This window comes from Anaerobacillus alkaliphilus (genome assembly GCF_004116265.1).
GTDB classification, from domain to species: domain Bacteria; phylum Bacillota; class Bacilli; order Bacillales; family Anaerobacillaceae; genus Anaerobacillus; species Anaerobacillus alkaliphilus.
In genome coordinates, this window is sequence record NZ_QOUX01000034.1 from 1 (window position 1) to 49101 (window position 49101).

At 36.6% G+C, this 49101-nt stretch carries 45 protein-coding genes, 1 rRNA gene, 1 other RNA gene and 1 other annotated feature; of the genes, 46 read left to right on the top strand and 1 reads right to left on the bottom strand.

The window, feature by feature from the left end:
* Window positions 1–11: 11 nt before the first annotated feature.
* Window positions 12–127, top strand: a 5S ribosomal RNA gene (gene rrf / locus DS745_RS10450).
* A gap of 602 nt (window positions 128–729) precedes the next feature.
* Here rrf and DS745_RS10455 read toward each other — a convergent pair.
* Window positions 730–1674 (bottom strand): YaaC family protein, encoded by a 945-nt coding sequence (locus DS745_RS10455; protein WP_129078243.1) that lies wholly within the window; start codon window positions 1672–1674, stop codon window positions 730–732.
* 133 nt (window positions 1675–1807) lie between these two features.
* Here DS745_RS10455 and guaB point away from each other — a divergent pair, with 133 nt between their 5' ends.
* The 45 genes from guaB to DS745_RS10680 all read left to right on the top strand — a co-directional run bounded on the left by guaB (window position 1808) and on the right by DS745_RS10680 (window position 48716).
* On the top strand, window positions 1808–3265 hold the full coding sequence (gene guaB, locus DS745_RS10460; protein WP_129078205.1) for an IMP dehydrogenase: 1458 nt from the start codon (window positions 1808–1810) through the stop codon (window positions 3263–3265).
* A gap of 96 nt (window positions 3266–3361) precedes the next feature.
* Window positions 3362–4714 carry a D-alanyl-D-alanine carboxypeptidase family protein gene (locus tag DS745_RS10465; protein ID WP_129078206.1) on the top strand — a complete coding sequence of 451 codons (1353 nt, stop codon included), beginning with the start codon at window positions 3362–3364 and terminating at the stop codon, window positions 4712–4714.
* Window positions 4715–4923: 209 nt separating this feature from the next.
* Window positions 4924–5808, top strand: coding sequence for a pyridoxal 5'-phosphate synthase lyase subunit PdxS (pdxS, locus tag DS745_RS10470; protein WP_129078207.1), 885 nt, complete (start codon window positions 4924–4926; stop codon window positions 5806–5808).
* Between the two features lie 56 nt (window positions 5809–5864).
* Entirely contained in the window at window positions 5865–6458 is a 594-nt protein-coding gene (gene pdxT / locus DS745_RS10475; RefSeq protein ID WP_129078208.1) for a pyridoxal 5'-phosphate synthase glutaminase subunit PdxT, read from the top strand.
* Between the two features lie 27 nt (window positions 6459–6485).
* Window positions 6486–6724 (top strand) — a binding site (T-box leader).
* 246 nt (window positions 6725–6970) lie between these two features.
* The gene (gene serS, locus DS745_RS10480; RefSeq protein WP_129078209.1) at window positions 6971–8245 is read left to right on the top strand and encodes a serine--tRNA ligase; all 1275 of its coding nucleotides are present in this window, start codon (window positions 6971–6973) and stop codon (window positions 8243–8245) included.
* Window positions 8246–8335: 90 nt separating this feature from the next.
* Window positions 8336–9259, top strand: a complete 924-nt coding sequence (locus DS745_RS10485) for an ABC transporter permease subunit (RefSeq protein WP_129078210.1) — start codon at window positions 8336–8338, stop codon at window positions 9257–9259.
* A complete protein-coding gene (locus DS745_RS10490) occupies window positions 9256–10155 on the top strand; it encodes an ABC transporter permease subunit (protein ID WP_129078211.1) in 900 nt (299 codons plus the stop codon). The genes DS745_RS10485 and DS745_RS10490 overlap by 4 nt, the downstream gene beginning before the upstream one ends.
* A gap of 622 nt (window positions 10156–10777) precedes the next feature.
* Complete coding sequence (locus tag DS745_RS10495; protein ID WP_129078212.1) at window positions 10778–11755, top strand: ABC transporter ATP-binding protein; 978 nt, start codon at window positions 10778–10780, stop codon at window positions 11753–11755.
* A 2-nt stretch (window positions 11756–11757) separates the two neighbouring features.
* Window positions 11758–12777, top strand: coding sequence for an ABC transporter ATP-binding protein (locus DS745_RS10500; RefSeq protein WP_129078213.1), 1020 nt, complete (start codon window positions 11758–11760; stop codon window positions 12775–12777).
* A 69-nt stretch (window positions 12778–12846) separates the two neighbouring features.
* On the top strand, window positions 12847–14514 hold the full coding sequence (locus tag DS745_RS10505; protein WP_241657785.1) for a peptide-binding protein: 1668 nt from the start codon (window positions 12847–12849) through the stop codon (window positions 14512–14514).
* A 229-nt stretch (window positions 14515–14743) separates the two neighbouring features.
* Window positions 14744–15691: an ABC transporter permease gene (locus tag DS745_RS10510; RefSeq protein WP_129078214.1), complete on the top strand. Its 948-nt coding sequence runs from the start codon at window positions 14744–14746 to the stop codon at window positions 15689–15691.
* A gap of 11 nt (window positions 15692–15702) precedes the next feature.
* Window positions 15703–16623: an oligopeptide ABC transporter permease gene (gene opp4C, locus DS745_RS10515; RefSeq protein ID WP_129078215.1), complete on the top strand. Its 921-nt coding sequence runs from the start codon at window positions 15703–15705 to the stop codon at window positions 16621–16623.
* 601 nt (window positions 16624–17224) lie between these two features.
* Window positions 17225–18886: a peptide-binding protein gene (locus DS745_RS10520; RefSeq protein WP_129078216.1), complete on the top strand. Its 1662-nt coding sequence runs from the start codon at window positions 17225–17227 to the stop codon at window positions 18884–18886.
* Window positions 18887–19387: 501 nt separating this feature from the next.
* Entirely contained in the window at window positions 19388–20365 is a 978-nt protein-coding gene (locus tag DS745_RS10525; protein ID WP_129078217.1) for an ABC transporter ATP-binding protein, read from the top strand.
* Between the two features lie 2 nt (window positions 20366–20367).
* The gene (locus DS745_RS10530; protein ID WP_129078218.1) at window positions 20368–21387 is read left to right on the top strand and encodes an ABC transporter ATP-binding protein; all 1020 of its coding nucleotides are present in this window, start codon (window positions 20368–20370) and stop codon (window positions 21385–21387) included.
* Window positions 21388–21455: 68 nt separating this feature from the next.
* Window positions 21456–23123, top strand: coding sequence for a peptide-binding protein (locus DS745_RS10535; RefSeq protein ID WP_241657786.1), 1668 nt, complete (start codon window positions 21456–21458; stop codon window positions 23121–23123).
* Between the two features lie 182 nt (window positions 23124–23305).
* Window positions 23306–24253 (top strand): ABC transporter permease, encoded by a 948-nt coding sequence (locus DS745_RS10540; RefSeq protein WP_129078219.1) that lies wholly within the window; start codon window positions 23306–23308, stop codon window positions 24251–24253.
* A 13-nt stretch (window positions 24254–24266) separates the two neighbouring features.
* On the top strand, window positions 24267–25181 hold the full coding sequence (opp4C, locus tag DS745_RS10545; RefSeq protein ID WP_129078220.1) for an oligopeptide ABC transporter permease: 915 nt from the start codon (window positions 24267–24269) through the stop codon (window positions 25179–25181).
* Window positions 25182–25783: 602 nt separating this feature from the next.
* Window positions 25784–26764, top strand: a complete 981-nt coding sequence (locus tag DS745_RS10550; protein ID WP_129078221.1) for an ABC transporter ATP-binding protein — start codon at window positions 25784–25786, stop codon at window positions 26762–26764.
* Complete coding sequence (locus DS745_RS10555) at window positions 26764–27762, top strand: ABC transporter ATP-binding protein (RefSeq protein WP_129078222.1); 999 nt, start codon at window positions 26764–26766, stop codon at window positions 27760–27762. The genes DS745_RS10550 and DS745_RS10555 overlap by 1 nt, the downstream gene beginning before the upstream one ends.
* 37 nt (window positions 27763–27799) lie before the next feature.
* Window positions 27800–29440: a peptide-binding protein gene (locus DS745_RS10560; RefSeq protein WP_241657787.1), complete on the top strand. Its 1641-nt coding sequence runs from the start codon at window positions 27800–27802 to the stop codon at window positions 29438–29440.
* A gap of 105 nt (window positions 29441–29545) precedes the next feature.
* The gene (locus DS745_RS10565; protein ID WP_129078223.1) at window positions 29546–30493 is read left to right on the top strand and encodes an ABC transporter permease; all 948 of its coding nucleotides are present in this window, start codon (window positions 29546–29548) and stop codon (window positions 30491–30493) included.
* Between the two features lie 13 nt (window positions 30494–30506).
* Entirely contained in the window at window positions 30507–31427 is a 921-nt protein-coding gene (gene opp4C, locus DS745_RS10570; RefSeq protein ID WP_129078224.1) for an oligopeptide ABC transporter permease, read from the top strand.
* Between the two features lie 411 nt (window positions 31428–31838).
* On the top strand, window positions 31839–32354 hold the full coding sequence (locus DS745_RS10575; protein ID WP_129078225.1) for a cytochrome c3 family protein: 516 nt from the start codon (window positions 31839–31841) through the stop codon (window positions 32352–32354).
* On the top strand, window positions 32354–33853 hold the full coding sequence (locus DS745_RS10580; RefSeq protein WP_129078226.1) for an ammonia-forming cytochrome c nitrite reductase subunit c552: 1500 nt from the start codon (window positions 32354–32356) through the stop codon (window positions 33851–33853). The genes DS745_RS10575 and DS745_RS10580 overlap by 1 nt, the downstream gene beginning before the upstream one ends.
* Before the next feature lie 470 nt (window positions 33854–34323).
* A complete protein-coding gene (locus DS745_RS10585) occupies window positions 34324–34827 on the top strand; it encodes a cytochrome c3 family protein (RefSeq protein WP_129078227.1) in 504 nt (167 codons plus the stop codon).
* A 24-nt stretch (window positions 34828–34851) separates the two neighbouring features.
* Complete coding sequence (locus DS745_RS10590; protein WP_241657788.1) at window positions 34852–36297, top strand: ammonia-forming cytochrome c nitrite reductase subunit c552; 1446 nt, start codon at window positions 34852–34854, stop codon at window positions 36295–36297.
* Between the two features lie 305 nt (window positions 36298–36602).
* Window positions 36603–37595: a hypothetical protein gene (locus DS745_RS10595; protein ID WP_129078228.1), complete on the top strand. Its 993-nt coding sequence runs from the start codon at window positions 36603–36605 to the stop codon at window positions 37593–37595.
* Window positions 37596–37614: 19 nt separating this feature from the next.
* A complete protein-coding gene (locus tag DS745_RS10600) occupies window positions 37615–38064 on the top strand; it encodes a cytochrome c maturation protein CcmE (protein ID WP_129078229.1) in 450 nt (149 codons plus the stop codon).
* Between the two features lie 27 nt (window positions 38065–38091).
* Window positions 38092–40071 carry a heme lyase CcmF/NrfE family subunit gene (locus DS745_RS10605; RefSeq protein WP_129078230.1) on the top strand — a complete coding sequence of 660 codons (1980 nt, stop codon included), beginning with the start codon at window positions 38092–38094 and terminating at the stop codon, window positions 40069–40071.
* Window positions 40072–40566: a cytochrome c-type biogenesis protein gene (locus DS745_RS10610; RefSeq protein ID WP_241657789.1), complete on the top strand. Its 495-nt coding sequence runs from the start codon at window positions 40072–40074 to the stop codon at window positions 40564–40566.
* A 13-nt stretch (window positions 40567–40579) separates the two neighbouring features.
* Window positions 40580–40939, top strand: a complete 360-nt coding sequence (gene ccmI / locus DS745_RS10615; RefSeq protein WP_161568233.1) for a c-type cytochrome biogenesis protein CcmI — start codon at window positions 40580–40582, stop codon at window positions 40937–40939.
* Window positions 40940–41335, top strand: a complete 396-nt coding sequence (locus DS745_RS10620; protein WP_129078232.1) for a hypothetical protein — start codon at window positions 40940–40942, stop codon at window positions 41333–41335. It begins immediately after the preceding gene.
* Window positions 41336–41349: 14 nt separating this feature from the next.
* Complete coding sequence (gene ccmA, locus DS745_RS10625; RefSeq protein WP_129078233.1) at window positions 41350–42051, top strand: heme ABC exporter ATP-binding protein CcmA; 702 nt, start codon at window positions 41350–41352, stop codon at window positions 42049–42051.
* Window positions 42048–42731: a heme exporter protein CcmB gene (locus tag DS745_RS10630; RefSeq protein WP_129078234.1), complete on the top strand. Its 684-nt coding sequence runs from the start codon at window positions 42048–42050 to the stop codon at window positions 42729–42731. The genes ccmA and DS745_RS10630 overlap by 4 nt, the downstream gene beginning before the upstream one ends.
* Window positions 42732–42735: 4 nt before the next feature.
* Window positions 42736–43476 (top strand): cytochrome c biogenesis protein, encoded by a 741-nt coding sequence (locus DS745_RS10635; RefSeq protein WP_206662928.1) that lies wholly within the window; start codon window positions 42736–42738, stop codon window positions 43474–43476.
* Between the two features lie 12 nt (window positions 43477–43488).
* Entirely contained in the window at window positions 43489–43617 is a 129-nt protein-coding gene (locus DS745_RS10640) for a CcmD family protein (protein ID WP_129078235.1), read from the top strand.
* A 106-nt stretch (window positions 43618–43723) separates the two neighbouring features.
* A complete protein-coding gene (locus DS745_RS10645) occupies window positions 43724–44236 on the top strand; it encodes a TlpA family protein disulfide reductase (protein WP_129078236.1) in 513 nt (170 codons plus the stop codon).
* 103 nt (window positions 44237–44339) lie between these two features.
* Entirely contained in the window at window positions 44340–44813 is a 474-nt protein-coding gene (gene tadA / locus DS745_RS10650; RefSeq protein ID WP_129078237.1) for a tRNA adenosine(34) deaminase TadA, read from the top strand.
* 182 nt (window positions 44814–44995) lie between these two features.
* Window positions 44996–45261, top strand: an RNA gene (gene ffs / locus DS745_RS10655) — signal recognition particle sRNA large type.
* A gap of 157 nt (window positions 45262–45418) precedes the next feature.
* Window positions 45419–47101, top strand: coding sequence for a DNA polymerase III subunit gamma/tau (gene dnaX, locus DS745_RS10660; protein WP_129078238.1), 1683 nt, complete (start codon window positions 45419–45421; stop codon window positions 47099–47101).
* A gap of 19 nt (window positions 47102–47120) precedes the next feature.
* Window positions 47121–47432, top strand: a complete 312-nt coding sequence (locus DS745_RS10665) for a YbaB/EbfC family nucleoid-associated protein (protein ID WP_129078239.1) — start codon at window positions 47121–47123, stop codon at window positions 47430–47432.
* 99 nt (window positions 47433–47531) lie between these two features.
* The gene (gene recR, locus DS745_RS10670; RefSeq protein ID WP_129078240.1) at window positions 47532–48128 is read left to right on the top strand and encodes a recombination mediator RecR; all 597 of its coding nucleotides are present in this window, start codon (window positions 47532–47534) and stop codon (window positions 48126–48128) included.
* A gap of 16 nt (window positions 48129–48144) precedes the next feature.
* Window positions 48145–48366 (top strand): YaaL family protein, encoded by a 222-nt coding sequence (locus DS745_RS10675; RefSeq protein ID WP_129078241.1) that lies wholly within the window; start codon window positions 48145–48147, stop codon window positions 48364–48366.
* An 86-nt stretch (window positions 48367–48452) separates the two neighbouring features.
* Window positions 48453–48716: a pro-sigmaK processing inhibitor BofA family protein gene (locus DS745_RS10680; RefSeq protein WP_129078242.1), complete on the top strand. Its 264-nt coding sequence runs from the start codon at window positions 48453–48455 to the stop codon at window positions 48714–48716.
* Window positions 48717–49101: the final 385 nt, after the last annotated feature.

The following is a 49101-nucleotide window of genomic DNA, read 5'->3' on the forward strand; positions in this document are numbered from 1 at the left end:
ATTGAATAAAATCTAGTGGCGATAGCGAAGAGGTCACACTCGTTCCCATGCCGAACACGATCGTTAAGCTCTTCAGCGCCGATGGTAGTTGGGGGTTTCCCCCTGTGAGAGTAGGACGTTGCTAGGTGACAACAAAACACATCCCCAGTGGATGTGTTTTTTGTGTTTTAAATATATTAATTTAAAACAACTTACTTCGTGTCTGTGCTCCTGCGTCTACGAGCTATGCTCCGAAGTGTGTTTCCTCGTCGCAAAGCTGCATGAAGGTTATTCAATGAAAGTAACTCACGATGTGAATGAGGTCAGTAGCTTCGTTGCTAGGTAACTAAAAAAACACATCCCATGTGGATGTGTTTTTTGTGTGCAATTGAGGAGTATTAAATTTTATAGGACATATGTTCCATTATTTCCTCCAAAAACGCTATTTTTGAAATTTCGCGGCCATCAGTTCCGTTAGTTACTTAAAATTGCCTCAAAAATGACGGTTTGAGGCAAAATAAGAGATCGTCCGCGAAACTCAAAATTCATGCTTTTTTCACGAAATAACGGAACTGGTGTCCGATAGAACTGAAGGGCTTGCTCGTACTGGGAACGGTGGCCCCATTCTGCTAGTCCACACAATAGTAAATACTCACCGCAGCGTATCTCTATCCACTCTCACATGCCTATTATCTTCCTAAAGAAACGTTCCATTTCAAATCAGTACAACGGATTCAACATTCCACAATCTCACCTAATGATCAACGACACATAGTATGGAACCTTTTGTTTGGTGACCTCAAGAAACTCTGTAATAAAAGGCAAATCATTTGAAGGGTAGTTATGAAACAACTCTCCCCACCAGTCAGTTTCATATCTGCAAATCATACTTAGGTTATATAAAATTAAGTAATGGACAAGTAGTTCTGGCAAAAAGAAAAAACCATCACGTTTTCGTGGTAAATAGTATTGCTTTTTGGTTAAATCAAACTGTAGCGGTGAACATGTTAATGGTTTTAATTGTCTATTTAGCTCTAAAAATAGCTTGCTTTCTTCTTCACGGCTATTTAGAACCTTTAGCTTGGTGTGCTCCTCTAGATAGTTAGTAAATGCCTCTGACGAGATATTTAAGTCGTCTAAGATGGTATTAGTTAGCGAATACTCCTGTCCACTACTAATATTTAATGGATAAGCAACCTTCTCATCATATAGGTGAAGAAAGGATGGGTGAAGCTCTGGAATTCGCTTTAACAAATTGCCCATTTTGAATTTTTCACCTTCTAACCCACTTAACCCAAATATTTTTCCTGAAAAATGCGTAATAAGTCCATTCTTTTGTATTTTAACTTCATCAGATAAAAACTCGTATTGTACTTTTTTACGTTTTCTTGTAGAAGCCCCATGGGCTAAAACTTGTGTAGTTTCGGGATAATTTGGATCGACTGTTAGAATTGCAGCTTTCATAAGCTGTACCATTCCATAGAAAAGCAGAACAGGTTGTAACTCGTATGGTGCTGAAATAGATTGGTCGTAATATTTTTTTGCATGTTCTAAGTAATAGATAAGCGTATAGCTATTTTGGAATGAAAGTTTTTCTCCATCGGAAAGATCACTATATTTCTTACTTAAAAATCTTTGAGTATGATCTGCTGAGTAAAATGTTCGAAAGTATTTCCAAGGGTCATGTGTGTACATAATTTTAGTAACCTCTTTTAGTAATAAAATGTTTGAATAATCGGATATATTTTCTGTTCTTGACAGTAGTTTGTCCAATTGATAAGCTACTAATAATATTTTTAAGAGTATATCGTGAGAGGATGAGGTTTGGATGTGGGATAACAAATTTGTAAAAGAAGGTTTGACATTTGACGATGTATTATTAATTCCAGCTAGATCAGAAGTACTACCTAAGGATGTATCAGTTCATACAACTCTATCAAAAACTCTAAAGTTAAATATTCCAATTATTAGTGCCGGAATGGATACTGTAACCGAAGCAAAAATGGCTATAGCTATCGCTAGAGAAGGTGGTCTAGGGATTATTCATAAAAATATGTCTATTGATGCGCAAGCTGAAGAGGTAGACCGTGTAAAGAGATCTGAAAGTGGAGTAATTACCAACCCATTCTATTTAACCCCAGATGCCAAAGTTTCTGATGCAGAGCAGTTAATGGCAAAATACCGCATTTCTGGAGTTCCTATCGTTGATGAAGACATGAAATTAGTAGGAATTCTAACAAACCGTGACCTTCGCTTTATTGATGATTATTCAATTACAATTGACTCAGTTATGACGAAAGAAGAATTAGTAACCGCACCTGTAGGAACTACCTTAAGAGATGCGGAAAAAATTCTTCAAAAACATAAAATTGAAAAACTGCCACTTGTAGATGACAATGGGGTCCTAAAAGGGCTAATAACTATTAAGGATATTGAAAAAGTAATTCAATTTCCTAATTCGGCAAAAGATCAACAAGGACGTTTAATCGTTGGAGCTGCAGTTGGTGTAACAGTTGATACAATGGAACGTGTACAAGCGTTAGTAGAAGCTGGCGTGGATGTAATCGTATTAGATACAGCTCATGGCCACTCTAAAGGCGTTCTAGACAAAGTAAGGGAAGTAAGGGATGCATACCCTGAATTAAATATTATTGCTGGTAACGTAGCAACTGCACAAGCTACAAAAGACTTGATTGAAGCAGGTGCAAACATTATCAAAGTTGGTATTGGTCCTGGTTCTATTTGTACAACTCGTATTATTGCTGGTATCGGTGTTCCACAAATTACTGCTGTTTATGATTGTGCAAATGAAGCTAAAAAACATGATATTCCAGTAATTGCTGATGGTGGAATTAAATATTCAGGTGATGTTGTAAAAGCTCTTGCAGCAGGCGGCCATGCAGTTATGCTTGGAAGTCTACTTGCCGGTGTATCTGAGAGTCCTGGTGACCGTGAAATCTACCAAGGAAGACAATTTAAGGTATACCGTGGTATGGGTTCATTAGGAGCCATGGAAAAAGGAAGTAAAGATCGTTATTTCCAAGAAAATAACCAAAAGCTAGTTCCAGAAGGAATCGAAGGCCGAGTCCCTTATAAAGGGCCCCTTAACGACACAATTCATCAGCTAGTTGGTGGTATTCGTGCAGGTATGGGGTACTGTGGTACAAAAACGTTACAAGATCTTCGTGAAAATGGTCAATTCATTAGAATTACAAATGCAGGTCTTAAAGAAAGTCACCCGCATGATGTTCAAATCACAAAAGAAGCACCAAATTACTCACTTTAAGAAGAATATTTCCAATAGACAGGGATCGTACCTGTCTATTTTTTTTTAGCCAGTTATGTTAAAATTACGTTTATGAGGTTTGGAGAGGAGATTACAATGAATAAAAAAATAAGAAAATATTTTGTTGTTAGTTTTTTAAGTATTTTATTGTTAATGTCAACATTTAGCTTTCCTGCACAGACAAAAGCAAACTTTGATACGAATGCCTATAATAGTATTTTATTAGACGCAGAGACAGGAAAGATTTTATATCAAAAAAATATTGATGTACTCTTACCGATTGCCAGTATGTCCAAGATGATGAGTGAGTATCTTGTATTAGAAGCGATCAATACAGGTAAAATTAGATGGGACCAAACTGTCCCAATCAGTACAGAAGTAGCAGCAGTATCTCATAATACAAGTCTATCAAATGTACATCTTAGAATTGATGAACAGTATACAGTAAAAGAGCTATATGAATCTGTAGCTATTTACTCAGCAAACGGTGCAACAATGGCGCTTGCAGAACTAATTTCTGGTTCATACGGACAATTTGTTAAATTGATGAACGATAAAGCAGCGGAGCTTGGTATGGGTCTTGAAGGTCAGGATTTCCGTTTTATTAATTCAACAGGGTTACCTAATAAATACGTACCAGAGTCTATGCGTTACGGTGGCACTTCAGAAATTGACGAAAATACAATGACTGCAAGGGCTACTGCAACACTAGCATATCAGTTAATTAAGAATTATCCAGAAGTATTAGACACTGCAAGTATTCCAAGGAAAGTTTTTAAAGAAGGAACATCTGACCAAATCCGTATGGACAATTGGAATTGGATGCTACCAGAATTAGTTTATGGCTTTCAATATACGGACGGATTAAAAACAGGCTTCACAAATGCAGCTGGATATTGTTTTACTGGAACTGCTATTAAAGATGGTCAGCGTGTAATTACAGTTGTGATGAAGACGGAATCTCCACAACAACGTTTCGATGAAACGAAAAGATTAATGGACTATGGCTTTAATAATTTTTCCAAACAGCAATTAATTCCATCAGGTTTTCAGTTAGAAGGGTTTGAAACATTACCGGTTTCTAAGGGAAAAGAACGAGAAGTGGCAATTTCTACAGCTGAGCCTTTATCAGTTATGATGCGTAATGGTGAAGAAGACCTTTATTCTTTAGAGTTACTTTTAGATGAGAGTTTATTTGATGAAGAGGGTAAACTAATTGCACCAATTGAAAAGGGGCAGGTTGTCGGAACAATGGTCGTTAACTATAACGGTGATATTAATCATGAATTCATTGTTTCTGAAGCTCAGTTTACTGAGATGGTAGAAGTAGTATTGAATGAAACAGTCGAAAAAGCGGGCTGGTTCTCACTAACAATGAGAGCTATTGGAGGATTTTTCTCTGGGATTTGGTCAAGTGTAGCCAATGGCGTTAAAGGAATTTTTTCTTAATTAATAAAAAAATGTAGAATGGGTGTAAACTGGCTATATCACTCATTCTACACTGTTTATTTTACATTTTTTGTTTGTAAGTGTTAAAATAAATGAAATTGGTTAGGATAGCCATTGCATTTACTTGATAGTTTTGAAAAATAAAGTACAATATACATAGTAAAGCAATAGATATACTTACGATACATATTTGATAGGAGGAATTACATATGGTTCAAACAGGTACAGATCGCGTAAAGCGTGGAATGGCTGAAATGCAAAAAGGTGGCGTAATAATGGATGTTATTAACGCTGAACAAGCAAAGATTGCCGAAGAAGCGGGTGCAGTTGCTGTCATGGCTCTTGAGAGAGTTCCTTCAGATATTCGCGCAGCTGGTGGAGTTTCTCGTATGGCTGACCCTACGATTGTCGAAGATGTAATGAATGCTGTATCAATTCCAGTAATGGCTAAATGTCGTATTGGACACATTGTAGAAGCTAGGATTTTAGAAGCAATGGGTGTTGACTACATTGATGAGAGTGAAGTTTTAACTCCTGCTGATGAAGTATATCATTTGTATAAGCGTGATTTTACTGTTCCATTCGTATGTGGTGCACGTGATATTGGTGAAGCAGCACGTCGTATCGGTGAAGGGGCTTCAATGATCCGTACAAAAGGTGAACCAGGTACTGGAAATATCGTTGAAGCAGTAAGACATATGCGTATGATTCAAGCACAAATCCGTAAAATTCTTACAATGTCTACAGATGAGTTAATGACTGAAGCGAAAAATACAGGTGCCCCATTTGAAGTTTTACTTCAAATTAAAGAAACTGGTAAATTCCCAGTAGTTAACTTTGCTGCAGGTGGAGTTGCAACACCAGCTGATGCAGCACTAATGATGCAGTTAGGTGCTGATGGTGTATTCGTTGGTTCTGGTATCTTTAAATCAGACAACCCACAAAAATTCGCTCGTGCAATCGTTGAAGCTACAACGCACTTCGAAGATTACGAACTAATTGCAAACCTATCTAAAGGACTTGGATCACCAATGAAGGGAATTGAAATTTCAAGTTTAAACCCTTCAGAGCGTATGCAAGAACGTGGATGGTAACATATTAATTCGGCCATAAACTGGTGGTTAAGGCTTTCATGTAAAGGAGCATCATAATGGTTAAAATAGGAGTACTTGCCCTGCAAGGTGCTGTGCGTGAACATGTTAACTCTTTACAGTCACCTGGTGTAGAAGTTATTGTGGTTAAAAAACTAGAACAACTTAACGATTTAGATGGCCTCGTTTTGCCTGGTGGCGAAAGTACAGCTATGCGGAGGCTTATCGATAAATATGGTTTTTTTGAGCCTTTGAAAGATTTTGCGAAGGCTGGCAAACCTATGTTCGGTACATGCGCAGGATTAATCTTAATGGCAAAAAAACTTGTAGGACAACAAGAAGGTCATTTAGAAGTCATTGATATGGAAGTAGAGCGTAATGCTTTTGGAAGGCAACGTGAGAGCTTTGAAGCTGAATTAATGGTCAAAGGAATTGCTGAAGATATTAATGCAGTATTCATTCGTGCTCCTCTAATTAAGTCTGTTGGAGAAGATGTTGAAATCCTATCAAAATACAATGGAGAGATTGTAGCAGTAAGACAAGGTCAATTCATAGCTTGCTCGTTTCATCCAGAGTTGACTAATGATGTGCGCTTTCATCAATATTTTGTTGAAATTGTCACTGAGACAAAAACGAAATGTTTAAATGTATAGGATAAGGTAAATATAAGATTATATATTCCACATACAATGAAGGGAAATAGTAACATAATGTACTTTTTTAGAGAGTCGATGGTTGGTGCAAATCGATAAAGTGCCTATGTGAATCCATCCCTGAGTAGATTACTGAACAAAGGAAATTTCTTTCATTAGGTAGTTCCGGCTCATCTTCCGTTATTAAGATGCTAAGAGGTAAGATAAAGCCGAACGGCTTTATCTTACAACTAGGGTGGCAACGCGGGTTAACTCTCGTCCCTTTTTTGGGACGGGAGTTTTTTAATTGGCTTTTTTGGCAAAGTTTGTTGCTTTCGTAAAAATCCCAAAAGCCGGATTTTTACACAAAATCCTTAGAATTTACAACTAATTTAGTAAGTATTGCTCTTTTCTTACAAAATTTATTGGCTGATATCTTCATCTATGGTATTTTCCGATTATTTTAGGGTAAAAAGCAAAAATGTTTACGAAAAGAGCCTTTATATTTTATTAAAATTGAGGAGGATAAAAATATGTTAGATGTAAAATTATTAAGAGCTAATTTTGGTGAAGTAAAAGAAAAGCTAGAAAATCGTGGCGAGAAAATTGCTGATTTAGACCGCTTTGGTGATCTTGACCAACGAAGAAGGGACCTAATCGTAGAAGGCGAGCAATTAAAAAGCAGGCGCAACACTGTATCTCAAGAGGTAGCCCAGTTAAAACGAGAAAAACAAGATGCTGATCACTTAATTAAAGAAATGAAGGAAGTATCAGATAGAGTCAAGGAACTAGATGATGAGTTACGTACAGTAGAAACGCAATTAGATGCTATATTATTAACAATTCCAAACATCCCTCACGAAAGTGTACCAGTAGGTCTTACAGAGGAAGAGAACGTTGAAGTAAGAACTTGGGGTGATATTCCAAAGTTTTCTTTCGAAGCAAAGCCACATTGGGACTTAGGAACAAACTTAAACATTTTAGACTTTGAGAGAGCTTCAAAAGTAACTGGAAGCCGCTTTGTCTTTTATAAAGGAAAAGGAGCAAGGTTAGAGCGTGCCTTAATAAACTTTATGATGGATCTTCACCAAGATCAACATGGTTATGAAGAAGTACTACCACCTTACCTAGTTAATCGTGCGAGTATGACGGGTACGGGTCAGCTTCCTAAGTTTGAAGAAGATGCGTTTAAAATAAGAGAAGAAGATTACTTTTTAGTTCCTACAGCTGAAGTTCCAGTAACAAATTTACACCGAGACGAAATTCTTGATGGTGATCAACTTCCAATAGCCTATACAGCCTATAGTGCAAATTTTCGTTCTGAGGCGGGTTCTGCTGGTAGAGATACAAGAGGGTTAATCCGTCAACACCAGTTCAATAAAGTTGAACTAGTTCGTTTTGTACGTCCAGAGGATTCTTATGAGCAACTTGAATTGTTAACTGGTCATGCAGAAAAAGTGCTTCAGTTATTAAAACTTCCATACCGTGTGTTAAGCATGTGTACAGGTGATTTAGGGTTTACAGCAGCTAAAAAATATGACATTGAGGTTTGGATTCCAAGTTATGAAACGTACCGTGAAATTTCTTCTTGTAGTAATTTTGAGGATTTTCAAGCAAGACGTGCCAATATTCGCTTCAGAAGAGAAGCTAAAGGTAAGACAGAATATGTTCATACATTAAATGGATCTGGTCTTGCTGTTGGTAGAACTGTAGCAGCAATCTTAGAGAACTACCAACAAGAAGATGGTAGTGTTATCGTACCGGAAGCGTTAGTTCCATATATGGGTGGTATTACAATTATTAAATAAATATTACAAAACCGTGACTTTTTTATAGCACGGTTTTCTTTTGTGTGATATTGTTTATTCATACAAAAATTCCAAAAAAAGGGTGGTAAGATGCTAGCGAGAAAAATACTCAAGTCTTTTTTTATGTACATGGTAGTCATGATGCTTATTGTTTTAATTGTTTTTTTTCCTAGACAGTTGGATGTAACACTAGTTGAAGGAGTCATGCAATTTGATTATTCTTTCTCATGGATTAATTACTATGAAAATTTAAAGCAATTTTTTACCTATGCATTTGAAAATAAGAGTTTAGGAGTTGTGCAAGGGTGGATGACGGTAGAACAGACATTGGGGTTCTTCTTACCACAAAGTTTAAAAGTAATTTTTGCAGCCTTCGTTATTAGCATTTTTATTGGAATTTATAAAGGTATCTTTGATTATAAACAAACAAACAGAAGAACAAGCTTTCTTGGTAATGGTACGACATTTATGATTCAAGCTATTCCCGACTTCTTTTTAATTATCCTTACAATATTAGTGGTTATAACGTTCTTCCCTTTTATCCCTATTTTTAGCCAAGGTGAATGGTACAGCTTTATAATACCTTCTATTATCGTTTCAATTTATCCAACATTATATATTGCTAGAATTACCTCAACATTAATAAGTAATGAGGATGGAATGCAATATATACAAGTTGCTAAGGCAAAAGGGTTAACAAACAGAATGGTTTTGTATAGGCACATGTTACGGAATTGCTACGGCACGATTTTGTCTCACTGCTCTTCAGTCATGCTTTTAATCATATCGAACTTATTAATGGTTGAATACTTATTAGGCTATAAGGGGGCAGCATATCGACTATTTGAAGCCTTGTCTCACTCTACTGTTATTGTTGTTGGTCAGCGCCATAACTTTGAAGGAGAACTTATTATTGGCATTTCCTTCTGTTTCTTAGTTATTGTACTTTTAAGTAGAATCATTAGTGAACTGGCTAGTAGTTATCTTGATCCAAGGAGAAAAGAATCGATATGATAAAACAAAAATCATTCATCGTTGGAATTATAATGCTCTTATTTTTAATTGTAGTAATGGTAGCCGGTCCCCATATGCCATTTGTAGATAAAGAAATTAAAGAGGAAACGTTACGAATGGAGAATGGATTTTCTCGTGCTCCATTTCCACCATCTCTTACACAACCGTTTGAACCATTTGGAACAGATATGTTAGGAAGAGATCTATTTTCAATAATTGTCCTAGGAACAACAGAAACTATATTCTTAGTTTTTTTTATTACTGTTATTCGGTATTGTATCGCAATCCCATTAGCTTTTGCTTCAATAAAACAAAAAGGCCCTTTTTTTTGGATTTTAAATAGCTGGAATAATGTTTTTTCCGCCATACCAACAATTTTTTCAGCAATCATCCTTATGAACTTGCCTTTCTTTATGTTTACACAACACCGTGCGATTATCGTCATTGTAATCCTTGCATTAATAGAAGTAGGAAGAGTAGGTTATATAATTCAACAAGAAGGTTTTCTCGTATCTAACGAACTATACGTTCAAGCGGGAATTACAGTTGGTAATAAACCACGCCACCTTTATATGAACTATTATCTTCCTGCATTATTACCTTCTATCTGTACCAACTTTTTTATGGATCTAGGTAGAGTCTTGCTACTTATTGGTCAACTAGGTTTATTTAGTATCTTTATAGAACAAAGCTGGATACAATTAAGTGCAGCATCGGGGGAGTTACAGAATATAAGTTACAACTGGGCATCAATCCTCGGTGAAACGCGAACTACAATTAGAAAAGCGCCTTGGATTACATTATTCCCAGCACTTGCGATAACATTTGCAATTCTTTGCTTTTATTTCATTGGTGAAGGATTACGAGCTCATTTTACAAGAAAACAAGGAGTTTAGATTTAATTGAATATAAGAAAAATTCAGAAAGTAACTTGTGTATTTATTCAACATGCACAAGTTACTTTTTTATATATAGTAGCAGTTGGACTGTACACAATTCACGATTATGAATATTTATACTTTTAAGTAGGGTGCCTTAAATGTAGTTATGTAATATATGGAATTATTACAGTGGTGTTACATAAACTTTAAATGTAACCGTATTATTACATGGGTAGGTATAAAAAGTTAGCGCATTGTTACAATTGTATCTTTAAGTAATACCTAAACATTTAACTCAATGTAATATTTATACAAGTATTTGCAAGAGGTATTGTTTTTCTAATATAAACATTTGTTTATTCTATAAAAATGTAAGTAAGTAAATCTTCCGTGCTAAATGAAGTTTAAAAGTAAATTGTTAGAATAATTCTATGATTAATGAAGCTTAAAATAAAAATTCTGAATTTATTGTAATTTTGTTGACACATGATTAAAGGTAGTGTAATATTCAGAATATAATAAATTATTATTTCTAAAAAATTGTTTTTAGAAAATTGACTTTTTTGTGAAAATTATTTATATTTAAAAAGGTTAATAGTTTTATAGGATAATAGTAAAGGTGGTGAGTAGCAACTAGATGTCTACCTTATTAGAAGTTAAAAATTTGAAAACTCACTTTTTTTCAAAAGATAAAGTTTTTCCAGTAGTAGATGGATTAGATTTTAAAGTGAAAAAAGGGGAAACGTTAGCCATCGTTGGTGAGTCTGGATCAGGGAAGAGCATCACATCTCTTTCAATCATGGGTCTTGTTCCTAAACCAGGTGGAAAAATTGTTGAAGGTGAAATTGTTTTCGATGGAACCGATTTAGTAAAGTTAAGTGAAAATGAGATGTACAAAGTTCGTGGAAATGACATAGCAATGATTTTCCAAGAACCAATGTCATCACTTAATCCAGTTTTAACGATTGGTGAACAAATCACAGAAGTATTAATTTACCATAAGAAGATTACAAAAAAAGAGGCGCGAGAAAGAGCAGTAGAGTTGCTGAAAATTGTCGGCTTTGCCAGAGCTGAGGAAATCCTCGATGACTATCCTCACCGACTATCCGGAGGGATGAGACAAAGAGTAATGATTGCCATGGCCATGAGTTGTGATCCGAAGCTACTAATTGCTGATGAGCCAACAACAGCTTTAGACGTAACCGTTCAAGCCCAAATCTTAGAGTTGATGAAGGAATTATCAAAGAAATTTAGTTCATCAATTATCTTAATTACTCATGACTTAGGAGTAGTTGCTGAGTTAGCAGATAGAGTGTTAGTCATGTATGCAGGTCAAGTAGTTGAAGAGTCTGAGATTGTTGAACTTTTTGATAGACCGCTACATCCTTATACACAAGGTTTGCTTAATTCTGTACCTAAGATAGATGAGGATCAAGAAAGATTGACATCTATTGGTGGAAATGTTCCTTCTCCAGATAACTTCCCAAAAGGCTGTCGTTTTTCTACACGTTGCACCCATGTCATGGAAAAGTGTTTAGAAAAGCAACCAGACTTAGTCGAAGTTTATCCAGGCCGCAAGTCACGTTGTTTCTTGCATGAGGAAGGAGTTAACTAAAGATGTCTACAGTCACTGTTGAAACTAGTCGAGTTGAAACACAAGCTAAAGTCTCTGATATATTACTAGAAGTTAAAGGTTTGAAGAAGTACTTCCCTATTAAATCCGGTATCTTACAAAAGACAGTTGGTCATGTAAAGGCCGTTGATGATGTTAGTTTCTTTATAAAAAAAGGAGAAACATTTGGTTTAGTAGGAGAGTCAGGCTGTGGGAAATCAACCACGGGTAGATCGATTATCCGTCTTTATGAGCCAACCGCTGGAGAAATTCTTTTCCAAGGTGAAAATATTGCCAACATACCAGAAAAGGGACTAAGGCCTTATCGTAAAGATATTCAAATGGTATTCCAAGATCCTTATTCTTCTTTAAATCCAAGGAAGACTGTGGGAACCATTTTGGAAGAACCTTTCCGTGTCCACAACCTTTATTCAAAAAAAGAAAGAAAAGATAGGGTGGAACATCTCTTAGAGAAAGTTGGTTTAAATCCAACATTAAGAGATCGGTATCCTCATGAATTTTCAGGTGGTCAGCGTCAACGGATTGGAATAGCCCGAGCGTTAACGTTAAATCCGAAGTTAATAATTGGTGATGAACCAGTTTCAGCCTTAGATGTATCTATTCAGTCACAAGTTCTAAATATTATGGATGATCTCCAAAAAGAATTTGGTTTGACATACTTATTTATTGCCCATGATTTAGCTGTTGTTAAGCATATATCCGATCGCATCGGTGTTATGTATCTCGGTCGAATGATGGAAGTAACTGATAAACATACATTATATCGAAATCCACTTCATCCTTATACACAAGCGTTACTATCTGCGATACCAAAATCGCATCCAAGTGAAGTGAAGCGTGAAAGAATTATTTTAAAAGGTGATGTTCCTAGCCCGGCAAATCCGCCAGCAGGCTGTGTATTCCATACACGTTGTCCGCAAGCGATGGACCATTGCAAGCAAGCCGTACCTATGTTGAAAGAGTTAGAGCCTGGTCATTTTGTCGCTTGCCACTTATACGAGTAATTATAACTGGCAAGGGAAGAGACCAACTCTACATTAAATATTCAAAATATTCCGAAGGGGGAAAAGAAATTGAAAAAGAAACTGTTAATTCTGTTAAGTTTAGTATTCATGCTATCTGTTTTCTTAGTAGCATGCGGAGGCAAAGAATCTTCTACTCCAGCACCTGCTGAAACACCGAAAGCTGAAGAACCAAAGAAAGAGGATCCAAAAGAAGAACCAAAAGATGAAGGCCCTGTACAAGGTGGAAGTGTTGTATTAGGTTCTTCTGGAGAGCCTGTTACTTTTAACGGTAACTACTCTGCTGACTCTGCATCATCTGACGTAATTGACTTATTATTTGCTGGTCTAGTTCGTTCTAACGAAAATTTAGAAATCATTCCTCATATCGCTGTAGATTACCCAGAGGTATCTGAAGATGGTTTAGAATGGATTTACACTTTACATCAAGGTGTTAAATTCCATGATGGCACAGAATTAACTGCTGAAGATGTTGAATTTACTTATAACATCTTTAAAAACCCAGACTACACTGGTCCGCGTGCAGGAAGTTTCTCTAACGTAGAAACTATCGAAGCAATTGAAAAGTATAAAGTTAAGTTTACATTATCTCAAGCTGATGCTCGCTTCCCAACATTAGCTGGTTATGGTATCTTACCAAAGCACATCCTAGCTGATGTTCCAGTTGGTGACTTAGGTGAATACCAAGAGTTTAACCAAAAGAACCCAATCGGTGCTGGTCCATTTAAGTTTGTAAGCTGGACTCCAGGACAAAACTTAGTAGTAGAAGCTTTTGATGACTACTTCGAAGGTCGTCCTTACCTTGATCGCGTAACATTCCGTTTCGCTTCTGACTCAAATGCTCTAGTATTATTAATGCAAACTGGCGACATCGACTGGATGATTGCTCCTCCAGCTGAGTTAGCTACTATCGAAACATTTAACCATGCTAGAATTTCTAACACATTAGCTTTACGTTATGACTATATTGGATGGAACTTACAAAATCCATTATTCGAAGATGTAAAAGTTCGACAAGCATTAACACATGCAATTGACCGTCAAGAAATCGTTGACACAATCATGGAAGGAAATGCAACAGTTGCTCACGCTCCAGTATCACCACTTAGCTGGGCTTACAATGACAATGTTCCTAAATTTGACTTTGACCCAGAAAAAGCAAAATCTTTATTAGCTGAAGCTGGTTGGGAGCCAGGTGCAGATGGAGTTCTTCAAAAAGACGGGAAGAAATTCTCATTCACAATTCTTTCTAACGATGGAAACGTAGTTCGTCGTGACATCGGAATTATCGTACAACAATACCTAGGTCAAATCGGTATTGAAGTTAAAGCAGAGCAAATGGAGTGGGGCGCATTCTTAGACAAAATCAACCCTCCTAACTATGATTTCGACGCTGTAGTATTAGCTTGGGGCTTAGGTCTTGATCCAGATCCAAGTGCAATCTGGAGCTCAAAAGAAATCGAAAATGGTTTAAATAATATCAGCTACCGTAACGCTCGCGTTGACGAAATCGCTGAGACTAACACTCAAATTTTAGATCAAGCAGAGCGTGCAAAAGCTCTTGCTGAAGTATGGCAAATCTTAGCTGAAGAGCAACCATACACTTACATGTACTACCCACAACAATTCGTAGCATTAAACAAAAAAGTTCAAGGCTTTACTCATCACCCACGTGCTAACATGTACCGTGTAAACGAGTGGTGGATCGATAACAACTAATAAGCTTGCAAGGACAAGGGGGACAATTGTCCCCCTTGTTTCATGTGAAAATATGGTAAAAAGTATTCTCAAAAACAAAATGTCATTTTGTTCGTGCGACGATTAATTGCAGGAGCAATTGAAGTACTTAGCCTCCTGCGATTACTCGTCGCAATTTGTTAAGTAGAAATTTGACGAAAAAATTGGCAGCTAGCCAACTATTATTAATTTTCAGTAAGGAGGTAATTATATGACGACTTATCTCATCCGTCGCTTAGTAATGATGATTCCTATTCTTTTTGGAATTTCGGTAATCTCCTTTGCGATCATGTATGCGGCGCCAGGGAAACCAGCTGTTATGAACTTAGACCCAGAAATTTCCGTTGAAGACCGTGAAAAACAAATGGAAAAATTAGGATTAAATGACCCGCCTCATATTCAGTATATTAATTGGATGGGTAATGTACTAACTGGAGATTTAGGTACTTCATTTACGAAAAAACAACCAGTAAAGGATATGATCCTAGATCGGTTACCAAATACGTTAATTCTCATGGTCTTTTCTACTATTCTAGCAATCATTATTTCTATACCTTTTGGTGTACTTTCAGCTACCAAACAATACTCAAAACTTGATTACAGTGTAACGATTACCGCATTCTTAGGACTAGCAACTCCTAACTTCTGGTTAGGTCTGATGCTTATTATGTTGTTCTCTGTTCAGTTAGGTTGGACGCCTGTAGGTGGGGTTTCAACACTTGGTGCTGATTTTAGTTTACTAGATCGACTTCACCACTTAATTTTACCTGCAATTGTATTAGCTACTGCAGATATGGCTGGTTTAACACGATACACACGTACAAGTATGTTAGAAGTTATTAATCAAGATTACATTCGTACAGCACGAGCGAAAGGCTTCCGTGAGCGTACAGTAATCTATAAACATGGTTTACGTAATGGACTTATACCTATCATTACTATCTTTGGTTTAATGCTACCTGGCTTTATTGGAGGATCAGTAATCGTTGAATCATTATTTAGTTGGCCTGGTATTGGTAAGCTCTTTATCGACGCTACCTTCGAAAGGGATTATCCAGTAATTATGGCTATCACAATGTTTGGAGCCGTGCTAACAGTTATTGGTAACTTAATTGCTGATATCCTTTACGCAGTTATGGATCCAAGGATCGAGTACTAGGAGGTGGGCATATGGGAAAACCAGAAACGAATTTACCTAAAAAAGTGAAACAGAAAGCAATTGAACAAACGTTTGGTGAAAGGCGTTCCTTATTATCAATCATCGTTGCGAAATTCCTTCAAAATAAATTAGCCGTTTTCGGATTAGTTTTACTAGTTTTTATTGTTGGTAGTGCACTTTTAGCACCATGGATTGCTCCACATGATCCTGACTTTCAAAATTTAAGAAATCGCTTGGCACAGCCAAGTGCAGAGTTCTTATTAGGAACCGACCACTTAGGTAGAGATATTTTTAGCCGTCTATTATTTGGTGGAAGAGTTTCATTGTTCGTAGGTTTCGTATCAATGGTTGGTGCAGTAACAATTGGAACAACAGTTGGTGCGGTTGCTGGTTACTTCGGAGGTTTAGTAGATGCATTTCTAATGCGTTTAGTCGATGTAATCATCTCTTTCCCGAATATTTTCTTACTAATTACGCTAGTCGCAGTTCTTGAACCGAGTATCGATAAGCTAATTATTGTCTTTGCATTACTTAGTTGGACAGGGACCGCCCGTTTGGTACGTGGAGAGTTCTTAACTTTAAAGAAACGTGAATTTGTACTGGCAGCTAGAACAATTGGCATGTCGAACACGAGAATTATCTTTGGACAGATCTTACCGAGTGCCTTTGGTCCTGTTATTGTAGCAGCTACACTTGCAGTTGGTAGCTTTATTCTAGCAGAGTCTGCTCTAAGTTTCTTAGGTCTAGGAGTTCAGCCTCCTACTTCAACTTGGGGGAACATGCTTACGTATTCTCAGAGTGTTACCATTTTTAGAACTGCATGGTGGTATCCAACATTCCCAGGTGTGATGATCTTACTCACTGTTTTGTCCTTCAACTTTGTTGGTGATGGACTGCGGGATGCACTAGATCCAAGAGTAGTTGAAAAATAAGTAAAATCAAAGGTTAGCCTCCGGGCTAATCTTTTTTTTGGGCTTTTTTTGTAAACAGTTTTGCTTTTTTACTCTGAAGTATTCGGAAAAATAATTTAGATGAATATATAAGCCAACAAATTAAGTAAGAAAAGAGCAATACTTACTAAATTAGTGAGCAATTCTAAGTATTTTGTGTGAAAATTCGGTTTTTTAGATTTTAAGAAGGCAACAAACTTTGTGAAAACAGCCTTTTTTTATGGAAAGCTTGTCCTATTAATTGACTTTTCAGACTATTATTTCTGGTTACGTAGTTTTTTAATATAATTTTGAATATTTAAAAAACAAATGGATAAAAAAGTAAAATTCAGACATTTGTATGTTTGGAATGTACATACACTCCGAACCGTTGGTATAAAAGCATTTTTAACTGATTTTGATATGTCTGGAAGATACAGTAATATTATTGACACATTTTTCAATTTAATGTAATATTCAGAGAGTGAGAAAAATTGTTATTTTCAAAAAACTTTATACATAATCAAATAGTCGTTAACCAAGTTAGGGCTGTGGATACGCTAGCTCTACCAAAAATAAATCTATTTCAAGGGGGAAATACGAGATGAAAAAATCACTAGTAACACTTTTTAGCATGATTTTGTTGTTATCTATGTTTTTAGTAGCTTGTGGCGGTGAAGAAACAACTACTGAAACAAATGATGACACATCTGCTCCAACTGAGACTAATGATGGTTCAACGGATGCTACTCCAAGTGGTGAGCCGAAACAAGGAGGCAACTTAGTCTTAGGAACTTCAGGTGAGCCTGTACTTTTTAATTCGCTTTATCACCAAGATTCAGCAAGTGCTGATGTGACAGATTTAGTTTTCGCAGGTTTAATGAGAACAAACGAAAATCTTGAGGTTGTTCCGAGTATTGCTGTTGATTTTCCTGAAATTTCTGAGGATGGATTAGAATGGACATATACTATGCGTGAAGGTGTTCTATTCCACGATGGTCAAGAGGTTACTGCAGAAGACGTAGCTTTCACCTACAACATCTTCTTACATGAAGATTACACTGGACCTCGTGCTGGAAGTTTTACTGCGTTGGATAAGGTAGAAGCTATTAATGATTACCAAGTAAAATACACATTAAATGAAGCGGATGCACGCTTTTCGACATTAATGGGTTATGGAATTTTACCTAAACATATTTTAGGCGATATCCCTATTGGGGACTTAGAAGAATACCGTGAATTTAATATTGATCAACCAATTGGCGCGGGTCCGTTTAAATTTGTTAGCTGGACTCCAGGGCAAAATTTAGTAGTAGAAGCTTTTGATGAGTACTTTGAAGGTCGTCCATATCTTGATAGAGTAACATTCCGTTTCGCATCTGATGCGAATGCGTTAGTTTTATTACTTGAAACTGGTGATATTGATCATATGATCGTTCCAACAACGGAATTAGCTACGGTTCAATCTTATGACCACGTAACAGTTTCTGACGTATTAGCTTTACGTTATGACTACATTGGGTGGAATTTAGATCGCCCATTATTCCAGGATGTTCGTGTCCGTCAAGCTTTAACATTAGCGATTGATCGTCAAGAGATTGTTGATACGATCATGGAAGGGAATGCAACAGTAGCACACGCTCCAGTGTCTCCTTTAAGTTGGGCATATAATGACAATGTTCCTAGATTTGATTATGATCCAGAAAGAGCAAAACAATTGTTAGCTGAGGCTGGCTGGGAACCAGGTCCAGACGGAATATTACAAAAAGATGGAGAACGTTTCTCTTTCACAATCCTTTCTAATAGTGGTAACGTTGTTCGTCGTGACATCGGAATTATCGCTCAACAATACTATAGTCAGATCGGAATTGAAGTGAAAGCAGAACAAATGGAGTGGGGAGCTTTTCTAGAAAAGATTAATCCTCCTAACTTTGACTTTGATGCAGTTGTATTAGCTTGGGGCTTAGCTCTTGATCCTGATCCAAGTGCAATCTGGCATTCAAAAGAAATTGAAAATGGCCTTAACAGAAGTGCGTATCGAAATGACCGCGTTGATGAAATTTCAGATATCAACACAACAATTCTAGACCAAGCTGAACGTGCTGCAGCACTAGCTGAGGTTTGGGAAATCTTAGCGGAAGAACAACCATACACTTACTTATTCTACCCTCAACAGTTCGTAGCAATGTCTAACGATTTAAAAGGGTTTACGCATCATCCTCGTGTAGATATGTATCGTGTAAATGAATGGTGGTTAGATCGTTAGGTTGTATTTTTGAAGATATAGGGGACAATTTGTCCCCTTGTTCTTTCTATAATTTTGTGACGGGTGAATATAGCATGCAAATGCTGTGTTTAGCCGCCACAAAGTTACAGATTAAATAGTAAAGGTAACACTTGTAATAGTTAACGCTTTAATTAAATAATAATTCTGATAATTATATATAAATAAATGCTTTTTCGGAATAATTAAAACAATTACCCGAGTGTAGAAAAATATACAACCTTACTTAGATATTGTTACTTTTAATACATATAAATCGCAACAATAGTGAATAAATTCAAAGGAATTTTTATTTTCTAAAAAATACTGTAATATTATTGACACAATTTCCAAGCTGGTGTAATATTCAGTATGTAAGAAAAATTACTATATTCAAAAAATTATCTGCGTTAAATTATTAGAAAATTAACTCTCTTTAAATACTTTTCAAAAGCAGAGTTACTGGATTGATAGATTGATTGAATTAGGTGGTGAATGGAAGCAATGTCTACGTTATTAGAAGTAAAGAATTTAAAGACTCACTTTTTTGCGAAGAATAAAGTACTTCCTGTAGTTGACGGGTTAGACTTTACGGTAAAAAAAGGAGAGACGTTAGCTATCGTTGGTGAATCAGGATCTGGAAAGAGTATTACCTCTTTATCAATTATGGGTCTTGTGCCAAAGCCGGGTGGAAAAACAGTTGCTGGAGAGATCATTTTCGATGGAACTGATTTGCTATCCTTGAGTGATAATGAAATGTTTAAAGTTCGTGGAAATGACATTGCAATGATCTTCCAAGAGCCGATGTCATCGTTAAATCCAGTTTTAACGATTGGAGAACAAATCACTGAAGTCTTAATTTATCACAAAAAGATTTCGAAAAAAGAAGCAAGAGATAAAGCAATCGAATTACTAAAAATTGTTGGTTTTGCTCGAGCAGAAGAGATCTTAGATGATTATCCTCACCGTTTATCAGGTGGAATGAGACAAAGGGTTATGATCGCCATGGCGATGAGTTGCGATCCGAAGTTATTAATTGCTGACGAGCCAACAACTGCATTAGATGTTACAGTGCAGGCGCAAATCCTAGAGTTAATGAAGGAATTATCAAAGAAGTTTAGTTCTTCTATTATATTAATTACTCATGACTTAGGAGTAGTTGCTGAGCTAGCCGATCGAGTTTTAGTTATGTACGCTGGTCAAGTAGTGGAAGAATCGACAATCATTGAATTATTTGATAATCCGTTACACCCTTATACACAAGGTTTACTAAACTCTGTTCCAAAGATTGATGAAGAACAAGAGCGTTTATCTTCAATTGGTGGAAATGTTCCTTCTCCGGACAACTTCCCGAAAGGTTGTCGTTTCTCGACACGCTGTACACATGTTATGGCAAAATGTTTAGAAAGCCAGCCAGAACTTCTTGAAGTATATCCAGGTCGCAAGTCACGTTGTTTCTTGCATGAGGAAGGAGATATCTAACAATGAGTAATGTAACATTAGAAACTAGCAAAAGTACCTCAATAGATACGAAGTCAGATATATTACTAGAAGTAAAGGGATTAAAGAAGTATTTCCCAATCAAGTCAGGAATTCTTCAGAAAACTGTTGGACATGTCAAAGCTGTTGATGATGTAAGTTTCTTCATTAAGAAGGGAGAAACGTTTGGACTTGTAGGAGAGTCTGGATGTGGAAAATCAACAACGGGGAGAACGATCATTCGTTTGTATGAGCCAACAGAAGGAGAGATCCTCTTTGATGGTCAAGATATTTCTGGTTTAAAAGAAAGTCAACTAAAGCCTTATCGTAAAGATATCCAAATGGTATTCCAGGATCCTTATTCTTCATTAAATCCAAGAAAAACTGTTGGAACGATCTTAGAAGAGCCTTTCCGGGTTCATAATCTATATACGAAAGCTGAAAGAAAAGATAGAGTTGAACATTTATTAGACCGTGTTGGCTTAAACCCAACACTACGTGACAGGTATCCGCATGAATTTTCAGGTGGACAACGCCAGCGTATTGGAATTGCCCGCGCGCTAACATTGAATCCGAAACTAATTATCGGTGATGAGCCAGTCTCAGCACTGGATGTATCGATCCAGTCACAAGTATTAAACATTATGGATGACCTGCAAAAAGAATTTGGATTAACGTACCTTTTCATTGCCCATGACTTAGCGGTTGTAAAGCATATTTCTGATCGTATTGGGGTAATGTACTTAGGGAGAATGATGGAAGTAACGGATAAAAAGACGTTATATAGTAATCCGCTTCACCCATATACGCAAGCGCTCCTTTCAGCGATACCAAAATCGCATCCTAGCGAGGTTAAGCGCGAACGTATTATCTTAAAAGGTGACGTTCCAAGTCCATCAAATCCACCTAAGGGCTGTGTATTTCATACACGCTGTCCGCAGGCAATGGATCATTGTAAAGAAGCTGTACCTATGTTAAAAGAGTTAGAGCCTGGTCACTTTGTTGCTTGCCATCTATACAATTAGTTTATTGGTAAGAAGAAAGAAATCGACTCTATACTAAATTATAAAAAAATCCTAAGGGGGAAATACAAATGAAAATGAAGAAGTCATTATTAACACTTCTAAGCATGATTTTAATGTTATCTTTGTTTTTAGTAGCTTGTGGCGGCGGTAATGACACAACTACTGAAACTGGAGACTCAGCAGCTCCAACTGAAACAACAGACACTACTGAAGAAGCTCCAACTGGAGAGCCAGTACAAGGTGGAAGCATTGTATTAGGTGCTTCTGGTGAGCCTGTAATGTTTAACGATTACTATAACCAAGACTCAGCTAGTGCTGATGTTACTGATTTAGTATTCGCTGGTTTAATGCGTTCTAACGAAAATCTTGAAATGGTACCTGCTATCGCTGTAGATTTCCCAGAGATCTCTGAAGATGGTCTAGTTTGGACTTATAAACTACGTGAAGGTGTTCTGTTCCATGACGGTACTGAATTAACTGCTGATGACGTAGTATTCTCATTCAATATTCCTATCCACCCAGACTATACTGGTCCTCGTGGAAGCACGTTTGCTCAACTTGAAAAAGTTGAAGCTTTAGACAAGTACACTGTACAATTCACTTTATCTGAGCCAGATGCACAATGGGCAATCACTGCTGGGTACTCAATCTTACCTAAGCATTTATTGGAAGATGTTGCTATCGCTGATTTAGAAGATTACAGATCGTTTAATATTGAAAATCCAATTGGTGCTGGTCCATTCAAATTTGTTAGCTGGACTCCAGGACAAAACTTAGTAGTAGAAGCTTTTGATGAGTATTTTGAAGGTCGTCCGTACCTTGACAAAATCACTTGGCGTTTTGCTGCTGATGCTAACGCATTAGTACTTTTACTTCAAACTGGTGATGTAGACCACATCGTTGCGCCTGCTTCTGAGCTTGCAACAATTGAAACGTTTAACCATGTAAAACTTTCTTCAACTTTAGCTTTACGTTATGACTATATTGGGTGGAACTTACAAAACCCATTATTCCAAGATACAAAAGTTCGTCAAGCTTTAACACATGCAATTGATCGTGAAGAAATTACTGAAACAATTTTAGAAGGACGTGCACAAGTAGCACATGCTCCTGTATCTCCACTTAGCTGGGCATACAATGACAATGTTCCTAAATTTGAATTCAACCCTGAAAAAGCAAAAGAATTATTAGCTGAAGCTGGCTGGGAGCCAGGTGCAGACGGAATTCTTCAAAAAGATGGACAAAAATTCTCATTTACAATTCTTTCAAACGATGGAAACACAACTCGTCGTGATATCGGTATTATCGTTCAACAATACCTAGGACAAATTGGTATTGAAGTGAAACCAGAACAAATGGAGTGGGGCGCATTCTTAGACAAAATCAACCCTCCAAACTATGATTTCGATGCTGTAGTATTAGCTTGGGGCTTAGCTCTTGATCCAGATCCAACTGCAATCTGGCACTCAAAAGAAATCGCTCAAGGTTTAAACAACATTAGCTTCTCAAATGCAGAAGTAGATGCAATTTCTGATGCAAACAGAAAGATCCTTGATCAAACTGAGCGTGCTAAGGAACTTGCGAAAGTATGGGAAATCCTAGCTGAAGAGCAACCATACACGTACCTATACTATCCACAACAACATCTTGCAATGAACAACAAAATTCAAGGATTTACTCACCATCCTCGTGTAACATTCTACCGTGTTAACGAATGGTGGATTGACAACAACTAATTGTCAAAGAGTTAAGGATAAGAGGGGACGTTTGTCCCCTCATTCCTTATACTTTTTAAAGGCTATAACCTTAGTGTTTGGTTATGGATTTTATAAAGTATAAGAAAAACGAAGGCGCTCGCTTTTAAACTTGGCGACAAGCCAAGTTTTTCTTTTAAATAATTCGTAAGGGAGTAGAAAAAATGACGACGTACTTAATTCGCCGACTAGTAATGATGATTCCTATTCTTTTTGGGATCTCAGTGATCTCCTTTGCCATTATGTATGCGGCACCAGGGAAACCAGCTGTAATGAACTTGGATCCGGACATCTCTGTGGAAGACCGTGAAAGACAAATGGAGAAGTTAGGTCTAAATGATCCACCACATGTGCAATATCTTAATTGGATGGGGAATGTTGTAAAAGGAGATTTTGGAACTTCTTTTACAAAGAAACAACCTGTTAAAGACATGATTTTAGACAGACTACCAAACACGTTAATCTTAATGATCTTTTCTACTATTCTAGCAGTTATTATTTCAATTCCTTTTGGTGTACTTTCAGCTACAAAGCAATATTCAAAACTAGATTACGGTGTAACGATTACATCATTTTTAGGATTAGCGAGTCCTAACTTTTGGATAGGACTAATGTTAATTATGTTATTCTCGGTTCAACTTGGTTGGACGCCAGTTGGTGGTGTATCCACATTAGGGGCAGACTTTAGTATACTAGATCGTCTTCATCACTTGATTTTACCTGCAATAGTACTTGCAACTGCTGATATGGCTGGTTTAACGCGATATACACGTTCGAGTATGTTAGAGGTTATCAATCAAGATTATATTCGTACTGCGAGAGCAAAAGGGTTTCGTGAACGTACGGTAATTTATAAGCATGGCTTGCGTAATGGACTAATCCCTATTATTACAATATTTGGTTTAATGCTTCCTGGTTTTATTGGTGGTTCTGTTATCGTTGAATCGTTATTTAGTTGGCCTGGAATTGGAAAGTTATTTATTGATGCAACATTTGAAAGGGACTATCCTGTTATTATGGCGATCACAATGTTTGGTGCTGTACTGACAGTCCTTGGGAACTTAATTGCAGATATTCTTTATGCAGTTCTAGATCCAAGGATCGAGTACTAGGAGGTGCGCTATTATGGCTAAACCAGAATTACAACCACTAAATGAGAAGAAGCGTATTGAACAAACGTTTGGTGAAAGACGCTCACTTCTATCTATTATTATTTCGAAATTCTTACAAAATAAACTAGCTGTTTTTGGATTAATAATGCTAGCTATTATCGTTGGAAGTGCATTATTAGCACCGTGGATTGCACCACATGATCCTGATTTTCAGAATTTGAGAAATCGATTGGCACAACCGAGTGCAGAGTTCTTATTAGGAACAGATCACTTAGGGAGAGATATTTTTAGCCGTCTATTATTTGGTGGTAGAGTATCATTGTTCGTAGGATTTGTTTCGATGGTTGGAGCTGTGACAATTGGAACAACAGTTGGGGCAGTTGCTGGGTACTTTGGTGGATTAGTTGATGCGTTCTTAATGCGTTTAGTTGATATTATCATCTCTTTCCCTAATATCTTCTTATTAATTACGCTAGTCGCAGTTCTTGAACCAAGTATCGATAAACTAATTATTGTCTTTGCATTACTTAGTTGGACTGGAACAGCACGTTTAGTACGTGGAGAGTTCTTAACTTTAAAGAAACGTGAGTTTGTACTGGCCGCTAGAACAATTGGCATGTCGAACACAAGAATTATCTTTGGACAGATCTTACCGAGTGCGTTTGGTCCTGTTATCGTAGCAGCAACACTTGCAGTTGGTAGTTTTATCCTAGCAGAGTCTGCTCTAAGTTTCTTAGGTTTAGGAGTTCAGCCTCCTACTTCAACTTGGGGTAACATGCTTACGTATTCCCAAAGTGTTACTATTTTTAGAACTGCATGGTGGTACCCAACGTTCCCTGGTGTAATGATTTTACTTACAGTATTATCATTCAACTTTGTTGGTGATGGGTTACGTGATGCGTTAGATCCGCGTGTTACTGAAAAATAAATAATAGAAAAAAGCTTACTGAATGAATTCAGTAAGCTTTTTTCTTGTTTATATATTTGTCAATTAAGGACTTATAAATATTTGTTTTATTAATATAATATATTTCACTTTCGCACATCGTAACCAATTATTTCTGAAAACATATGACAAGTTTAATTAAAGTGTTGATGTATAAGGTTTTTAAGATGTGTGGTAAACATTACAAGATTAAATTCTGTCCAATCACTAGAGTTAGAGAGTATATCGTGTTAATATTATATTAGAAAAACGTTTTAATATGTTTAAATAATTTAAATTAGGAAAATATTTTAATTATTCGCGCTGATCTAAATTATCTTTATATAACATCTTGTAGAGTGATTACTTTTTGAATAGAAAGATAATCACTGACAATTTACAAAATTCACCGAAGTAAAAAAATAGAAATAAATTAACATTGACAAATTTGTTACATTAATATAACATTTTAAACGTTACTCTTTATAGTTTTACAATTTGTCGACAGTTTATAAAATTTGTATTCAGAGTTTCTTGATATAATGATTAATTTATAATTTAATAGATTAGCAGTTTGTAAATTTTATAAGGTGGTGAAGCATAAGATGTCTACTTTATTAGAAGTAAAAAATTTAAAGACCCATTTTTTCGCTAAGAATAAAGTTTTACCTGTTGTAGATGGTGTAGACTTCGAAGTGAAAAAAGGTGAGACATTAGCTATCGTTGGTGAATCAGGTTCAGGTAAGAGTATCACATCTCTTTCTATTATGGGTCTTGTGCCAAAACCAGGTGGAAAAACAGTAGCTGGTGAAATCAATTTTGACGGAACGAATTTACTTTCATTAAGTGAAAATGAAATGTTCAAAGTCCGCGGTAATGAAATAGCAATGATCTTCCAAGAGCCAATGTCTTCACTAAACCCAGTATTAACAATTGGGGAACAGATTACAGAAGTTCTTATTTACCATAAAAAGTTAAGTAAAAAAGAAGCTAGACTAAAAGCCGTTGAATTGTTAAAGATCGTTGGTTTTGCTCGTGCTGAAGAAATCCTTGATGATTATCCACATCGTTTATCTGGTGGGATGAGACAACGTGTCATGATTGCGATGGCGATGAGTTGTGATCCGAAATTACTAATTGCTGATGAACCAACAACAGCATTAGATGTAACTGTTCAGGCACAAATCTTAGAATTAATGAAAGAGCTTTCAGAGAAGTTTAATTCTTCAATTATTCTAATTACGCATGACTTAGGGGTAGTAGCTGAATTAGCTGATCGTGTAATTGTAATGTACGCAGGACAAGTAGTCGAAGAGTCAGGAATTGTTGAGATGTTTGACAATCCACTACATCCATATACAAAAGGCCTGTTAAGTTCAGTTCCTAAAATTGATGAAGAGCAAGAACGTTTATCTTCAATCGGAGGAAATGTTCCTTCTCCAGACAATTTTCCAAAAGGATGTCGTTTCGCAACACGTTGTCCGCATGTTATGGATATCTGTATAGAGCAACAACCAGATTTGAAAGAAATTGAGCCAGGGCGTAAGTCTCGTTGTTTCTTGCATGAGGAAGGAGGTAATAAATAATGTCTACCTTAAAAAATCATACAGACAAGAGTGATATTTTACTTGAAGTAAATGGATTGAAAAAATATTTTCCAATTAAAGCGGGAATTCTTCAAAAAACTGTTGGAAATGTAAAAGCTGTCGACGATGTAAGTTTCTTTATTAAAAAAGGTGAAACTTTCGGATTAGTAGGTGAGTCTGGCTGTGGTAAATCAACAACGGGTAGAACAATTATTCGTTTGTATGAACCTACAGAGGGAGAGATACTTTTCGAAGGCCAAGATTTATCTAAGCTAAAAGAAAAGGAATTAAAGCCATATCGTAAAGATATACAAATGGTATTCCAAGATCCGTATTCTTCACTAAACCCTAGAAAAACAGTTGGGACTATTCTTGAAGAGCCTTTCCGTGTTCACAATCTTTATTCAAAGGCTGAACGTAAAGAGAGAGTTGAGCATCTTTTAGATCGAGTTGGTTTAAATCCAACATTAAGAGATCGCTACCCACATGAGTTCTCAGGTGGACAGCGTCAAAGAATTGGTATTGCTCGTGCACTTACGCTTAATCCAAAATTAATTATTGGAGATGAGCCAGTATCTGCATTAGACGTATCAATTCAGTCACAAGTTCTAAACATTATGGATGATTTACAAAAAGAATTTGGGTTAACATACCTATTTATTGCCCATGACCTTGCTGTAGTTAAGCATATCTCAGATCGTATCGGTGTTATGTATTTAGGAAGAATGATGGAAGTAACTGATAAGAAAACATTATACAGCAATCCGCTTCATCCTTATACACAAGCACTTTTATCTGCGATTCCGAAGTCACATCCAAGTGAAGTGAAGCGTGAAAGAATTATCTTAAAAGGTGATGTTCCGAGTCCTTCAAATCCACCTAAGGGGTGTGTATTCCATACACGTTGCCCGCAAGCGATGGATCACTGTAAAGAAGCTGTTCCGGTTCTGAAAGAACTTGAGCCTGGACATTTTGTAGCATGTCATTTATACAACTAATGATATAAATGTAGAAAAATTCTAGGAGGTAACACAATTGCTTAAAAATAAGTCATATTTTACAATGTTAAGCCTACTATTAATGGTTTCACTATTCTTAGTAGCATGTGGTGGGAATAATGCTGCACCACAAACAGAAACAAATGAAAACACTGCTGATCAACCAACAGGTGAGCCACAATTTGGTGGAAACCTAATACTTGGTACATCAGGTGAGCCAGTAATTTTTAACGAATTATACTCAACAGATACTGCAAGTGGAGATATCACTGACTTAGTTTTTGTTGGTTTAACAGGTACGAATGAAAACTTAGAAGTTATACCTGTAGTTGCTAAAGATCTAGCTGAAATCTCTGAAGATGGATTAGAGTGGACATTCCACATGCACGAAGGTGTTTTATTCCATGATGGTGTTGAGGTTACTGCTGAAGACGTAGCATTTACGTACAGCATTTTTAAACATGAAGACTATACTGGACCACGTGCTGGTAGCTTCACTGCTTTAGAAAAAGTAGAAGCTATTGATACGTATACAGTTAAATTTACTTTAAATGAAGCTGATGCTCGTTTTGGCACATTAACTGGTTACGGTATCTTACCAAAACATTTATTAGAGCATGTTCCAGTTGCTGATTTAGAGGAATATCGTGAGTTTAATATTGACAAGCCAATTGGTGCAGGTCCTTTTAAATTTGTTAGCTGGACTACTGGTCAAAACCTTGTATTAGAAGCAAACGAAGAGTACTTTGAAGGTCGTCCGTACCTTGATAATGTAACGTTCCGTTTCGCAAGTGATTCAAATGCGCTAGTATTATTACTTGAAACTGGAGATATCCATCACATGATCGTTCCTACAACTGAGCTTGCAACAGTTGAATACTATGACCATGTAAACCTTCACTCAACATTAGCTTTACGATATGACTATATTGGTTGGAATTTAGCTCGTCCTTTATTTGAAGATAAAAAAGTAAGACAAGCATTAACGCATGCAATTGACCGTCAAGAAATTGCTGAAACAATCATGGAAGGTAATGCTACAGTAGCACACGCACCAGTATCTCCATTAAGCTGGGCATACAATGATAATGTAGCTAAGTTTGATTATGATCCGGAGAAAGCTAAGCAACTATTAGCTGAAGCTGGTTGGGAGCCAGGATCAGATGGCATCCTTCAAAAAGATGGCGAAAGATTTTCTTTCACAATCCTTTCAAACAGTGGTAACGTTGTACGCCGTGACATCGGAATTATCGCTCAACAATACCTTGCACAAGTTGGAATTGAAGTAAAAGCAGAACAAATGGAGTGGGGTGCATTTTTAGATAAGATTAACGCACCAAACTTTGATTTTGATGCAGTTGTTATGGCTTGGGGCTTAGCTCTTGATCCAGATCCAAGTGCAATCTGGCATTCTAAAGAGATTGAAAATGGTTTAAACAGAAGTGCCTACAGAAACGACAGAGTTGACGAAATTGCTGACTTAAATACAAAAATTATTGACCAAACAGAACGTGCAGCATTACTTGCTGAAGCTTGGGAAATCTTAGCTGAAGAGCAACCATACACGTACCTGTTCTATCCACAACAATTCGTCGCTTTATCAAAACAAGTACAAGGATTTACACATCACCCACGTATTGACATGTACAAAGTTAACGAATGGTGGTTAAATCAATAGTAGGTATTCAATACTGCTATTAACAATCGCAAAAAAGTATAAGTAGTAGGGGAAGTAATTCCCCTCTTCTTATATAAAAATACTCATTAGTAAAGGAGTTTAAAGATGACGACTTATATTATTCGCCGATTAATTATGATGATTCCGATTCTTTTTGGGATATCAATTATCTCCTTTGCAATTATGTATGCGGCACCTGGAAAACCTGCGGTTATGAATTTAGACCCAGATATTTCAGTGGAAGATCGTGAAAGACAAATGGAGAAATTAGGCCTAAATGACCCTCCACACATCCAATATCTTAATTGGATGGGGAACGTTGTAAAAGGAGATTTTGGTACTTCTTTTACAAAGAAACAACCTGTTAAAGACATGATTTTAGATCGATTACCAAACACACTTATATTAATGTTATTCTCAACTATATTAGCAGTAATTATTGCGATACCATTTGGGGTACTTTCAGCTACCAAACAGTATTCAAAGTTAGACTATGGTGTGACAATTACGTCGTTTTTAGGACTAGCTACGCCTAACTTCTGGTTGGGGTTAATGCTAATTATGTTGTTCTCTGTTCAGTTAGGCTGGACACCAGTTGGAGGAGTTTCTACTCTAGGTGCAGAATTTAGTTTGCTAGATAGACTTCACCATTTAATCTTACCTGCGATCGTATTAGCAACAGCAGATATGGCTGGATTAACACGCTATACTCGTTCAAGTATGTTAGAGGTTATTAACCAAGATTATATTCGTACAGCAAGAGCAAAAGGCTTCCGTGAAAGTAAAGTTATTTACAAGCATGGATTAAGAAATGGACTTATTCCAATCATTACGATCTTCGGTTTAATGTTACCAACATTTATCGGTGGGTCTGTAATTGTTGAGTCATTATTTAGCTGGCCTGGTATTGGTAAACTTTTTATTGATGCGACATTTGAAAGAGACTATCCTGTTATTATGGCAATCACAATGTTTGGTGCTATTCTGACAGTTTTAGGTAACCTTATTGCTGATATTTTATACGCTGTTCTAGATCCAAGAATCGAATATTAGGAGGTGGCGAACGTTGGCAAAACCAGAAGTAAATCTTCCGAATAACAAAGCAAAATTTAGCGATGTACAATCGTTAGGAGAAAGACGCTCATTATTATCTATTATCATTGCGAAGTTTTTACAAAATAAATTAGCAGTTGTTGGTTTAGTAATGCTCGCTATTATCGTAATTAGTGCATTACTTGCGCCTTGGATTGCACCACATGACCCTGATTTTCAAAACCTAAGAAATCGTTTAGCAGCACCAAGTGCTGAGTTCTTATTAGGGACAGACCACTTGGGAAGAGATATCTTTAGCCGTCTTTTATTCGGTGGTCGAGTATCATTATTCGTTGGTTTCGTAGCGATGATTGGTGCTGTAACAATTGGTACTACAGTTGGGGCAGTTGCTGGTTACTTTGGTGGATTAGTTGATGCATTCTTAATGCGTTTAGTTGATATTATTATTTCTTTCCCTAATATCTTCTTACTGATTACATTAGTAGCAGTATTAGAGCCTAGTCTAGATAAATTAATTATTGTGTTTGCACTACTGAGTTGGACAGGAACGGCTCGTTTAGTACGTGGTGAGTTCCTAACGTTGAAGAAACGTGAGTTCGTACTAGCTGCTCGTACAATTGGTATGTCAAATACAAGAATTATCTTTGGTCAAATCTTACCAAGTGCGATGGGACCAGTTATTGTTGCTGCGACGCTTGCTGTTGGTGGATTTATCTTAGCAGAGTCTGCTCTAAGTTTCCTAGGGTTAGGTGTTCAACCACCTACATCAACATGGGGTAACATGCTTACGTATTCTCAAAGTGTTACAATCTTTAGAACTGCATGGTGGTATCCAACTTTCCCAGGTTTAATGATACTATTTACCGTATTATCATTTAACTTTGTTGGGGATGGGTTACGTGATGCATTAGATCCGCGTGTAACTGAAAAATAAATGTATTGAGGGTAATCACAATGTGGTTACTCTCTTTTTTTACAAAATAAATTACACATTTTCACACACTACATAGAAATATTTTGACATAAAGGCACTAAACATTACTGTGCTTTTCACAATTAGTTCACGGGTTGCTTAAATGAAAAAGCAGGTAAAACCTTGTTTTAATAAGGTTTTACTTGCTTTTTTGTATTTACCTCACGGTAATAGTTCACACTTCTGTAACAGGAAAAGTGATATATATCACATTGTGGGAAAGTGTAAAAAAGTATGATAGAGACAGGAAGTGAGATAAGTCACTCTCGTAAGTTATTGCACACAAGGAACACAGAATTATTTTTAACTTTAAGCAAGTACTGTTCATTGCTTAATCAATAAAACCATGTAAATAAGAAAGGAGAGATACCGATGGGGGAAAAGCTTAAAAGGCTCGATAAGAAGATCTTGTTATTTACGCTTATCGGTGTGTTTGCAGGGATTGTTTTATTTGCAGGAACGGCAGGGACTTTAAAGGCAACTGACACTGGTGAATTTTGCTCTAGCTGTCACGTCATGGGTACTGTGTATGAAACATTTGCTAATTCAAACCATGCAGCATTAACTTGTAACGATTGCCACCTACCACATGATAATGCCGCAATTAAATTCGTTGAAAAGGCAAAAGCAGGTATGGGTCATATGTATATGAATACTCTTGGAGCAAGTAAAATTCCAGATGTTCTTCATGCAACTGAAAACTCAAAAGAGATTATTAATAAGAACTGTATTAGTTGCCATGAACCTAGCTTACAAAATGTACAACATGATGTAAAAGACAGTTGTGTTGACTGTCATCGCCAAGTGCCGCACTCTAAGGGTGATTTTAGACCGGCCGAATGGTATGAACCAAAAGATTTTTACTTTATGCCAGCAGGTAGAAAATAATGAAAGGAATGAAAAAAATGGGGAGCATAAATAAAAAGCCAATACTCTTAGTGTTAATGTCATTATTGTTAATGCTTGCATTAGTAGGTTGTGCTAGTTCACAGGCAAAAGAGAAAGAGCCAATGAATACTGGACTTGATCCTAAGGAATGGAACAGTTACGCATTTAAAGATAAATTCCCACTACATTGGGAAAGTTTTATGAAGAACATGGTTGATGAAAAAGAGGTTAAACCGAAAAATGATCCATCAATTGAGCCATACTTACCAATCCTTTGGAACGGCTTTGGTTTCGCAGTGGAGTATAATCTAACTCGTGGTCATACGTATGCTTTTGAAGATCAAATGGAAGTAAGACGTATTACTATGAACCCAAATGCAATTTCAGCTTGTATGTCTTGTAAAACAACATTATTCCCGCAAATGATTGAAGAGTTCGGATATGACAATGCGTTTAAATTAAACTATCATGAAGAAGCAATGCCTTGGATTGATAAAATGACAGAAGCAGATAAAGGTGGCGAACTTGGCAACTACGGTCACGCGTCTGTTGGATGTTCTACATGTCATGATCCTGTAACTATGGATTTACGTATCTCAATGCCACAGTTGACACTTTCTTTAGAAAATATGGACCCAGAAGTTATGAAAAAACAATTAGGGTTCACATTAGATACAATTACTCAACATGATATGCGTTCATTAGTTTGTGCACAATGTCACGTAGAATACTATTTTGATCCAGCAAATGATCGTCACACTACATTCCCTTGGACACAAGGTGTTAGAATGGATAATATGTGGGATCATTATGAAGAGATCTGGGAAGTAGAAGGACAATTCCAAGGAGAGTATGTCTCTCGTTTAACAAACCAACCAATCTTAAAAGCACAACATCCTGAATATGAATTATGGAGTTATGGGCCTCACCAAACTGTATCGTGTTCAGATTGCCATATGCCTTACCAAAGAGTTGACGGCAAGAAAAAAATCTCTTCTCACCGTTGGGGCTCTCCTTTAAAAACAGTAGAAGAATCTTGTCGTACTTGTCACGCTGATAAGTCACAAGCTTATTTAAAAGACAGAGTAAAGGATATTCAAACAACTCATAAATCTGCTCTATTAGAAGCACAAGAAATTAGTGTTCAGGCAACTTACTATGTAAATAGAATGATGACTCGCGAGCTTGACCCGGCGAAGATTAAAGAAGCACAGTATTTACTTCGTGAAGGACAATGGTTCTGGGATATCATTGCAGCTGAAAACTCAAAAGGCTTCCATAATCCACAAGGAGCAATGGACTCATTCAGAAGATCTATTACTGCTTCTTCAAGAGCAATTGAACTAGCGACAATTGAGTTAATGAAGGCTGGAGAAAATATTGAAGAGTTAAAGCAACAAATTGAAATTACTAAACAAAATGTTATAAATGAAACAGTTAATCACGAAAAACATAAACAAGCAATTAACGAGTGGTTCCCGAACCACCGTGGTGACTAAAATGAAAAACTCTTTTCAAAGGTAAGCCCTTTGGAGAGAGTTTTTTATTTTAGTCTGTTACTAGTTTCACATAATGTCCACAATTTTTCGTGAATGTTACCACGGTTTGTAAAGTTTGAAATTCTTGTAAGAACGATTATTGATGCCATGCCAAAGAAAGTCCATAAATAGTGACGTCTTAAATAATGAGTTGAAATGAGTTTAAGAAATTATTACGAGTTAATGCAAAACTAGTGTGATAAAGTTCACACTTTGTTCACTTACTCTGGTGACTTATGTCACAGTTACATTTAATGTAAGAAAGTACCCTTAGAGTACGAAATAAATAATTTTGTGTAAAAATGTGAATAATGTTTTAACTTGTTTTAGTATCAACAAATTATGTTTGGTAGCTAGTAATGACTAGACTTATATAGTTATTGAGACAAGTTTCAAAATAAGTTTAGTTTCAATAAAAAAGGAGGGAGATTATGAAAGAGTTATTGAAGAAAATGAAAAGTAAAGTATTTCTTTTCACATTAATCGGAGTATTTATAGGAATTGTATTTTTGGCAGTTACTGAAGGAGCAATAAATGCTACCGATACGCCAGAATTCTGTGCAAGTTGTCATGTCTATGAGCAGACTATTACACATTTTGAAAACTCTAACCACGCAGCCCTTAACTGTAATGATTGTCATGCACCTACAGATAGTAAGCTAGCAAAATATACGTTTAAGGGGATTAATGCCGTAAGTCATGGCTATAAGACAACGCTTGGTGCGAGCTCACTTCCTGATGTTATTCATGCTACTGAAAAGTCCAGAGAAGTGATCGAGAAAAACTGTATTAGCTGTCACGAACCAGGACTAGAAAATGTCTCACATGATATGAAAGATGGTTGTATTAGTTGTCACCGCCAAGTTCCTCATAACAAAGGTGACTTTAGACCAAAAGAGTGGTTTGAGCCTGGCAACTTTCACTTTAACAAATAATCTTAACAGAGGGGATGGGGAAATATGGGGAGTAAAAATACAAAAAATATCATACTAACAGTTTTGTTTTTGCTACTAATGTTGGTACTAGTAGCCTGCAATAGTTCTAGGGCAGAAGAAAGCCAAGCAATGGATACAGGACTTGACCCTAATGAGTTTTCAAACACTGCCTTCAAAGATAAATTTCCTTTACATTGGGAAAGTTATATGAAAAATATGGAGAATGAAAAAGATGTCATTTCAAAAAGTGACCCGTCACTGGAGCCATATCAACCAGCTTTATGGAGCGGATATGGATTTTCGATTGAGTACAACTTAACAAGAGGTCACACGTATGCCTTAGAGGACCAAATTAATATTAAACGTGTTAATGAAAAAACTACTGGTTCATGTTTAACATGTAAAGCAACTGTTGTACCCCTTTTATTAAGCGAAGCTGAATTTGGTGAGGGTTATTGGGCTGCTAACTTTCAAAATGAGATTATTCCCAGGGTGAAAGAGCTTGGGCAAGGTGGTGAAAGTGAGGAACTAGGTGAGTGGGGTCACTTATCAATCGGCTGCTCAGACTGCCACGATCCTGTTACCATGGATTTGAGAATAACCCGACCATCTTTTACAAGGGCAATGGAGAGAAAAGGAGTAGACTTAACACAAGCCACTCATAATGAAATGCGATCCTACGTATGTGGCCAATGTCATGTTGAATACTACTTTAAGACTGAAACGAAAGAGGTTACATTTCCTTGGGATAAAGGACTAAGAGTAGAAGATATGTACGAATACTATGAAACAATTGCTAAAGAGGAAGACTTTAACTATGATTGGATCCATAAAATTTCCGGTACGCCTTCTTTAAAAGCGCAGCATCCAGAATTTGAATTATCTAGTTATGGTACTCATGGTAATGCAGGTGTTACTTGTTCAGATTGCCATATGCCATTCCAAAGAGTTGATGGTAAAAAGAAAATATCGTCGCACCGCTGGGGATCACCTCTAAAGACAATAGAAGAATCATGTCGTAGTTGCCATGGTGATAAATCTGCAACATATCTAAAAGACCGTGTTGAAGATATTCAAGAACGACACAAAGAAGCCTTATTGGAGGCACAAGAATTAAATACAATAGCTCACTATTATATTAATCGAATGATAATCGCAGGAGTTTCGAAAGATAGAATTAAAGAAGCTCAAGAGCATATTCGTAAAGCTCAATGGTTCTGGGATATTATCGCAGCCGAAAACTCATATGGTTTTCATAACCCAGATGCTTCCATAGATGCATTTAGGATTTCTTCTATAGAATCTCAAGCAGCAATTGTAGTCGCAACTGAGGAACTAGTAAAATTGGGAGAAGATATTAATGATTTGAAAAGACAAATTAAAATAACCATGGAAAACATTGTGAATGAGACGGATACATTCCTGAAGCATACCCATGCTATAAATGACTGGTTCCCAGCTCAAAAATAAAAATGTGAAGACGCCGTACATATTTTGTACGGCGTATTTGTGGTTAAATGTGTGATTAAAAAACACCTTAGTGAAACGAATTTTCAAACAACTCTATAAAAAGACTGTCTGCAATAGGGTTTTTCGCTGTAAATAAATTTCCAAATCTAAAACAATGTGTAGTGAATTCCACATTATCACATAAATCATTCACACTTATGTCACGCTGAACTGTGATTTTTCTCACAGTTATCAACCCCTGAAGATATTAAAGTTTAAGTAGGAAAGAAAACAAAAGAGATAGATTTTAAAGGGGAGAAACATATATGAAAAAGATAGTTAGGGGCTTTGTATTGTTAGTAACGATCCTCTTATTACAGCTAACAATACTACCAGCCAATGAAGCCTTGTCAGACAAAGAAGCAATAGTCTTAACAGAGTTAAATATTAAAATTATGCCAGAATTTATTAATCCAGAGAACTGGGATTATAACATTCCCTCGCTTTTAGTTGGGTATCACGGAACCTTTACCAATCATTCCGAAACACCTTATTCCGGAGAAATTAAAGTAAGTGTTCCGACACACCTCCCGAATTTTCAACCAAGTTTTATTGCACAATTTCAGGGTCCGGAAGACTCAGCACCAATTGAAGAAAACTATACGGTCAATGTTCAAGAAGGTTATATATCTTGGACTCCCCAAAATGAGATTGGTCCAAATGAGAATTATTACTTTGTATTAGAGTATTTCAGTGCTCCAATTGAGGGTGTTGTTGACAGAAGCTTTGCCTTTGAATATGTTGCCGAAACACCGATCAATAACTTGAATATTGCAGTTTACGCTCCTTATAAAGCTCGGAACTTTCAGATCGATAAAGAAGCTGACTTAGGTTCAATGACGTTTGGTTTAGAGTTCTTTATGTATGAATATACCGAGATTACCGTAGGTGAAGTATATGACTTACATGTATCTTATACAAAAGAAGATATTGTAACCACGATGGACGCGTTGAATGATTTTAGTGCTCCTAATGATGAAACGCATGCAAGCTTTAAACAACCAGAATTAAAACAGGATAGTGGCTTTTTCAATGCAGAGAACATTATCTTACTTAGCTTAGCTATAGTTTTTGTAGGTGGTTTTGTATTTATGATCGTTCGTAAAAACAAACAACCGAACGACAACGCTAAAGAAAAGATACAAGCTCCTAAGAAAATTGTAAACAAAGAAGAAGAATTGAAAAAAATTCGAAAATTGTTAGCGGATGGTCAAATAGATGAGAACACATATAAAGAAAAGCGTGCAAAACTAGGTTAGGGTAGAAGGGGGAAGCTAGATGAAAAAGAATACGAAAGTGATATTAGGGGGAAGTACGGTTATATTATCTATCTTAATTCTATTAATAGCGGCCACTCCAGGAGCTAGTGGAACGGAGCTTCCAATCCATCAGGTGTTGGCAAATGCTGAAAAGTATGAAGGACGTTATGTAACAACAGAAGGATTTTTAGTGGAGAGTTCAATTGATTGGCGTGCTGATGAAATTGAACTACGTTTTGACATCGTTGATAATGATGGCAACATTCTTTCTGTCTATCATCATGGAGTAAGACCAGATAACTTCTCCGAAGGTGTTATTACTATTTTAGAAGGTTATATCGTTCCTGGAGAGCCTTTTCAAGCAGAACGTGTAAAAACAAAATGTCCTTCGAAGTATGAAGGGGAAGATCCGAATAACTATGATCCTGAATTCCACAAGGAATTACTTGATGATAAAACATCTAACTGAAACTGAACCCAAAGAAGGTGGCGCATCATGCATTTGATCGGAAATATATCAATCTATCTAGCCTTAGCTTTATCAGTGTATGCCTTAGTTATATTTATACTTGGAATTTATAAGCAGGATCAAAGACTTGTAGACAGTGGAAAGGCAGCCACTTTAGGAGTATTTATCTTGGCCTCAATTTCAATGTTAGTTCTTTTCACGGCGTTAGGAACGAGTCAGTTACAGTTCGAGTACGTAGCACTTTATACGAGTACAGATTTACCGCTAGCTTATAAATTAGCAGCACTATGGGCGGGGAATGCAGGTTCATTATTGCTATGGACTTTCTTTTTGACAATGTACACAGCGATGGTTGCATATTCAAAAAAAATGAAAAACAATCCTCTTACACCATATGTTGCATCAATTATGCTTGGAAACACGATATTCTTCTATATTATCCTTGGATTTGTCGCAAAACCTTTTGTGCTTTTAGAACAGGTTCCTCTAGAGGGACGCGGCTTAAATCCAATGCTACAGGATCCTGGAATGTTGTTGCATCCGGTAACCTTGTACCTTGGATATGTGGGGTTAGCGGTTCCTTTTGCGTTTGCAATTGCAGCTTTGATCATTAAAAGTGTTGATGCATTCTGGCTCCGGATGACACGTCGTTGGACAATTATTGCTTGGGTATTTCTAACCCTTGGAAATGTCATCGGAGGTTATTGGGCTTATAAGGAGCTAGGCTGGGGAGGCTATTGGGCTTGGGACCCAGTAGAAAACGCTTCGTTTATGCCTTGGTTAACCGTAACTGCATACCTTCACTCAGTGATGATCCAGGAACGAAAAAACATGCTTAAGATATGGAATATCTCATTAATTATCCTATCATATGCATTAACTCTATTTGGAACATTCTTGGTTCGTAGTGGAGTATTGACATCGGTTCACGCGTTTGGAGACTCTAATTTAGGAGCGTATTTCTTAATTTTCATGGCTTTAGCGGTGATTTTCTCGCTATATGTTTTAATGAGTCGGTACCACCTATTAAAGAAAGACAGTGGCCAATTTGAGTCATTATTATCTAAGGAAAGTAGTTTCTTAATTAATAACTTAATTCTAGTTGGTGGTACGTTTGCAGTATTTTGGGGAACAATCTTCCCGCTAGTCTCTGAAGCTGTTAGAGGAACGAAGGTTACAGTAGGAATTCCATTCTTTAATACAGTTATGTCACCAATTTTATTGGCATTAATATTCGTGATGGCGGTATGTCCTTTAATTGCTTGGCAACGTTCTACTGTTAAGAACTTACGTGATAACTTTTTGCTACCTGCAATCATTAGTTTAGTTATTATTGGCTTGTTAGCAGGCCTAGGAATGAGAGCGGCTTACCCAATCATTGCTTACGGAGTTATCTCATTTATGATTTTGACTCATATCGTTGAATTTTATCGTGGCGTGAAAGCAAGAAGAAAAGTAACCAAAGAAGCGATACCAGTAGCTTTATATTGGTTAATGGTTAAAAACCGCCGTCGCTACGGAGGTTATATTGTTCACTTTGGAATTGCTCTAATGGCAATTGGTATAGTTGGTTCAAACTTTGATAGTGAGACGATGAAAACAGTACCTAAGGGGGAAACAATTGAGATTGAAGACTATGTATTGACTTACGAGTATCTCGCCCAACGTACTGAAGGAATTAATGATATCGTTTTTGCCAACATTCATGTTTCAAAAGCAGGAAAGGATATGGGTTACATTCAACCCGAAAGAATATTCTACGGTAGTTGGGAAGAGCCTTCCACAGAAGTAGCGGTGTTAGGTTCATTACGTGAAGATCTGTATGTTGTGTTAAGTGCTTGGGAGCGAGATGAGCGAGCAACGTTTGTTGTCAAAGTAAATCCACTCGTTCGCTGGGTATGGATAGGTAGTTATATTCTTGTTATTGGCTCTATCTTTGCAATTTGGCCTGGTAAATATGGAAATATTACACCGCGTTACACAGGACCGCAAAGGAAGGTGTCGTAAGTGAAAAAAGTTATGGTAATTTTAACACTCCTGTTGTTAATGACAGTGATCCCCGCTTATGCCGGGGATCAATACGACTATAAATCAGCTGAATTTAAAGAAGTAGCATCCCAATTTATGTGTATGTGCGGCTGTGGGCAAGACCATTTTGAATGTAATATGCAAGGTTGTGGTCTAAATGATTCTTTTAAATCTGAAATCAAAGAAATGATGGATGATGGTTTAACAAAAGATCAAATTAAAGATTATTACCTTTCTATGTACGGAGAAGAAATCTTAACGGCACCTGAAAAAAAAGGATTTAGTTTGACAGCTTGGGTTTTGCCATTTGTTGCTCTTGGAGTAGCCGGGATAGGGATTGTTTTTATCATCCGTAAGTGGGTTGCTGGCTACAAAGAAGAAGAGACTTCTTTTGAAGCTCGTTCAGAGGAAGAAGAATTAGAAGATGAGATAGTTAAATCTATGATTGATGAGGAACGCAAAAAGTACTTCTAGGATGTGAATGATTATGGGGATTATCGTAAGTGTACTAATCGTAGCATTCTGTCTTTATCTAGTTGTTACGCCTTTATTAAGGGAAAAAGACGCTCAACTACCAGTAGAGATTACAGATGACACGGATGAGATTTCGATAAAAAGCATTTATGCAACATTGAACGAGCTTGAAATGGATTATCATATGAAAAAGCTCTCAGATGAAGATTATCAAAAACTCAAAGCTCAGTATGAGCGAATTGCCGCAGAGTTGTTAGAAGAACAGAAACAAAAATCAAAGAAAACAACGAGTGATAGTAGTCTTGTTAAGGAAATTGAAGCTGAAATTGAAGAAGAATTAGCTAAGCTTAGAAAAGAAAGAGAGGGAAAGTAAATGGTTGAACTACTAGTAGCTTCAGCTATTTCAAGATCGGCTCCATCTTTTCATAACCCCGGTCATTTACGAATGTGGTATTCTTCGCCATTAAGGAGCTTTGATCCACATTTAGTAACAGCAATATTACTACTAATTGTCCTTGCAGGGGTTGGCTGGTTTATCTATTTTCAAATCAAACACAATAAAGCAGAAGAAAGGCTAGAAGGAAATTCCGACGAAAAAGTGTTTCAAGAGCTTGTAGTGAAGCAAAAAGTAATTATGAATAAGCTACTTGAGTTAGAAGAGTTGTATAAAGCTGGAGAACTTTCTGATGATAGTTATGAAAGAAAAGAAACACTTTACCGGGAACATCTTGTAAAGGTAAAGATGGAATTACAAAGGTTCATGGAATAAAGGAGAGGTCCCTAATGATCGAAACAAAAGGACTCATAAAAACAATCGGTGACAAGGTGATCCTAAGAGGAGTTAATCTAACAATTAAAAAAGGTGAGTCAGTAGCAATCTTAGGGCCAAATGGAGCAGGGAAGAGCACTATATTGAAGATTATTGCTGGTCTTATGAAAGCAACTAGCGGGGATGTCTATATAGACGGGTTGAATTTCAAGAAAGACTCTTATGAAATGAAAAAAAGGATCGGCTTTCTTGCGCATAATAGCTTTTTATATGATCACTTAACGCCGTTAGAAAACCTGAAGTTCTTTGGTAAGCTTTATGGTGTTTCGAACATAGAGGAGAAGGCAAAAGAGTTAGTCAATGAAGTGGGGCTTGGTTTCTTTATACACGATCCGGTTCGCTCCTTTTCCCGGGGAATGTTGCAACGAATTGCCATTGCCAGAGCGATTATTCATGACCCGGAAATTTTGCTTTTTGATGAACCTCATACAGGGTTAGATCAAGAAGCGATTAAATTATTAAATGAAGTTATTTTAAAGATGAAAGCAAATGGTTCAACTGTCATTATGGTCACTCACGATTTTCAACAAGCGGTTCAAACCTGTGATCGAGTGATAATATTTAGGAATGGAAAAATAGTTGAGGATCTAGATAATGTTAAGAACAACCTGGCGCTGGTTACAGCGAGATATACAGAACAGGTGGCCTGTCTATGAACAATTTATTTAAAGCAGCTTTCATTATTGCTGGTAAAGATCTTTACTCAGAGTGGAAAACGAAACAAGTTGTTACTACAATGCTTATTTTTTCAGGACTAGTAATTGTAACTTTTTCATTCGCATTTGACCCATCGAATAATGCAGTTCGTGCAATTATCCCAGGACTCATATGGGTTATCACTATATTTTCAGCAATCTTAGGATTAAATCGTTCATTTTTATCAGAAACAAAAAACGATAATCTCTATGGGATGATTGTATCACCTACAGATCCTTCAAGTATTTATCTAGGAAAAGTAATCGCAAATTTTGTATTTGTCTTAATCGTACAGCTGATATCAATACCGGTATTATTTCTATTATTTGATTTTCGCTTTTTAGGTAATCTCCCTATGTTTTTGGTGGTCATTTTGCTAGGGACTTTTGGCTTTATTAGTGTAGGAACATTTTTAGCTGGTTTAACAGCAAACTCAAAGAGTAGTGAGATGCTTTTACCAATTTTGCTTTTTCCAATTGTTAGCCCGCTCATCATTGCTGCTGTTCAGGCAACCAGAATTCTGTTAGTAGATTTCGAGCAACTTGCAAGTGCAATATCCTGGATGCAACTAATGGGTGCTTATAATTTAGTCTTTTTCGTTTTATGCTTAATTCTTTTTGAATATGTACTGGAGGTGTAGAAAAATGAAGCTTATCAATGATGATTTAACTGTAATACCAAGAGACTCAATGCTTCATAAAGTATTATTTTATTTAAGTATTCCGATGGTGTTAGTAGCTCTCTATCTAGCTTTTATTTACACGCCTATTGAAGCAAAAATGGGTGTTGTGCAAAAAATCTTTTATTTTCATGTAGCCTCAGCGTGGGTAGCATTCTTTGCATTCTTTGTAGTTGCAGTTTTTAGTATTATGTATCTTATCAAAAGAAAACGAATTTACGATGTGATTGCAGGTGTTTCAGCTGAGATTGGTGTTGTCTACACTGCTATCGTACTAACAACTGGTCCGATTTGGGGTCGCTCTGCATGGAATGCTTGGTGGTCTTGGGAGCCAAGGTTAACAACAACTTTAATTCTATTCTTTATGTATATTGCCTACATCATGATTAGACATATGGATGTTGCTTGGGAGAAAAGAGCACGTTTTGCTTCAGTATTCGGAATTATTTCTTTTATAAATGTACCAATTGTATTCATGTCAATTCGCTGGTGGAATTCAACTCTACACCCAGTGGTGCTTGGGGAAGGTGGAGCAAATGAATCCGGCGGTGGACTCGAGCCATCCATGTTATTTGCTTTAATTTTTACAGTATTTATGATGACTGTTCTATACTTTGTCTTGTTACAAAAAGGTATGTATATTGAGCGTTTAAAAATTCAAGCTGATCGTCTCAAGGAAAAATTTCAAGAAAAATTAGCGAGCTAGGGAGGAATAAAAATGACATATTTATGGGCAGCTTATTCAATCATTTGGTTATTAATTGCAGGTTATATCTTCGTATTAGGGAAACGCCAAAAGGCTATTGCAAAGCAACTACAATTTTTGCAGGAATTAGATAATAAATAAAGCCCGTATTAAAAATTAGACTAAGAAGTAAAAGTATGTATCCTAGCTATTGTCTAGCTCCGAGCGCCAAGCGGCACTCTACGCTTTTCTTTAAGGGGAGTTATCAATGAATAAAAAAGTAATTCAAACAGTTGTCTTAGTATTCGTTATCGGAATATTAATTACCATGGTATTAGGGTTACGTTCTCAAGGAAGTGCTGTTGGAATTGGTGATGAAGCTTATGATTTTGAGCTTCAAGATTTAGAGGGCAACGTTCACCGTTTATCTGACTATAAAGGAAAAGTTGTCATGTTGAATTTCTTTGCTACTTGGTGTAGCGCTTGTGTAGCAGAAGCTCCTGAACTAGAGCGATTTAATGATGAGTTTAAGGATGAAGTTCAACTTTTTGTTGTGGTAAAAGGTGAAACTCAAAATACAGTAAGAAAATATGTAGATGAAAAGCAATCTAAAAAAAGCTACTTATTTGATTTTACAAATAGTATCTCAAGAAAGTTCGGTGTCATCGGTCAACCAGAGACAATTGTGATAAATGAAGATGGAATAATTGTTGATCATTTTATCGGCGGTGTAACAAGAGATTTCTTGGGTGTTGTTTTGAATGAAATAAAAGGTAGGTAATTGAAAGAGGTGTATATCGTGTTTTGATATGTACCTCTTTTTGTTTATTTATGAAAATTTGTTTAATATATTGGTAATGAGTTTGTTTGTGGAGGTTTTATAGTTGAAAGATGATTTTTATTTCATGCAATTAGCAATAGATCAAGCGAAAAAGGCTGAAGAGATAAAAGAAGTACCAATCGGTGCCGTCATCGTCAAGGGCGGTGAGGTAGTTGCAGCGGCGTATAACCTAAGGGAAACAGACCAACGTGCAGTGGCCCATGCAGAGCTACTCGCTATTGATGATGCTTGTAAGGCATTGGGTACTTGGCGGCTTAGCGGCTGCACACTATACGTCACCCTAGAACCTTGTCCGATGTGCGCAGGGGCTATTATACAATCTCGTGTAGACCGTGTGGTTTTTGGTGCATCTGATCCAAAAGGTGGTTGTGTAGGTTCGATCTATAATCTACTAACAGAACCGAAATTCAACCACCAATGTGAAGTTGAAAAAGGAATTATGGCTGAAGAATGTGGAGAGATGTTAACAAACTTTTTTAGAGAGCTTAGGAGAAAGAGAATGAAGAATGAAGAATGAAAAATGTAGAATGTAGAATGTAGAATGAAAAACCTAATACATTTTACATTTTTGATTGAATCCATGGATTTACTTTATTACCTTTAACATGTCATCTTGTCCCCTTGATTTTTAAATTAAAAAGGGATATACTAATTTATGCGTCACAGTATTTGGCGCCTTAAACTTTGTTTATAAATTTGTCGTGCTAGGTGGGGAGGTAGCGGTGCCCTGTACTCGCAATCCGCTATAGCGAGACGGAATCCCTTCCCTAGGTCTTGGTATCGTAGGGTCTGCCCTAAGTAAGTAGTGTTGACATTTGGGTTCTACGCAACGGAAACCCATGAACCCTGTCAGGTCCGGAAGGAAGCAGCAGTAAGTGGATCATTCCGTGTGCCGTAGAGTAGCCTGAATCGAGCTAACTGCTTAGGTAACGCCTGGGGTACCTTGATCAAAGGAAGGTGCACGGCACTAAATTTATATTAGAAGCAATTCTCATTAAGAGAATTGCTTCTTTTTATTCGCTTGAGACTTTGAAAAATAATGGGTGTAAAGGTATAATGGTAATTAGTATGAATGATTAGTATCGATGGCTCGTTTTTAAATATGTGATAGGGGGTGTAGAGATGAGTTATCAAGCATTGTATAGGGTATGGAGACCGAAACAATTAAATGATGTTGTTGGCCAAGAACATATTACGAAAACAATAAAAAATGCTCTTATTCAAGAAAAACTCTCTCATGCCTATTTGTTTACAGGACCCCGTGGGACAGGAAAGACGAGTGCCGCAAAAATAATGGCAAAAGCGGTAAATTGCCATCAAGCTCCAATTGCTGAACCGTGTAACGAGTGCATGGCGTGTCTTGGTATTTCTGATGGTTCAATTGTTGATGTGATTGAAATAGATGCAGCTTCTAACAATGGAGTCGATGAAATTAGAGATATCAGGGATAAGGTCAAGTTCGCACCAAGTAGCGGGATACGTTATAAAGTTTATATTATTGATGAAGTACATATGTTATCTACTGGTGCGTTTAATGCCCTTTTAAAAACGTTAGAGGAACCACCAAAGCATGTTATTTTTATCTTGGCAACGACAGAGCCACACAAAATCCCATTAACAATTATCTCTAGATGTCAACGATTTGATTTTAAGAGAATTACTGGTCAAGCGATGATTAATCGGATGGAATTTATCTTAAGTCATTATGAAACAAAAGTAGCTAATGAGGCATTAGCAATGATTTCTAGAGTTTCTGAAGGTGGAATGAGGGATGCTTTGAGTCTATTAGACCAAGCTATTTCTTATAGTGACGATGAAGTTGGCTTAGAAGACATACTAACGATAACTGGTGCTGTCTCACAAGGACTTTTAATGGAAGTGGCAGAAGCTCTATTAGAAAGTGATGTTGTTAAAGCATTAAAAGCTGTTGATCAATTAATCCTCGCAGGAAAAGATCCAACAAGATTTATTGAAGATTTCATCTTTTTTTACCGAGACATGCTATTGTATAAAACAGCTCCAGGATTAAATGATGCACTAGAAAGAGTAGCTGTTGATGATGATTTTACGAACATAAGTAACAATACACCGACCAAATGGATTTATCAGACGATTGAAATCTTGAATGAAATCCTTCAAGATATGAAATGGTCCAGTCATCCAAAAATATTCATTGAAGTAGCAATCGTAAAAATTTGTAATCATAAAGCTGAAGTAGCTAACGAAAGTAATGAAGCTTATGAATCTCTACTTAAGAAGGTCCAACTATTAGAGCAGAAGTTAGCGAATATTGGCTCTATACCAATACAAGATCAATCAACGGTTGTTGAAACTCCTAAGAAAAATCAAGGTCAATTTAACTTTAAATCAGGAAAAAGTGGCATAAGTAGTGGCCAAATTAAAGAGATGCTTAGACAAGCATCAAAACCTGACTTGCAGCGTCTTACTAGTAATTGGGGCCAAGTTATGGATACTGTAAAAAAACAAAGTGTGCCAGCGCATGCTTGGTTATCTGACAGTAAACCTGTAGCAGCTTCGAAATCAACAATTTTACTTGCTTTCCAAAATGAAATGCATAGGGATATGGTTGATACAAAATTTCGTTTACTAGTAGAACAAGTAATTTTAGAAGTCTTTCGTGAGCAGTATAACATTTTGACATTATTAAATAATCAGTGGGAAAATGTAAAAGATGACTTTGTCAGGGAACAACGTGGTGAGTCAAATGCTGCACATGAAGGTGATCCAATTGTTGAGGAAGCATTAAAACTAGTAGGTTCAGATTTAATTGAAATAATTGAATAATGAAAGTGAGGAACATTAAATGAAAAACATGGGAAATATGATGAAGCAAATGCAAAAACTACAAAAGCAAATGGCGCAAGCGCAAGAAGAGCTTAAATCAAAAACAGTAGAAGCGACTGCTGGTGGCGGTATGGTAAAAGTTATTGCTACTGGAGAGAAAAAAATTATTGAAGTAATCATTGATAAAGAAGTTGTTGATCCTGAGGACGTAGAAATGCTTCAAGATTTAGTATTGGCTGCTACGAACGAAGCATTGAAAATGGCAGATGATTTAATTAATCAGGATATGGGTAAGTTCACCAAAGGGATGAACCTACCAGGAATGTTTTAATTAGAGCTTTATTTTGAATATAGCAAAGCGCCCACTCTCTAAGGAATGAGATCCTTAATAATAGATGGGCGCTTGTGCTTCTCGTAGGAGGAGAGTTTTTTGCAATACCCTGAGCCAATATCGAAGTTAATAGAAGGATTTATGAGGTTGCCAGGAATTGGTCCAAAAACGGCAAGTCGACTGGCGTTTTTTGTATTGGATATGAAAGAAGATGACGTTTTGGACTTTGCAAAGGCATTAGTAAATGCGAAACGAAACCTCACCTATTGTTCTGTTTGTCATAATATTACCGATTCGGATCCATGCTATATTTGTGAAGATCAAAAACGTGATAAAACTGTAATATGTGTACTTCAAGATGCAAAAGATGTTATAGCTATGGAAAAAATGAGGGAATATCATGGTTTGTATCATGTTCTTCAAGGAGCAATATCTCCAATGGATGGTATTGGGCCAGAGGATATCAAAATTCCTGAACTTTTAAAGCGACTTCAAGATGATACAATTCAAGAAATCATCTTAGCTACAAACCCTAATATTGAAGGTGAAGCAACAGCGATGTATATTTCTCGCCTTGTTAAACCTACGGGAATTAAAGTAACTAGAATTGCTCATGGTCTTCCGGTGGGCGGCGATTTAGAATATGCAGATGAAGTTACACTTTCAAAAGCTATTGAGGGTCGTAGAGAGTTATAGGTAAAGGGGTAGTTCTATGCTTTTTAAGAAAAAAGGTAGGATTCGAAAAGAGGAAAACAGGCGATTAGTAGAAGAAATTGAACATCAAAAGTATCAGTTAATGACTCAAAGAGAACTAGTTGAAAAAAGTGTTGAGCCATCAGAAGAAGTTTTACTGAAATTAAAAGTTACGGAAGCGAAGTACCTATTCTTATTAAAAGAAGCTAGAATTAGAAGAACGAACATGGAAAATTCTTAAACTTGGATTTTCTATGTTCTTTTTTTGTCTTCTACGTAATAGGATAACTATTGAGAGCTTGTCAATAAACGTTGGAGGGTGATTAAATGGATCCGATTATCGTAGTTACTATATTAGGAGGAATTATCTTTTTGCTATTAGTATTAGGTGCTCCAATCAAACCATTGCGTTTTATTGGACAAGGAATGATTAGATTAATTATCGGCGCTTTGTTTTTATTTTTCCTCAATGCCTTTGGTTCTGTTTTCGATTATCATATACCAATTAATTTAGCTACGGCGTCAGTATCTGGTTTTCTTGGGATTCCAGGACTAATAGCGTTAGTAATTATTGACCTTTTTGTCCTATAAGCAAAGCAGTAAACAATTACCAGTAAATCATTTGTTTTGAAGCCTTGTGTAATGGGTAAATGCATGGTATATTATAAAAACACTCTTCGTGACAAACTTCGTCATAAAAACGACAAAAATTGACGTTGACAAGTTTTGTTTAGAGTGTTATTATATTGTAAGTCGCCAAAACGACTAACGAAACAAACTAAATTATTAAGTTGTTGACAACGAGAAATTATAGTGATATAATAAAGTTCTTGTTGTGAAAACGACAGCTTGTTCTTTGAAAACTGAACACACAGCCAAGCGAATTAAAGAGATAGTAAATATCTCGTCAATGAATTATTATTTTTGAGCTATATCAAACACTTTTATGGAGAGTTTGATCCTGGCTCAGGACGAA

Bases quoted from the DNA above. Each gene is read 5' to 3' on its own strand.
- DS745_RS10605 (WP_129078230.1), top strand. From the start codon at position 38,092: ATGCATTTGATCGGAAATATATCAATCTATCTAGCCTTAGCTTTATCA.
- DS745_RS10630 (WP_129078234.1), top strand. From the start codon at position 42,048: ATGAACAATTTATTTAAAGCAGCTTTCATTATTGCTGGTAAAGATCTT.
- DS745_RS10525 (WP_129078217.1), top strand. From the start codon at position 19,388: ATGTCTACGTTATTAGAAGTAAAGAATTTAAAGACTCACTTTTTTGCG.
- ccmI (WP_161568233.1), top strand. From the start codon at position 40,580: ATGGGGATTATCGTAAGTGTACTAATCGTAGCATTCTGTCTTTATCTA.
- DS745_RS10595 (WP_129078228.1), top strand. From the start codon at position 36,603: ATGAAAAAGATAGTTAGGGGCTTTGTATTGTTAGTAACGATCCTCTTA.
- pdxT (WP_129078208.1), top strand. From the start codon at position 5,865: ATGGTTAAAATAGGAGTACTTGCCCTGCAAGGTGCTGTGCGTGAACAT.
- DS745_RS10645 (WP_129078236.1), top strand. From the start codon at position 43,724: ATGAATAAAAAAGTAATTCAAACAGTTGTCTTAGTATTCGTTATCGGA.
- serS (WP_129078209.1), top strand. From the start codon at position 6,971: ATGTTAGATGTAAAATTATTAAGAGCTAATTTTGGTGAAGTAAAAGAA.
- DS745_RS10520 (WP_129078216.1), top strand. From the start codon at position 17,225: ATGAAAAAATCACTAGTAACACTTTTTAGCATGATTTTGTTGTTATCT.
- DS745_RS10540 (WP_129078219.1), top strand. From the start codon at position 23,306: ATGACGACGTACTTAATTCGCCGACTAGTAATGATGATTCCTATTCTT.
- DS745_RS10620 (WP_129078232.1), top strand. From the start codon at position 40,940: ATGGTTGAACTACTAGTAGCTTCAGCTATTTCAAGATCGGCTCCATCT.
- DS745_RS10640 (WP_129078235.1), top strand. From the start codon at position 43,489: ATGACATATTTATGGGCAGCTTATTCAATCATTTGGTTATTAATTGCA.
- DS745_RS10495 (WP_129078212.1), top strand. From the start codon at position 10,778: ATGTCTACCTTATTAGAAGTTAAAAATTTGAAAACTCACTTTTTTTCA.
- DS745_RS10600 (WP_129078229.1), top strand. From the start codon at position 37,615: ATGAAAAAGAATACGAAAGTGATATTAGGGGGAAGTACGGTTATATTA.
- guaB (WP_129078205.1), top strand. From the start codon at position 1,808: ATGTGGGATAACAAATTTGTAAAAGAAGGTTTGACATTTGACGATGTA.
- DS745_RS10675 (WP_129078241.1), top strand. From the start codon at position 48,145: ATGCTTTTTAAGAAAAAAGGTAGGATTCGAAAAGAGGAAAACAGGCGA.
- DS745_RS10680 (WP_129078242.1), top strand. From the start codon at position 48,453: ATGGATCCGATTATCGTAGTTACTATATTAGGAGGAATTATCTTTTTG.
- opp4C (WP_129078220.1), top strand. From the start codon at position 24,267: ATGGCTAAACCAGAATTACAACCACTAAATGAGAAGAAGCGTATTGAA.
- DS745_RS10555 (WP_129078222.1), top strand. From the start codon at position 26,764: ATGTCTACCTTAAAAAATCATACAGACAAGAGTGATATTTTACTTGAA.
- opp4C (WP_129078215.1), top strand. From the start codon at position 15,703: ATGGGAAAACCAGAAACGAATTTACCTAAAAAAGTGAAACAGAAAGCA.
- DS745_RS10665 (WP_129078239.1), top strand. From the start codon at position 47,121: ATGAAAAACATGGGAAATATGATGAAGCAAATGCAAAAACTACAAAAG.
- DS745_RS10580 (WP_129078226.1), top strand. From the start codon at position 32,354: ATGAAAGGAATGAAAAAAATGGGGAGCATAAATAAAAAGCCAATACTC.
- pdxS (WP_129078207.1), top strand. From the start codon at position 4,924: ATGGTTCAAACAGGTACAGATCGCGTAAAGCGTGGAATGGCTGAAATG.
- DS745_RS10565 (WP_129078223.1), top strand. From the start codon at position 29,546: ATGACGACTTATATTATTCGCCGATTAATTATGATGATTCCGATTCTT.
- DS745_RS10550 (WP_129078221.1), top strand. From the start codon at position 25,784: ATGTCTACTTTATTAGAAGTAAAAAATTTAAAGACCCATTTTTTCGCT.
- DS745_RS10510 (WP_129078214.1), top strand. From the start codon at position 14,744: ATGACGACTTATCTCATCCGTCGCTTAGTAATGATGATTCCTATTCTT.
- DS745_RS10455 (WP_129078243.1), bottom strand. From the start codon at position 1,674: ATGTACACACATGACCCTTGGAAATACTTTCGAACATTTTACTCAGCA.
- DS745_RS10465 (WP_129078206.1), top strand. From the start codon at position 3,362: ATGAATAAAAAAATAAGAAAATATTTTGTTGTTAGTTTTTTAAGTATT.
- ccmA (WP_129078233.1), top strand. From the start codon at position 41,350: ATGATCGAAACAAAAGGACTCATAAAAACAATCGGTGACAAGGTGATC.
- DS745_RS10485 (WP_129078210.1), top strand. From the start codon at position 8,336: ATGCTAGCGAGAAAAATACTCAAGTCTTTTTTTATGTACATGGTAGTC.
- DS745_RS10585 (WP_129078227.1), top strand. From the start codon at position 34,324: ATGAAAGAGTTATTGAAGAAAATGAAAAGTAAAGTATTTCTTTTCACA.
- DS745_RS10530 (WP_129078218.1), top strand. From the start codon at position 20,368: ATGAGTAATGTAACATTAGAAACTAGCAAAAGTACCTCAATAGATACG.
- DS745_RS10590 (WP_241657788.1), top strand. From the start codon at position 34,852: ATGGGGAGTAAAAATACAAAAAATATCATACTAACAGTTTTGTTTTTG.
- DS745_RS10575 (WP_129078225.1), top strand. From the start codon at position 31,839: ATGGGGGAAAAGCTTAAAAGGCTCGATAAGAAGATCTTGTTATTTACG.
- DS745_RS10490 (WP_129078211.1), top strand. From the start codon at position 9,256: ATGATAAAACAAAAATCATTCATCGTTGGAATTATAATGCTCTTATTT.
- dnaX (WP_129078238.1), top strand. From the start codon at position 45,419: ATGAGTTATCAAGCATTGTATAGGGTATGGAGACCGAAACAATTAAAT.
- DS745_RS10635 (WP_206662928.1), top strand. From the start codon at position 42,736: ATGAAGCTTATCAATGATGATTTAACTGTAATACCAAGAGACTCAATG.
- DS745_RS10500 (WP_129078213.1), top strand. From the start codon at position 11,758: ATGTCTACAGTCACTGTTGAAACTAGTCGAGTTGAAACACAAGCTAAA.
- DS745_RS10535 (WP_241657786.1), top strand. From the start codon at position 21,456: ATGAAAATGAAGAAGTCATTATTAACACTTCTAAGCATGATTTTAATG.